Genomic DNA, 57237 nt, shown 5'->3' on the forward strand with positions numbered 1-57237 from the left:
CGGCCTCAATTCCCATCGTAGAAAAACCGTGATTTCTCACGTTAATTCCTTGCGCAAGTAACGAGCATGACGACCATCGCCAACCATACGGAAGCACCAAAACCCGAAAAGCGCCGTGGCCGGCCGTCGACGGGAAATGCATTAAGTGACTCTCAACGCCAGGCACGGCGCCGCGAAAAATTGGCGGCTGAGGGCAAGGCCATCTTGCCTCCAGTCGTCGTTAGACAAGACGTGCAGCACGCGCTTGAGAAGTTCATCGAGTTCAAGGACATGACTCTTGGCGACGCGATCGACAGGATCGTCCGCGACCGGCTACTTAGGAAGCGCTCAGGCAAACGAAAATCCGCACGCGTGACCGCTGTACAAGCCCAGACCAAGACAGACCAGTGAGTATGGAAACGAACGATAACGACCTCATCAACCGTTTGGCCGCGGCTTTAGCCGATCGCATCCGGCCGGCAATCCCCTTCGAGTACGAGATGTGGGACATCGCGACGATCGCGTCCTGTATGAAGCTCAGCGAGGCGCAGGTACGCGAGCGCCTGGCGCCGCAGCCAGACTTCCCGAAGGCGGTCAGGTTACCGACTACCACCGGCGGCAAGGGCCACGCCCGGTATCGAGCCAAGGAAGTGTTTGCGTGGATGATGAAGTACCAGGACAAGCACTAAGGTCGCGATCGGGAACCGAAACGGTTCCGCGATCGGGAACCGAAACGGTTCCGCGATCGGGAACCGAAACGCCACCCTCGAGGTGGCTTTTTTATCGGCGCGACGCGAACATGCGTCCAACCGCGCGACCAAATTTTTCAGCTCCAGAGCGCTCTACGGTTCCAGCATGTCCGTTTTCTGCAGCAAGCTTTGCCCCAACCGGTGAGTTCAAAGGAACAACGTGTCGGCTACCGCAGGCTCTACACGCATTGTATCTAGTCGATATGCGCCATAGCGAATAGATCAGTCCAGGCACCAGGAAGCAGAGCCACAGTACGATTTCGATCAAGAGCGAACCACGCGTGACCCGCTTAGTGTGACCCGTCGTTCCACAGTCCCTACATACTTCCATGTTCGTCTCCGTTTACGTACAGATGCTAATAGTACAGTAACATCCGAGAACATTGCTGTAGCGAAAATCACACATTGGGCCTGTTTCCTACGATCTGAATTTCAGTTAGTCGCAGGTTCGCGAATAGTAGTACCTCACCTAGGCTTCTACAGAAGGCCGCCTGCCGACTCCCGTTGCGACAATCCTAACTTAGAGTCAAGTTAGAGCGTGTTTGCGCAGACAAGGAAACAAATAATAAGAATTAATGATTTCACAGGCGGGAATGGAAAAAGCCGCCTAAAAGGCGGCTTTTCTTATTTGATATGATTAATGCACAGAGCTCGCTGATTCCTCATCCCACCTTTGATCCCTGAGCCTTTCCCAAGCTGAACGTAAGTGAACAGCTTTTAATATTTTACGTTTCCGAGGATTCCAACTATGGACCAACTCAACAGCTCGATCCACCGATTCCCGCGCATCTGGATAATGTGCCAGTACCCAATGCATCGAACTAAGCAGCTCTAACCCATACGGATCTTCATAGCCCTCGATTAATTTGTAAACCCGAATTATTCGGCTCATCAAATCACTATCGGCGTGCAACTCTTCTTTGGCTGCTTCAGAAGCTCCCGGCTTCAGCCCGATCTTTTTGGTCGGGCTATCAATTCCATCACCATATCCTTCAATATAGTGACCCTCCAGATGTATTAGGACTTGGCGGAGGTTGCTCGCATAAGGACCATACAATTTTGCTTCGTATTTTAAACGTAAAGGCTGCCCAGCCTCTTGCAAAAAATACATTAGCTTATGTATCTCTAACAAACTCATAAAGGGATCGAGCAGCCCGGCTTGATAACGCTCCATCATACTGATCAGTGCAGCCCGTCCTGGTGTAATTTTGGGACGAGTAGTACGAATCGGCATTACTTTTGCATCTGGCGCTCCAGATGGAGGAAAAACTAATACATCGACATTCGGAAGATGTTGAAAAGCTTTTTCGATGAGTGGCCTAACATCATCCCACGCTAGACCACCATTTCCACAACCAAGAGGAGGAATGGCTATTGATTTAATACCAAGCTTTTCTATTGTAGCTACAAGCGATTTCAACCCACTTACAATATCTTCCAACCTACTGCGCGAACGCCAATGACCTTTCGTTGGGAAATTAATAATCCAGCGATGACCGTCTACTAGACCACCCAAATCGAAAACATGCATTTCTCCAAGCTTTACTTCGCCATTTTTACAGGCCACTTCATAAGCCTTAAACATACCGGGGTAAGCTAGCTTAAACTGCAGGGCAATGCCTTTCCCCATAACACCTTCGGTATTAACTGTGTTAACAAGTGCCTCCACCTCGGCAGTTAACAAATTACCGTCTGTTATTTTAATCATATTATGGGAAGTACCAATCTTTCTTAACTATGACACGCAGGTCAATATTATTTTTAACCAATATTTTATTGACTTGAGCCGCAATCTTTTCGTTATGCACTCCAATGCCTAGCAACGAATCTACTGGAAACGATTTTTCGATTAAAAATTCCGTCGCTTTTTTATTCATTCTATCGCCACTCCAAGCATCGGAGCGCACGACTTCCCAAGCAACATGCTCCAGTGCATCTGTTGCATTAGAGAATGTTGTATAGGCTGCACCTGCATTACCATCACTAATAGCCCAAGGCTGTTGAAGGCTCCACGCTCGGTTCACGTTGCTAACGAGATGCAGGATTGTGGTCTGGCAACCAGGCGGTCGACCAGTGTTTCCCTTGTTGATGGTGAAGAGCATTGGCGAACGGGGGCAAAAATAGAACGGTACAAACTCTCCAACAAACCGCCCTTCGCAACAATCGACTCTGTAGGTGTTCAATCGACGCCACTTGATAGTTGCGTATCCAATTTCCGTTACGTCCTTGCCTGATGCCCTCATAGCTGCATCAGACAGCAATGCTCCTTCATCAATAATGCTTTGCAGATTAGCAACATCTGTGATGTGATAGATTCGTGTTTTGGCTGGGTCAGTCGTCATACGAACCTAATTTTTGGCGTACATTAACCTGCCTAGTATAGAAGAAGGTCGCCACGTTGACTACAAAATATTGCTATCTGTGAATGTTTTTGTAGACAACTTATCAAGGTCGCCTTGACATTTTTTCGCCTTACTTTGGCGGTTACTTATTGAACATGACTGCTTGTACGTCAAGCACTCGGCAACGACAGTGCGCCTTCGCAAATCTGGCCAAAAAATCTTTAAATCTCAACGGACGCACGCACAAATTACGCATAGCCTAGCCAAGTCATTGATTATGCTACGTTCTGGATTCCGGCCGGAGGCACCACCTACTCATCCGTAGTAGTTCAGCATTGTCCATGAAACCGCGTATCTCGCTCTGGGAACGTGGTTTTTTTGTGCGCCGAAGTCTGGGCTCGTCCAGCCCACACCTACATCAGCACCACCAATAAGGTCATCGCAATAACGCGGACAAGCGTGAAATGTTCGTGATGTGGCGTGAAGCTCTCCAGTTGGGCGTACCCAGCGAGCTTAGAGACTCTTAGATCGCCTAACAAACCTCCACTTACAATCAGAGCAACATGAGCCGTCCGTTTAGCCAGAGGACGAATCAGTCGCAGCGTAGAATTGTACGGTAGAGAAACCTGAATGCATAAACCGACAGCGGAAGGCCAAACACCAGCCCTAACCAAGCCGCGTCTTGAAGTCGCTGGTCGTTGTCGGACCCGGCAGAGATCGCAAGCAGCAGCATCAGTCCGGCGCACAAATGGGTAAAAATCGTGTCCTTGGTAGTGGACACGCCCCAGCGCTGCAACCCGAGATGAATCATGTCGCGCGTAACGAACAGGACCACTACGGCCGCCGACAGCAAGACCGCCATGGCCAGCATCCGCCACGCCGACTCTGCTGCACTAGCGCCGAAAAGCAGCAACCCAGTCAAGCCAGCGAACGCGGCCAACAATATTTGTTTCAGTAATGAGCGCATCGATGCTCCCTCGACCGTTCAACCGCCTCCGCAACCATGCCGATCTAATCCAGCAACATGCCTTTCAATGATGGGCCACGGCACAAGTCGGCAGCTGCCATTCTTCCTTGCCCTTCCGCAGCCGCACGCTGCTAAGCCAAGTGTAGACGCACTGCCGATCTCCCTTTGGGCGCTGGCTGTCAACGTCGAGCAAACTAACCTCGATGATGACGTCGTGCCCCGCAACGCGATGCACCGTACCAGACTTCGGTCGCCCCTTCATAGTTAAACGGGCGGGGCCGTGACATCATGACGGTCAATGCTTGCGCCTTCATCTGAGCAGCTTAGGACATGCGCTTAAAACCGTGTTGACGAGACGCTTGACAAGGGTCCAGAACCCAATACAGATTGGGTACCAATGGCAGGCCGATGGCAAGCATTAGCGGGGGCATTCCCTCTAACCGCAGATCGCCATGAGCAATGAACAGGCCAAGCAGCAGCAACAGCCCGGCACCTAGATGAGTCTGGATCGCAGAGCTCGACGAAGACTTCCGAATCAGTGCAGGCCGAGCTGATCGTGTCGGAAATACAACAAATGGGCGCGGCAATCCTAAACCGAACACCCATCTCTTTTACCGTCTACCATGGTTCGTATTGATGAGCGGGCAGGATCGGCCGCTTCGGACAAACCACGACATTCCCTCATCGACCCTCCAAACCAACCTCCTCACGCGCCCCTTCCCCCACGCGCGCCCGCTCGAACCGCCGCCGGGTCGTCTCTTCGTCACGATGCCCGAAGGCGTAGTTAGTCTCAAGGTAAATGGCGCTGATGATCGCCACGGCGACGGCGAAACCGAGGCCGAGCATCCAGGTGAAGTACCACATGACGGAATCCTTTCGTGTTGGTTCAATAAGCGGTGTGCTGGTTGTCGAGGATGTGCTGGCGGCTGACCTTGCCGCGCATGACGCGGTAGACCCAGCCGGTGTACGCGAGCACGATCGGCAGCATCACGATCACGACCCAGAACATCACGGCCAGCGTGCGGTGGCTGGACACGGCGTCCCATGCGGTCAGGCTGTGGCCGGGCAGCGCGGACGACGGCATCACGAACGGGAACATCGCCGCGCCCGCGGTCAGCACGACGCCGGTGGTCGCCAGGCCGCTGGCCAGGAATGCCGGCAGCGCGCGCCGCGCCGCGCTGAACAGGCAGGCCAGCGCCGCGCCGCCCAGGCCCAGCGCGGGCAGGATCCACAAGGCCGGCCAGCGGCCGAAATTGTCGAGCCAGGCGCCGGCCGCGCGCACCACCGTCTTGGCCGCCGGCAGGAAGGCGCTGTTCGCGTCCGGCATGGCGACGATGCGGTAGCCGTCGATCGTCGTCGCGACGAACAAGCCGCCGACGGCGAACAGCAGGATGCTCAGCGCCCCCGCGATCATCGCCATCAGGCGCGCGCGCTCGGCGATCGCACCCTCGGTCTTGTGCTGCAGCCAGGTGGCGCCGTGCATCGACATCAGCGCCAGCGCCAGCACGCCGCACAGCAGGCCGAAGGGGTTGAGCAGCTGGAAGAAGGTGCCGCCGTATTCGAGGCGCAGCATGTCGTCGTAGCGGAACGGCACGCCCTGCAGCAGGTTGCCGAAGGCGACGCCGAAGATAATCGGCGGCACGAACCCGCCGGCGAACAGGCACCAGTCCCAGGTGCTGCGCCAGCGCGGATCGGCGATCTTGTTGCGGTAGTCGAAGCCGACCGGGCGGAAGAACAGTGCGAACAGGCACAGCAGCAAGGCTACGTAAAAGCCCGAGAACGCGGCCGCGTAGACCAGCGGCCAGGCCGCGAACAGCGCGCCGCCCGCGGTGATGAGCCAGGTCTGGTTGCCTTCCCAGGTCGCGCCGACGGTGTTGATGACGACGCGGCGCTCGGTGTCGCCGCGGCCGACGAAGGGCAAGGCGACGCCGACTCCGAAGTCGAAGCCACCGGTCAGCGCGAAGCCGAGCAGCAGTACGCCGACGAAGCCCCACCAGATCAATTTATAGGTTGCGTAATCGAATAACATGGCATGCCTTTCAAGCGTGAAGGGTGGGATGCGCCGGCTGCTGGACCGCTTCGCCGTGGTAGCGGCCGGTATGCAGGCTGGCCGGGCCCAGGCGCGAGTACTTGATCATCAGGCCCATCTCGACCACCAGCAGCAGCGTGTAGAAGCCGAGGAAGCCGGCCAGGCTGAACCACAGGTTGCCGGCCGACAGGCTCGACACCGACAGGTGCGTCGGCAGCACGCCGGCGATGGTCCAGGGCTGGCGGCCGTACTCGGCCACGACCCAGCCCAGCTCGGCGGCGACCCAGGGCAAGGGGATCGCGCAGACGCACAGGCGCAGCAGCCAGCGCTGCGGCGCCAGGCGCTTCCTGACCATGAACCACACCGCGGCGCTGAAGATGAACAGGAACAGGAAACCCAGGAAGACCATGCCGCGGAAGGACCAGAACAGCGGCGCCACCTTCGGAATCGTATCGGCCGCCGCCTGCTTGATCTGGGCTTCGGTCGCATCGACCACGTTCGGCGTGTATTTCTTGAGCAGCAGGCCGTAGCCCAGGTTGGCCTTGTGCGCGTCGAAGGCGGTCCGGGCCGCGGCCGACTTGTCGCCGGACTTCAGGCGCAGCAGCAAGGCGTAGGCCGTCATGCCGTCGCGGATGCGCGCTTCGTTGGCCGTGCGCAGCTGCTTGATGCCGACCACCGGCGTGTCGGCCGAGCGCGTCGCGATCAGGCCCAGCATGAAGGGCATGCGCAGCGCGTAATCGGTGACTTCGCGCTCGTCGTCGGGAAAGCCGAACAGCGTCAGGCCGGCCGGCGCCGGTTCGGTGTCGTAGGCCGCTTCGATCGCGGCCAGCTTCACCTGCTGCACTTCGCCGGCGGTGTAGCCGGACTCGTCGCCGAGCACGATCACCGACAGCGTCGAAGCCAGGCCGAAGGCGGCCGCGATCGCGAACGAGCGCAGCGCGAACTGCACGTCGCGCGCCTTGAGCAGGTACAGCGACGAGATCCCGAGCACGAACATCGAGGCGGTCACGTAGCCGGCGGCGGCGGTGTGCACGAACTTCACCTGCGCCACCGGGTTGAAGATCACGGCGCCGATCGACACCAGTTCCATGCGCATCGTATCGAAGTTGAATTCGGCGCCGACCGGATGGTTCATCCAGCCGTTGGCGATCAGGATCCACAGCGCGGACAGGCTCGAGCCGAGCGCCACGCAAAAGGTCACGCCCAGGTGCTGGACCTTGGACAGGCGCTGCCAGCCGAGGAAGAACAGGCCGACCATGGTCGACTCGAGGAAGAAGGCCATCAAGCCTTCGATCGCCAGCGGCGCGCCGAAGATGTCGCCGACGTAGTGCGCGTAATAAGCCCAGTTGGTGCCGAACTGGAACTCGAGCGTGATCCCGGTGGTCACGCCCATGGCGAAGTTGATGCCGAACAGCTTGCCCCAGAACTGCGTCATGTCCTTGTACACCTGGCGGCCGGTCATGACATAGACCGCTTCCATGATGACCAGGATCCAGGACAGGCCCAGCGTTAGCGGCACGAACAGGAAGTGATACAGCGCGGTGGCTGCGAATTGTAGCCGCGACAGGGCTACGACGTCGTCGAGTGGAGGCATGATTGAACCTGCTTGTTGTTGAGCGTGCTGATTGAAAATAGATGGCGTTCGAGTTCGCCGTCCGGCAGCCGCATGTGGCGCGCTTGCGGATGCGAGAAAAACGCGGCCCAGAGGCCGTACAGCACGACGCACTTGACGATGACGGTGACGACCAGCGTCCATGCCAGCCGCCCGCGAGGAGCATGTTTCATGATGCGGCCCTGGGAAAACTCGGGTTGGATCGGCTTCGCGCGGCCGTGTCACACGGACGCCGAAGGATTGACCGAAGTTTAATTTTTTCCGTAGGGGAAAATCATTGATGCACATCAAGTAGCCCACATCGGGCGCCCTGCTGCCGGAAAACCGGCGCGATGCCGGCCGGCCGAGCGCCCGGCGGCGACTATAATGATGCGAGACCCGATCAGGACCGAACCGACCATGGACGCGCTCAACATCAATGTGCTCAAGAAAAGCTGCTTGGCGTGCAGCATGCACCAGCTTTGCCTGCCGATGGGCCTCGACGATGGCGACATCAACCGCCTCGACAAGCTGATCGGCAACCGGCGCCGCGTCGGCGCCAACGACAAGTTGTACGAAACCGGCGAGCCCTTGCGCAACCTGTACGCGGTGCGCTTCGGCCACTTCAAGACCAGCCAGCTGAACGCCTTCGGCGGCACCCAGATCACCGGTTTCCAGATGGCCGGCGACCTGCTCGGCATGGATGCGATCAGCACCGACCGCCATCATTGCGACGCCGTCGCCCTGGAAGACAGCGAAGTCTGCGAGATTCCGTTCGACGGCCTGCAAGAGCTGTTCGTGCAGCTGCCCACGCTGCTGCGCCATTTCCACCGGATCATGGGGCAGGAAATCACGCGCGAGCAAAACGTCATGCTCCTGCTCGGGAACATGCGCGCCGAACAACGCTTCGCGATCTTCCTGGTCAATCTGTCGGCGCGCTACGCGGCGCGCGGCTACTCGCCGCACAGTTTTCATCTGCGCATGTCGCGCGAAGACATCGGCAACTACCTCGGCCTGACCATCGAAAGCATCAGCCGCCTGCTGTCGCGCTTCAGGAAGCTCGGCCTGGTCGAGATCGACCGGCGTGAAATCACCCTGCTCGACATCGCGCGCCTGAAGGCCCTGGCCTCCGGCGCCGAAGAGTGCAAGCCGATGGCGTGACTACACGGTACGCGAGTGGCGCGCCCCGTCGCCGTGCGGCGCGAGGTAGCGGTCGAACACCATGCACACGTTGCGGATCAGCAGCCGTCCCTTGGGCGTCACGCTGATCGCTTCCGGCGTCAGCGTCACCAGGCCGTCGCGTTGGAGTGCCGCCAGCTGCGCCAGCTCGGGCGCGAAATAGGTGGCAAAGACGATCGGAAACGCTTGTTCGAACGCCGATACCGACAGCTCGAACTGGCACATCAGCGTGTGGATCAGGCTGCGCCGCAGCACATCGTCCATCGACAGGCGCACGCCGCGCACCACCGGCAGCTCGTTGCGGTCGATCGCGTCGTAATACGCGTCCAGGTCCTTGGCGTTCTGGCTGTAGGTCGCCCCCACCGCGCCGATCGCCGACACCCCGCACGCCACCATGTTCGCATCGGCGTGCGTCGAATAGCCCTGGAAGTTACGCTGCAGCCGGCCGCGGCTCTGGGTCAGCGCGAGCTCGTCGTCCGGCTTGGCGAAATGGTCCATGCCGATGTAGACGTAGCCGGCCGCCGTCAGCCGTTCGATGCACAGCCGCAGCATGCGCAGCTTGGCCTCGCTGTCCGGCATGTCGGCATCGAGAATGCGCCGCTGCGGCTTGAACACGTGCGGCAGATGGGCATAATGATAGACCGCGATCCGGTCCGGATCGGCCGCGATCACCTTGGCCAGCGTCGCTTCCATCGTCGCCTCGGTCTGCTTCGGCAAACCGTAGATCAGGTCGATGCTGACCGAGCGGAAGCCCGCGGCGCGCGCCGCGTCGATGACGGCGCGCGTCTGCGCTTCCGGCTGGACGCGGTTGACCGCGCGCTGCACGTCGGCGTCGAAGTCCTGCACGCCCAGGCTGATGCGGTTGAAGCCCTGCGCGCGCAGGCGGTGCACGCGCGCGGGCGAGACCGTGCGCGGATCGACCTCGATCGAATACTCGCCCACCGCATCGGCGGCGAAGCGAAAGCAGCGGCGCAGGTGCGCCATCAGCTCGTCCATTTGCACGTCGCTCAGGTAGGTCGGCGTGCCGCCGCCGAAATGCAGCTGCGCGACGTCGTTCATGCCCTCGAACAGGCGCGCCTGCATCTCGATGTCGCGCTTCAGGTAGCCGAGATAGGTGGCCGCCTTGTCGCGCTTGCGCGTGACGATCTTGTTGCAGGCGCAGTAGTAGCAGACCGTATCGCAGAACGGCACGTGGACATACACCGACAAGGGCTTGCGCACGCCGCGGTTACGCTGGTCCGCCACGGCATGCAGGTAGTCGCGGTAATCGAAACCCGCGTCGAACCGGTCCGCCGTCGGGTAGGACGTGTAGCGCGGACCGGACGTGCCCAGGCGCGCCAGCAGGTCGGCATCGAAGGCTACGTCGTGCAAGGGGTGGATTGACATGGCCGATACTCAGAAGCGGTAGCCCAGGCCCGCGCCAAGCAGCAGCGGATCGACCTTGACGCGGCTGGCGCGCGCGCCGCCGATCTCGACGTCGCTGCGCAGTTGCAGCTTCTTGACGTCGAAGTTGAAGGACCAGCGCCCGTCCAGCTTGACGTCGACGCCGGCTTGCAGCGCCAGCCCGACGCTGTCGTGTTCCAGCCTGGCGGCGCCATCGAGCAGCTCGACCTTGGACAGCAAGGTGTAATTGATGCCGGCGCCCAGGTAGGGATCTACCGCCGCGCCCGGCAGGAAATGGTATTGCCCGGTCAGGGTCGGCGGCAGGTGCTTGAAGGTGCCGATGCTGGCGCCATCCAGCGTGACCGTGTGCTTTTGCGGAACCGTCAGGATCAGTTCGGCAGCCCAGTGCGGCGTGAAGTAATAACTGACGTCCACTTCGGGAATCCACTTGTCGCTGACATGCAGGCGGTCGCTGGCGCCGACGCCGCCGACCGGGTCGGATTCGTTGGCCGGGGCGATGCGCACGGCACGGGCGCGCAGCAGCCAGGGGGAATCGCCGGCAGGGGACTGCGGCTCGGCTTGGGCGGTGGCGGCAAGCAGACCGGCGGCAAGGCCGAGCGCGGTGATCATCGACTTGTTCATGATATGACCTTTCTTCGTGTTGTTGTTAGCGAAGAGAAGGTTATGGAGTTGCACCATGAAAATCATTGATGCACATCAACCGGGTCATCAGGTTGATGTGGTCGACGAAAATATCAGGCGCGGTCGCCCTGGAATGGCCGCGCATCCACCGGCACGTCGATCACGAACACCGTACCCGCGGCCGCGTCGCTGAACACGACCGCGCTGCCGCCATGGCTCTGGGCCACGGTGCGCACGTAGGGCAGGCCCACGCCCCAGCTGCCGGTGGCCGATTCGGCGGCATCCTGCGTGCGCACGAATTGCTCAAAGATGGCTTCGAAATCCTCTTTCGGGATCGGCTTGCCGTGGTTGCGCACGGTGAGGATGGCGCGCCCGAGGTCGGTGCCGACCTTGATCTCGATCGGCGTGCCGGGCTCGCCCTGCCGCTGCGCGTTGGTCAACAGGATTTCCAGGGCGCGCTCGAGCGCGGCGCCGTTCCACCAGCCGGTGACCGGTTCGCCGCTGAGCGCGACGTCGGCGCCGCCGTAATCGCGCGCACGCTGCGCGACCGTGCGCGCCAGCGCCAGCAGGTCGAACTGCTCGAGCTCGAGCTGGAGACGGTCGCTGGAGCGGATCGCCAGGGTCTCGAGCAGCTCGCCCAGCATCGCCTCCATGCGCTCGCCGTTGCGCAGGATGCGCTCGGCCAGTTCGGCGATCCCGGGCGCCGCGCCCATCTGCAGGATCTGGCTGGCGCCCAGCGTGACGTTCGACACCGGCCGGCGCAGGTCGTGCGCCAGGGCGGCGGCGACGCGTTCGCGCAGGGCGTTGCCGGCGACGACGAAGGCGCGCACGCTTTCGCGCACGGCGGCGTCGATGGTCAGGTGCAGCGCGCGCCGCTCCGGCGTGGTGAGGTCGATGTCGTGCGCATCGACCACGTCGAACAGCACGCCGCGGAACAGCTGGAACTCGGCGACGATGGTGTCGGCGTCGTAGTCGGTCAGGTTGGCGCGCTCGACCCCGTGCTCGGCGCCGAGGGTCGACACCTCCAGGCCGTCGCGCTCGAAATAATCGGGCGTCAGCGCGGCGCACAGGCGCTCGTACATGACCGGCATGGTGTCGGTGAGCACCGGCCGGCTGACGCCTTGCGCGCGCGGCAGCCGGGCCACCACATGGTCCTCCCACACCCGCAGCACGGTGTCGCGCAGCGCCAGCATGCGGTGCGAGTTGAAGGAAAAGCGGTCGGTCGGAATCAGCGTGGTCACGGTGGGCTCGGCAAGAGTCGGAAAAAACGGCGACAAGCGCCGGTCAACGATGTCGCATCTTAACGAAAGCACGGCGACAAGGTCGCACAGCGCCGCAAGCCGCTGAATGGATGACAGCTCGGCAACTTGGGTGGCGCACCTGCGACAACCGTTTCTGGACAAGTATCGTTTTTGCTGATTTTTAAAGACTTTCCCCATGGAAAGTGACATACTGACTGCATCGCTTAACGATCCACGCCCATGCTCGACATCTTCACGATTCCTTCCGACCCATCGCTGCTCAGCTATGGGTTGTACACGCCCAAGCTGGTCGCGCTTTCGGTGCTGGTGGCGATTTTCTCGTCCTGGATGGGCTTGCAGATCGCCGGCCAGGCGGCGGCCAACCGCAGCCAGCGCTGGCTGGTGCTGGCCACCGGCAGCCTGGCGCTCGGCGCCGGCGTATGGGCCATGCATTTCATCGGCATGCTGGCGTTCGACCTGTGCACCGAGGTCGACTACGACCCCACCATCACCATCCTGTCGAACCTGCCGAGCATCGGCGCGGCCTTCGTCGCGCTGACGCTGATCGCGCGCGAGCGCCTGCGCGGCTGGGGCCTCGTGGCCGGCGGCGTGCTGGTGGGCGCCGGCATCGGCGTGATGCACTACGCCGGCATGGCCGGCATGCGCATGGGCATGGAGCTGCGCTACGACCCGTTCATGTTCGGGCTGTCGATCGTGGTCGCGGTGGTGCTGGCGACGCTCGCGCTGTACGTGCGCTTCGGCCTGTCCAACCTGCGCGGGCTGACCGAATCGAAGCGCCTGCTGCTGGCGGCGATCGTGATGGGCCTGGCGATCTCGGGCATGCACTACACCGGCATGGCCGCGGCGCGCTTCGTCGGCCACCCGCTGGCCAGCGCCAAGGCGAGCGGTCCCAGCACCTTCCTGGCGCTGGCGATCAGCCTGATCGTGGTCGCCTTCACGATCTTCGTCGTGGCCGCCAACGGCTTGCTGCGCTACCGCCAGCTGTTCCGTGAACTGTCCAGGAGCGAAGCCTGGATGCGCGCCCTGCTCACCACCACGGTGGACGGCGTGATCACGGTCGACCGCGACGGCACCATCCTCGAATTCAACGCCTCGGCCGAGCGCATCTACGGCTGGACCCGCGACGAAATCGTCGGCCAGAACATCCGCGTCCTGATCGGCAACGAAGACAATTCGGAACGGGTCGGCCTGCTGCGTTCGCTGGAGACCGGCGCGATCACCGCCAGCGCGGCCAGCGCCGACGTCACCGGGCGCCGCAAGGACGGCAGCATCGTGCCGATCCGGCGCGCGGTCGGCCATGCGCGCCTGGACAAGCGCGACCTGTTCGTCTGCTTCATCACCGACATCAGCGAGCGCCGCGCGATGGAGCAGGCGCTGGCCGCCAGCGAGCAGCAGTTCCGTTCGCTGATCGGCAACATCCCCGGCATTTCCTACCGCAGCCTGGCCAGCGGCGCGCAGCAGCTGGTGTTCATCAGCGACGCGGTCGAGCGCGTGACCGGCTACACCAGCGCCGACTTCATCGGCGTCAAGCCGCGCCGCAATTTCGCCGCCCTGATCCATGCGGCGGACCGGATGCGCGTATCGGACGAGATCGCGGCCGCGCTGCGCGAAGACCGTCCCTACCTGGTCGAATACCGCCTGCTGCACGCCGACGGCAGCACCCGCTGGCTGTGGGAAAACGGCACGCCGGTGCGCGCCGACGACGGCGAACTGCAATGGCTGGACGGCGTGGTGCTCGACATCACCGAGCGCCGCGTGATGGAAGAGGCGCTGCGCGACGCCAAGGACAAGGCCGAGCAGGCCGCCGCCGCGCGCGCCAGCTTCGTGGCCAACATGAGCCACGAGATCCGCACGCCGATGAATTCGATCCTCGGCTTCACCGACGTGCTGCTGGACGGCGAACTGCCGGCCGAGCAGCGGCGCCACCTGGACACCATCCGCAGCTCCGGCCGTTCGCTGCTGCGCCTGCTCAACGAGATCCTCGACACCGCCAAGCTGGAAAAAGGCGCCGTGGAGCTCGAGCAGAACGACTACAACCTGCTCTCCCTGATCGACGAGCTGTCCTCGACGCTGGCGGCCAATGCGCGCGCCAAGGGCCTGCACGTCGACGTCCAGTACGATCCGGCGCTGCCGACCTGCCTGCGCGGCGACGAGCTGCGTGTGCGCCAGGTGCTGACCAACCTGCTCGACAACGCGATCAAGTTCACCGCCAAGGGCAGCGTCACGCTGCGCGCCGAGCTGAAGGACGAGCAGCTGCACTTCGCCGTCAGCGACACCGGCATCGGCATCGCGCCGGAGCGCCTGGCCGCGATCTTCGAGCCGTTCACGCAGGCCGACGCCTCGATGACGCGGCGCTTCGGCGGCACCGGCCTGGGCACGACCATCAGCAAGCAGCTGGTCGAGCTGATGGACGGGCGCATCTGGGCCGAGAGCGAACCGGGCCAGGGCACCACCTTCCACGTGGTGCTGCCGCTGGTACTGGCGCGCTTCGCGCCGCAGCAGCCGCGCGTGCGCACCGCCGCCGCCCTGCCGCCGCTGCGCGTGCTGGTGGCCGACGACGTCCCGCAGAACCAGGAATTGCTGCAGCTGCTGCTGGCGCGCCGCGGCCACACCATGACCTCGGCCAGCGACGGCGCCGCCGTGGTCGAACTGGCCGCGCGCGAGGCGTTCGACCTGATCCTGATGGACTTCCAGATGCCGACCATCGACGGCCTGTCGGCCACGCGCCTGATCCGCGCACAGGCCGAAGCCGCCGGCCGCCAGCGCGTGCCGATCATCGCCATGACCGCCAGCGTGCTGGACGAGCACCGCCGCGCCAGCGTGGACGCCGGCATGGACGGCTTCGCCAGCAAGCCGGTCGACTGGTTCACGCTGTCGCACGAGATCGCGCGCGTGCTCGGCCTGGGCAACGGCCAGCAGGCGGACGCCGACCTGCCGGCGGTCGAGCGCCACCTGTTCAACCGCCAGGCCGGCCTGCGCCGCTGGAGCGACAAGGAAGACGCCTACCTGGAAGCGCTGGCGCACTTCGAGCGCCAGCACGCCGGCCTGGCCCAGCTGCTGGCGCAGCAAGGCGCCTCGGCCGACTATCGCGCGCTGCGCATGCTGGCCCACAAGATACGCGGCGTGGCCGCCAACCTCGGCCTGGAGCGCCTGGCCGACGCCCTGGTCGGCCTGGAAGGCCTGGTCGACGGCGACAGCGGCCGCCTGTTCACGGGCGCCGACGCGGCGCTCCAGGACGCGCTGGGCGAGCTGGCTGCGCTGCTGGAGGACTCGCTGGCCGCCGTGCGCGCCGCGCTGCCGGGCCGCGCTCCGGGCCAGGGCGCCGGCCAGCCGGCCGCCGCCGCGCCGGGCGCCGACCTGGAGCACGCCGCACGCGCCGGCAAGGTATTGCGCGAAGCGCTGCGCCGCGGCGCGCTGGACGACGCCGCGCTGGCCGGCCTGGCGGTCGCCGTCACCGGCCATCCGCTGGCCGCACGCGTGGCGCAGGTACATGCCGCGCTTTCCGATTTCGATTTCGACCTGGCCTTGCAGCAGCTTGACGCCGTGCTGGAGGCCATGGACGACCTGGCACAGGAGATGACCCAATGACCACCGTGACCCTGCCGCTGATCCTGGCGGTCGACGACGAGGCCAGCAACCTGCAGTTGCTGCGCCAGATCCTGCAAGACCACTACCGCCTGCGCTTCGCCAAGGACGGCCCGCGCGCGCTCGAGCTGGCGCGCGAGGAGCGCCCCAACCTGATCCTGCTGGACGTGATGATGCCGGGGATGAGCGGCTACGAGGTGTGCGCCGCGCTCAAGGCCCACCCGGGCACCGCGTCGATCCCGGTGATCTTCGTCACCGCGCTGAACGATACCGACGACGAGCTGGAAGGCTTCGAGGCCGGCGCGGTCGACTACATCACCAAGCCGGTCAGCCCGCCGATCGTGCGCGCGCGCGTGCGCAACCACCTGTCGCTGGTGCGCATGGAAGAGCTGCGCGCCTCGCGCCTGGAGATCGTGCAGCGCCTCGGCCTGGCGTCCGAATACAAGGACAACGAGACCGGCCTGCACGTGATCCGCATGAGCCATTTCGCGCGCATCCTGGGCCTGGCGGCCGGCATGTCCGAGATCGAGGCCGACGACTTGCTGCACGCCGCGCCGATGCACGACGTCGGCAAGATCGGCATCCCCGACCGCATCCTGCAAAAACCCGGTCCACTCGATCCGGACGAATGGAAGATCATGCAGAGCCACGCCACGATCGGCGCCGAGATCATCGGCGAGCACCATGGCGGCATGCTGGCGCTGGCGCGCAACATCGCCCTCACCCACCACGAGAAATGGGACGGCAGCGGCTATCCGAAAGGCCTGGCCGGCGCCGACATCCCGCTCGAAGGGCGGATCTGCGCGATCGCCGATGTGTTCGACGCCCTGACCTCGGTGCGGCCGTACAAGAAGGCCTGGACCGAAGAAGCGGCGATCGAGTTCCTGGTGCAGCAGAAGCGCAAGCACTTCGACCCGGCCCTGGTCGACCTGTTCGTCTGCCAGATGCCGGCGATCCGCGCGATCCGCCAGCGCTGGGCCGAAGAGGCCCCGGCCGAGCAGAAAGCGGCTTGATCAGCCCAGCGGCGCGGTCGCCGTCCGGCCGACCCGCACCCTGCGCGCCGCCAGTTCGCGGTACAGCGCAGTGTAGTCGTCGGCCATCTGTTCCGACGTGAACAGGCGCCAGTAGCGCGTTTCGGCGCGGCGCCCCATCTCGGCCGCCATCTGCGGATCGTTCCACAGCGCCGTCATCGCCGCGCGCAGGGCCTGCGGGTCGGACGGCGGCACCACCAGCCCGGTTTCGCCGTGCACGTTGATGTAGGTGGTGCCGGTGCCGATCTCGCTCGAGATCATCGGCTTGCCGAACATCGCGCCTTCCAGCAGCGAGATGCCGAAGGCTTCCGAGCGCAGGTGCGAGGGAAACGCCACCGCGTAGCACAGCTCGAGCAGCGCGACCTTGTCGGCCTCGTCGAGCTTCCCGACGAACATCACCTTCTTGAGACCGAGGCGCGCCGCGTGCGCCCTGAGCTCCTGCTCGATCGGGCCGGCGCCGACGATCACCACCGGGTAATCGGTGCCGGCGGCGGCTTCGAGCAGGATGTGCAGGCCCTTGTAGTAGCGCAGCACGCCGACGAACAGGAAGAACTTGGGGCCGACCTGGGCGCGCCAGTGGGCCAGGCGCACCGGGTCGGGGGCCGGGTAGCTGGTCTTGTCCAGGCCGAAGGCGATCACGCGCGTCTTGTCGCGGTAACGGTCCAGCACCGCCGACGAGGCCAGGTAGTTGGGCGACGTCGCGACGATCGAGTCGACGCTCTGCAGGAAGCGGTGCTTGAGCGGCTGGTAGAAGCGCAGCAGCGTCTTCTGGCGCACGATGTCCGAGTGGTAGGTCAGCACGGTCGGCTTGTCGATGCGCGCCATGAAGTGGGCCATGTCGGTGAACGGCCACGGGAAATGGTAGTGCACCACGTCGACCTCGCGCGCCAGCCGCGCCAGCTTGCCGATCGCGGACAGCGACACCCCGTTCGACGCCAGTTCGAAGTCGAGATGCGCGCGGTGCACGGTGTGGCCTTCGAACTCGATCGGCGCCAGCTCGCGCCCGGGTTTGCGCGACAGCGACAGCACGTGGTTGGTCACGCCCAGGCGGCCGGTGCTCACGCACATCTGGCGGATCACCTGTTCGATGCCGCCGACGGAGTCCGGGAAGTAGGTCTTGCAGAAATGGAGGACACGCATGAAATCGTGGTCAAGCCTGGTACATCCAACGCAGCGTTTCGACCAGCGGGATCGGCTCGAACGCGCCGATGGCGCCGGCCAGCTTGGCATTGCTGCCGACCAGGGTCAACACGTCGTTGGCGCGCACGAAGGCCGGGTTGACGTGCACGTCGATGCGGTAGCCGGCGATGTCGCTCATCATGTCGATCGTGCTCTCGAGCGAGTACGAGCGTCCGGAGCAGACGTTGAAGGCTTCGCCCACGGGCGCGGCGGCCAGCAGCCGGCGGTAGACGCCGGCGACCATGCGCACGTCCGAGAAGTCGCGCGCGATCGCCAGGTTGCCCAGTTCGATGCGGCGCGCCCCCTTGCGGAAATGCGACACGATCTTGGGCAGCAGGAAGTTCTCGCCCTGGCCGACGCCGGTGTAGTTGAAGGGCCGCGCGATCACGATCGGCAGCTTGTCCATCCACAGGCGCGCCATGGTCTCCATGGCCAGCTTGCTGACCGCGTAGTCGTTGGCCGGCATCGGCGCCACGTGCTCGTCGATGACTCCGACGTCGGCGTTGCCGTAGATGTTGGCCGACGACGCCAGCAGCACGCACGAGGGCGTGTGGCCGCCAGCGGCGAGTGCGTCCAGCAGGTTGCGGGTGCCGACCACGTTGGCGCGGTACATCTGGTCGACGTCGTCGTGCGCCACGAAGGCAATCGCCGCCAGGTGCACCACGACGTCGGGGCGCACCTGCTCGACCACGCTTGCCAGCGCAGCGCGGTCGAGCAGGTCGACGTTGAAGATGTCCGGGCCGGTGGCGTCGCCGCTGAGCACCGTGCCGAACACCCGGTAGCCGGCGGCGGCCAGTTCACGCGCCACATAGTGACCCGTGAAGCCGTGCAGGCCCGTGATCAGCGCGCGCTTGCCTTCGCCTTCGCGCGCGTCATGCGCACGCGCGCCGGCGTCCGAAACCAGGCCGCTCATCTTAGAACGAGAAGCCGATTTCGTTGCGGCGCAGGTCGGCGTCGACCATCATCTGGCACAGCTGCTCGAGCGTGGTCTGCGGCTTCCAGCCCAGCTCGCGCTCGGCCTTGGACGCGTCGCCGATCAGCAGCTCGACTTCGGCCGGACGGTAGAACTTCGGAGAGATGCGCACCAGCACTTTACCGGTCTTGCTGCAACGGCCGGTTTCGTTCTCGCCCTGGCCCTGCCACTCGACGCCCATACCGGCCGCCTTGAACGCCATGGTCACGAAATCGCGTACGGTTTCGGTGCGGTTGGTGGCCAGCACGTAGGTATCGGGCTGAGCGGCCTGCAGGATGCGCCACATGCCTTCGACATACTCGCGTGCGTAGCCCCAGTCGCGCTTGGCGTCCAGGTTACCCAGTTCGAGCACGTCGAGCTTGTTCAGCACGATCTTGGCGACCGAGTCGGTAATCTTGCGCGTGACGAACTCGCGGCCGCGCAGCGGCGACTCGTGGTTGAACAGGATGCCGGAGCTGCCGAAGATGTCATAGGATTCGCGGTAGTTCACGGTCATCCAGTGCGCATACAGCTTGGCCACGCCATACGGGCTGCGCGGGTAGAACGGCGTGCTCTCGATTTGCGGCACGGCCTGGACCTTGCCGAACATCTCGGAAGTCGATGCCTGGTAGAAGCGCGCTTTCGGGTGCACGATGCGGATCGCTTCGAGCAGGTTGACGGCGCCGATGCCGGTGATCGAGGCGGTCGTGACCGGCTGCTCGAACGACACGCCGACGAAGCTCTGCGCCGCCAGGTTGTACACCTCGTCGGGGCGCACCGATTCGATCAGGCGGATGCTGGAGGACAGGTCGGTCAGGTCGTACTCGACCAGCGACAGGTTCGGGTGCTGCTCGATGCCGAGTTCGGCGATGCGCCAGAAATTGACCGAGCTGGAGCGACGGAACGTACCGGTGACTTGATAGCCTTTTTCAAGCAGCAGTTGCGCCAGATAAGCACCATCCTGCCCCGTAATGCCCGTGATCACGGCCTTTTTCGTTGTTTGCATGTTCTAGTAAATATAGGTAGTGGTTCGAAAGCCATCGCTACCGCTGTCATGGCGTAACGGCGGACATCAAGAAACGGTGCGGAAATAGTATTCCGACAACCCGATATTGTAGCAGAGCCCTGCCTGCTCTTGCACAAAAGAAATTTTATGCAAGTATTAATTTGTAGGATTCAATTATCCCATGAAAAATTTTAGGGACGGCACAAAATTATGCATTGTTACTAATTTATGACGCTTCGTAACAACTTCATGAAATGTCATCAATTATCACCATTACACTCCAATCCTCGAAAAAAAGGACCGCAAGCGGTCCTTTCGGCAATCCGGATTGCGCGCCGATCAGCGTTCCGAGATCGCATCCACCACGCACAGCGCCGTCATGTTGACGATGCGGCGCACCGTCGCCGACGGCGTCAGGATATGCACCGGACGCGCGCAGCCGAGCAGCACCGGACCGACCGCGATGCCGTTGCCGGCCGCCGTCTTGAGCAGGTTGTAGGCGATGTTGGCCGACTCGATGTTCGGCATGACGACCAGGTTGGCGTCGCCCTTGAGCGTCGACTGCGGCATGATCTTGTTGCGCAGCTTGGTGTCGAGCGCGGCGTCGCCGTGCATCTCGCCGTCGACCTCGAGGCCGGGCGCCTTCTGCTGCACCAGCGCCAGCGCGGCGCGCATCTTCTGCGCCGATTCGCTGTTCGAGGTGCCGAAGTTCGAATGCGACAGCAGCGCCACGCGCGGCGTGATGCCCAGGCGCTCCAGTTCCTCGGCCGCCATCACGGTGATCTCGGCCAGTTCTTCGGCCGTCGGGTTGACGTTGACGTGGGTGTCGACCATCGCCAGCTGGCGCTCTTCGGTGATGACGAAGTTCATCGCCGCGTACACGTTGCGGCCCGGACGCTTGCCGAGCACCTTGTCGATGAACTCCAGGTGCGCGTCGGTGATCCCATAGGTGCCGCAGATCATGCCGTCGGCATCGCCCTTGTGGATCATCATCGCGCCGATCAGGGTATGGCGGCGGCGCATCGCCAGCTTGGCCATGTCGACGGTCACGCCCTTGCGCATCACCATCTGGTGGTAGGTCTGCCAGTAGTCGCGGTAGCGCTCGTCGAAATCGGGGTTGATGACGTCGAAGTGCACGCCCTTCTTGAGGCGCAGGCCGAACTTCTCGATGCGCTTTTCCAGCACCGCCGGGCGGCCGACCAGGATCGGGCGCGCCAGGTTCTCGTCGACCACCACCTGCACCGCGCGCAGCACGCGCTCGTCCTCGCCCTCGGCGTAGACGATGCGCTTGAGTTCGGGCGGCGTGCTCTTGGCGATCTGGAACAGCGGCTTCATGAAGCTGCCGCTGCGGTACACCAGCTGCTGCAGGCTCTCGGCATACGCCTGGAGGTCGGCGATCGGACGGGTGGCGACGCCGCCTTCCATCGCGGCCTTGGCCACGGCCGGCGCGATGTGGGTCAGCAGGCGCGGATCGAACGGCATCGGGATCAGGTATTCCGGACCGAACGACAGGTTGGCGATGCCGTAGGCCGATGCCACGATGTCGGACTGCTCGGCGTGCGCCAGTTCGGCGATCGCGTGCACCACCGCGATTTCCATCTCGCGCGTGATGGTGCTCGCGCCGCAATCGAGCGCACCGCGGAACATGTAGGGGAAGCACAGGACGTTGTTGACCTGGTTCGGGTAGTCCGAACGGCCGGTCGCGATGATCACGTCGTCGCGCACCGCTTTCGCGTCTTCCGGCAGGATCTCCGGATTCGGGTTGGCCAGCGCCAGGATCAGCGGGTTCGGCGCCATCTCGGCGACCATCTCGGGTTTGAGCACGCCGCCGGCGGACAGGCCGAGGAAGATGTCGGCGCCCGGAATGACTTCGCGCAGCGAGCGGTGCGGCGTGTCCTGGGCAAAGCGCTCCTTGTCCGGGTCCATCAGTTCGGTGCGGCCCTTGTAGACCACGCCGGCCAGGTCGGTGACGAAGATGTTCTCGATCGGGAAGCCGAGGTCGACGATCAGGTCGAGACAGGCCAGCGCCGCGGCGCCGGCGCCCGACACCACCAGCTTGCAGTTCTTCAGGTCCTTATTCACCACCTTCAGGCCGTTCAGGATCGCGGCGCCGACGATGATCGCGGTACCGTGCTGGTCGTCGTGGAAGACCGGGATCTTCATGCGCTCGCGCAGCTTGCGCTCGATGTAGAAGCATTCGGGCGCCTTGATGTCTTCCAGGTTGACGCCGCCGAAGGTCGGTTCGAGCGCGGCGATCACCTCGATCAGCTTGTCCGGATCGGTTTCGTTGATCTCGATGTCGAACACGTCGATGCCTGCGAATTTCTTGAACAGGACGCCCTTGCCTTCCATGACCGGCTTCGAGGCCAGCGGCCCGATATTGCCCAGGCCGAGCACCGCGGTGCCGTTGGAAATGACCGCGACCAGATTGCCGCGCGCCGTGTATTTATACGAGTTGGCCGGGTCCTTGACGATCTCTTCGCAGGGCGCGGCCACGCCGGGCGAGTACGCCAGCGCCAGGTCGCGCTGGTTCAGGACTGACTTGGTCGGGGTGACGGCGATCTTGCCGGGGCGGGGAGTCTGGTGATATTCGAGCGCTGCAGCACGCAGTTGCTGACGTAATTCTTCTTTTTTATCGATTGACGAATCCATGCTATGCGGCCTCACTCTACTAACGGGCCTACGATTCTAGCAGAGGCAATGGTTGGATCGGCTACGTATTTTTACCAACCGGATAGAAACCGGGCTTGGCCCGGCGCAGGCGCCTGCCGCGATAACATCCTGCTGAAAATAATAATTCCTACCGGAAGCTTTATCGCGAGGCGCTCGAAGCCCTGAATGCGACGCCTGAAGACCGGGCGCTGACTTGCCGGCGCCTCAGCGCTGCGCCGCCTTGAGCAGCAGGTCGTGGGCCGGCGCGAATTCGCGGTGCAGCGGCAGCCAGGCGGCGCCGCCCGCGCCGCCGGCCTGCCGGCCTTCACCGTGCTCTCCTGCGACAACCTGCGCAGCAACGGCGACACTGCGCGCCACGCCGTGCTGTCGTTCGCGCGCGCGCTCGACGTCGACCTGGCCGACTGGATCGGCGCCCACGCCGCTTTCCCGAACAGCATGGTCGACCGCATCGCGCCCGGCGTCTCCGAGCGCCAGCGCGACCGCATCGCCGAGCTGTTGGGCGCCGACGATGCCCAGCCAGCGGTGGCCGAGCCATTCTCCCAGTGGGTGCTGGAAGATAAATTCAGCGCTGGCCGCCCCGACCTCGCCTTCGCCGGGGTGACGTTCAGCGACGACGTGCACGCCTACGAGGCGGTCAAGGGACGCATGCTCAACGCCTCGCACATGCTGCTGGCGTATCCGGCGCTGCAGTACGGCTACCGCACCGTGCCGGAAGCGATGCGCGATCCGCTGCTGCGGCGCCTGCTGAGCCGCTTCATGGAGCACGACGTCATCCCGCACCTGACGCCGCCGCCGGGCGTGTCGCTGCAGGCCTACAAGGGCACGGTGCTGGAGCGCTTCGCCAACCCGGCGGTGGCCGACCAGCTGCTGCGCGTGGCCCACGACGGCGCCGCCAAGATCCCGGTGTTTCACGCCGCCACGCTGGCGACGCTGCTGGCGCGCTACGCCTGCGCGCGCATCCGGTGTTCGTCGACGCTTACCTGCGCCTGGCCGAGACCATCGACGCGCACGGTGTCCGCGCGGCGCTGCAAACGCTCCTGGCCTCGCCGCTGCATAGCGCGTGATGCCGGTTCAGTGATGTCGGATCAGTGATGCAGGATTAAAATCCGGGGATGCTCTCCGAATTCGACCTCATCAAGCAATACTTCCAGCGCCAGCGTCCAGCGCGCGCCAACACCGTGCTCGGCATCGGCGACGACTGCGCGCTGCTGGCGCCCTCCCCCGGCCGCCAGCTTGCCGTCTCGTCGGACATGCTGGTCGAAGGCCGCCATTTCTTTGCCGGCGCCGACCCGGTTACGCTCGGCCACAAATGCCTGGCGGTGAACCTGTCCGACCTGGCCGCGATGGGCGCGACCCCACTCGGCTTCACGCTGGCGCTGGCCCTGCCCGCCGCCGATCCGGCCTGGCTGGAAGGCTTCTCGAACGGGCTGTTCGCGCTGGCCGACGCCTTCGACTGCGAACTGGTGGGCGGCGACACCACCAAGGGTCCGCTCAACATCTGCATCACCATTTTCGGCGAGATCAACCCCGGCCAGGCGCTGCGGCGCGATGCCGCGCAAGCCGGCGACGACATCTGGATCTCGGGCACGCTGGGCGACGCGCGCCTGGCGCTGGCGGCGTACTTGAATGAGCTGACGCTGGCCGGGGACGACCGCGCGCGCGCGAGTGCGCGCCTGCACGCGCCCGCGCCGCGCGTGGCGCTCGGGCGCGCGCTGGCCGAGGGCGGCCTGGCGCATGCGGCGCTGGACATCTCGGACGGGCTGGTGGGCGATCTCGGCCACATCCTGGCGGCGTCAAAAGCCGGCGCCACGCTCGACCTGGATGCGCTGCCCGCCGGGCCGGTGCTGGCGCGCCAGCCGCAAGCCCTGCGCCGGCGCTTCACGGCGGCGGGCGGCGACGATTACGAGCTGTGCTTCACGGCACCGGCTGTGCAGCGCAATGCGATCCTGGCGGCCGGTGCGGCCTGCGCCACCGCGGTCACGCGTGTGGGCACCATCGATTCAGCCCCCGGATTGCGGCTGGTCGACGGTGCCGGCGCGCCGCTGGATCTGCAGCTGCGCGGCTGGGATCACTTCAGCTGATTCACGCCACGGCCTCGTCGCGCGGCGCCTTGCGGTCGTCGTGCGGCCCGTGCGTCAGCCAGTACTGGCGAAACGCCAGGCGCACGTTGTCGCGCAATTCCTTATCGTTCCACGGCTTGGTATAAAAGCGGTAGATCGCGCCGCGGTTGATCGAATCGAGCACGGTGTCGACGCCGGCGTAGCCGGACAGGATGATGCGCATGGTGTCCGGGTACATCTCCTTCACCCTGCTCAGGAATTCGATCCCGTTCATCATCGGCATGCGCTGGTCGCACAGGATCACCTGGACGTGGTGCAGCGCCAGCTGCTCGAAGCCCTCGGCCGGCGTGGCCGCGGTCAGCACGCGGTAATTGTCGCGCCTGAACAGGCGGTGCAGCGCGGACAGCACGTTGACGTCGTCGTCCACCACCAGCAGGGTCTGGACGTTGCGGTCGTCCGCGGTCGGGCGGCTCGGCTGGGCGCGGTTCTCCAGCACCAGCTGGCCCAGCTCGTCGGGCGGCAGCGCGCGCGAAATGTGGAAACCCTGGATCTCGTCGCAGAAGTGGCGCCGCAGCAGCACCATCTGCGCGCGCGACTCGACGCCTTCGGCGATCACCTGCATGTGCAAGCTGTGCGCCATGCTGATGATGGCCATCGCGATCGCCGCGTCGTCCGGATTGGTGGTGATGTCGCGCACGAAGGCGATGTCGATCTTCAGCTTGTCGATCGGGAAGCGCTTCAGGTAGGCCAGGCTCGAGTAGCCGGTGCCGAAGTCGTCGATCGCGATGCGGATGCCGAGTCGCTTCAGGCTGTCGAGCACCTCGATCGTGTGCTCGAAGTTCGACATCAGCGCGCTCTCGGTCAGCTCCAGTTCGATCAGGCCCGGGTCGACCCTGTACCTGTCCAGCGCGGTGCGGATGTCGCCTTCCAGGTCGCCCTCGACGAACTGGCGGCTCGACACGTTCACCGCCACGCGCACGTCGCGCACGCCGGACGCGTTCCAGGCCGCGATCTGGCGGCAGGCCTCGTCGATGATCCAGGCGCCGACGCGCACCACCATGCCGGTGTCTTCCAGCACCGGCACGAACTCGGCCGGATACACCAGGCCGTGGCCGGGTCGGCGCCAGCGCAGCAGCGCCTCGACGCCGGTGACGCGGCCGGTGTTCAGGTCCAGCTTGGGCTGGTAGTGCAGTTCGAACTGCTCGCCGTCGAGCGCGGCGCGCAACGCCACTTCCAGGTCCAGGCGCGCCAGCACCTGCACGTTCATGCCGGCGGTGAAGAAGCGGTAGCCGTCGCGCCCGGCCTCCTTGGCGCGTACCATCGCCACGTCGGCGTACTTGACCAGGGTGTCGGGGTCGAGCGCGTCGTCCGGGTACATCGCGATGCCGATGCTGGCGGTCAGTCCGGCCTGCTGGCCGTTCAGGTCGAACGGCGCGCGCAAGGCTTCGCGCACCTCGTTGGCGACGCTGACCGCTTCCTCTTCGTGCTGCTCGCGGCTCATGGTCAGGATCAGCGCGAACTCGTCGCCGCCGAGGCGGCCGACGCTGTCGCGCCGCACGCGGTGCACCAGGCGCATGCTGAACTGGCGCAGCAGTTCGTCGCCGAGCGCCGGTCCGAGCGAATCGTTGACGACCTTGAAGCGGTCGAGCGTGATGAACAGCACCGCGATGCGCCAGTTCTTGTCCTGCGCCAGCTCGATCGTGTCGCTCAGGGTCTGGAAGAACAGCGTGCGATTGGGCAGGCCGGTCAGCCGGTCGTAGTTCGCCATGTGCTCCAGGTGCTGCTGCGCCACGCGGCGCTCGCTGATGTCGCGCGCTACCGCGATCAGCATGCGCATGTCGGTCAGCTGCTGCAGCTGCCAGCTGATCTCGACCGGCACCGCGCCCTGGCCGTCGGCGCGCAGCAGCTCGGTCTCGACGATGTCGTGCTCGTGCGAGGCCGAGACCGGGTCGCCGTAGCGCTCCAGCTGGGCGCGCTCGGCCAGGCCGAGCGCCACCGGGTCGATGCGCAGCAGCGCGTCGCGCGAAAAGCCGAGCATGCGGCAGGCGCCGTCGCTGACGTCGACCATCGCCATGCTGCGCCCGTCGACCAGGAAGATGGCGTCGGCGGTGGCGTCGAGCGCGCCGCGGAAGCGCTGCAGCTCGGCGGTGCGCTCGCGCACCTTGCGCTCCATGCGCGCGCCGTGCTCGCGCGATTCGCGGTGCAGCAGGCGCACTTCCAGCAGGTTGCGGATGCGCGTGAGCACCTCGACCGTGTCGAAGGGCTTGCCGATGAAGTCACGCGCGCCGGCTTCCAGCGCGGCCAGTTTCTTGTCCGGCTCGGCCGTGACGACCAGCACCGGCAGCCAGGCTTCGCGCTCCATCGGCTTCAAGGCTTCCATCACCTGGAAGCCGTCCATGTGCGGCATCTGCAGGTCGAGGATGATCAGGTCGAAGCGGTACTGCAGGTGCAGCGCCGCCACCTGGCGCGGGTCGGTGGTGCTTTGCACCTGTTCGTAGCCGCTGGTCTTGAGCAGGAATTCCAGCAGCTGCACGTTCACCGGTTCGTCGTCGACGACCAGGATGCGCGCGCGGCGAATGTCGGTTTGCGAAATCATGGGGCTGTCCTCATGGGGCTGTTTTTTCGGCGGCGGCGCGCTGGGCCAGCGCGCCGTCGATGGCCTCATTGAATTGTTCGATGTCGATCGGCTTGGTCAGGTAGCGCGTGAAGCCGGCCGCCAGGCCGCGCTCGATATCGCGCGGCATGGCGTTGGCGGTCAGCGCGATCACCGGTATCGCGGCGGTGGCCGGGTCGTGGCGCAGTTCGGCCAGCACCTCGAGTCCGCTCATGCCCGGCAGATTCAGGTCGGTCAGGACCAGCTCGGGGCGATGGCTGCGCGCCAGCGACAAGCCGATCGGTCCGTCCGGCGCGGACAGCAGGCGCAGGTCGGGCCGGTAGGCGACGATTTCCTGCACCAGACGCAGGTTGGCAGGATTATCCTCGATGTACAGGATCAGGTGCGCGCCAGATGCCGCCGGGGCGGCGCCGTCCGCGCTGCCGGGCGCCGGGGCCGGCAGCACGGCGGGGGTCTCCGGCTCGGCGGTGGCCAGCTCGATCCAGAAGGTGCTGCCGGCGCCCGGGCTGCTGGCCACGCCGATCGTGCCGCCCATCAGTTCGATCAGGCGGCGCGTGACCACCAGGCCGATGCCGGTGCCCTCTTGCGTGCCACCTTCCTGGCCGAGCCGGTTGAACGGCTGGAACAGGCCAGCCAGCTGGTCCGAGCTCAGGCCCATGCCGGTGTCGCGCACAGACAGGCGCAGGCGCGCGCCCGCCTGGGTGCACTCGACCGTCACCACGCCACCGTCGCGGTTGTACTTGACCGCGTTCGACAGCAGGTTCAGGAGCACCTGCTTCAGGCGCGTACGGTCGGCCTGCACCACGCCGCCGAGCGACTCGGGAAAGCGCACGACGATGCCGCGCGCTGCCGCCAGCGGGCCGATCATGGTGCGGCACTCGGCCAGGATCTCGGCCACGTCGACCGGCTCCATCGACAGCGCCACCGCGCCCGCCTCGACCTTGGCCAGGTCGAGGATCTCGTTGATGAGGGTGAGCAGGTGGCGCCCGGACTTGAGGATGTGGCCGGCGAATTCGGTCTTCTGCTCGGGCGTGGTCGGCATCGCGTTGGACGACAGGATCTGGGCGAAGCCGAGAATCGCATTGAGCGGCGTGCGCAGTTCGTGGCTCATCGACGACAGGAACGCCGACTTGGCCTGGTTGGCCTCGCGCGCCTCCTCGATCGCCAGTTCGAGTTCGGCGTTGGCCAGTTCGAGCTGCATGGTGCGCTCCTGCACGCGGCCTTCGAGCTGCTGGTTCAGGCGCATCACTTCCTGCTGCGCGCGGGCGCGCTCCTGCGCCTCGCGCGCGATCTCGCGGTTCGACTCTTCCAGCGCGTGGGTGCGCTGCTCGATCTCGCTGAGCATCGCGTTGAACGAATCGACCAGCGCCGCCGCCTCGTCCTCGCTGATGCGCGGCGCCCGGCGCGAGTAGTCGCGCCGCGCCACGACTTCGCGCGCGATGGTGGTGATGGCGTCGATCGGCGTGGTGATCGTGTGGCCCAGGCGCAGCACCAGCATGAAGGCGGTGACCAGCGCCAGCAGCGTCACCCCGGCGCAGATCAGGAGGTAGTCGCGGATGCGCTCGATCAGCATGTTGTGCGAGCGCAGGTAGACGGTGCCGAGGCGGTCGCCGTTTTCCGCTATCGGCTTGAACAGCACCAGGTCGTCGCCGTCGCGCACGTGGCCTTCCTGGCCCGCACGCTGCGGGAAGCTCGCGGACGCCCCCGGCGCCTCGTAGGATGCGAACAGCGCGCCGGTGTCGTCGTAGATCGCGGCCGCGCGCACCGATGGGCGCGAGCGCAGCAAGGCGAGATTCTCGCGCGCCAGGCGCGGGTCGTCGAAGGCCAGCGCGGCCGAGGTCATGTGGCCGACCAGCTCGGCCTGGGTCGACAGGTCGTTGAGCTGCGCCTCGCGGTAGCTGCGCAGGTCGTAGGCGACCACGACGCCGACCGAGACCAGCAGCACCGCCAGCGTGGTCGACATCACGATCGCCACCAGCTTCTTGCGGATCGAATTCATCCGGATCATGGCGCCACCGCCAGCAGGCGCGCGCTGATGCGCAGCTTGGCCGTCGCCGCTTCCTCGCGCGCGACGTGGAAGCGCAGGTGTTCGCCGACCTGGACGAAATCGACCACGCAGCCATCGGCCTGGGCCAGCGGCTCGTCCGGCATGTCGCATACGGTCAGGATCGGGCGTCCGCGCGCCTGCGCCAGCAGCGGCGGCGCATCGAGGCCGGTGACGTACAGGATGTGCAGCTCACGCGCGTCGGCGCCGGGTCCCAGGCGCTGCACCGCGAGCGGATGGCCGCGCACGCTGCGCCCGGCCACCGACTGTTCGACCAGCGCCGCCAGCGCGTCGTCGCCGGCGATGCCGATCAGGAGCGGACTGTCGGGACGCGCGAAGGCCACGGCCGGCCACTCGACGAAGGCGGCGAAACGGTACAGGTAGGCGGCCTTGGTCTTGCGCTCGGGGCTGGGCCGCTCGACAGGCCCGGCGCCAGGCTGGGCATGGACGGCGCCGGCGAACAGCAGGCACAAGGCCATCCAGCGGGTGGGCCGGGCGGCCGCGAAGGAGAACGCCATCACGAACGGACCGGTCCCATGTGGTCATGCGCGAAACGGTAGCACGGCATGTCAGGTCCTACAGAAATAAAAATGAGCTGCGGGGATCGGCCCGCAGAGAATGAGGATAGCCCAGAGGTGCAGGAAATGTCGCACGGAACATAAAAAATAGTGTCAACGATAAATACATTTACGACATCTTAATGCACTATGCATGGCTTTCCATTAATTTTCCGGCGCCGTGGCCGGCCAGGGCGCGTAGAATGAAGCCGCCACATACCCCATACGAACCCGGGCGCAGACAGAGGAGCGACACGTGACGAACGATATTCTTGACCTGGCCGCCAAGGTCGGCCGGGCGCTGGAGGCCAAGGGCCTGTTGATGGCGACCGCCGAATCCTGCACCGGCGGCGGCGTGGCCCAGGCGATCACCGAGATTCCCGGCTCGACCGGCTGGTTCGAGTGCGGCTTCGTGACCTATTCGAACGCCTCCAAGAGCGAGATGCTGGACGTGCCGGCGGCCCTGATCGCCCAGTTCGGCGCGGTCAGCGTCGAAGTCGCCGGCGCGATGGCCGAGGGCGCGGTCGCCAACAGCAATGCCGGCGTCGCGGTCTCGACCACCGGCATCGCCGGCCCGAGCGGCGCGGTGCCGGGCAAACCGGTCGGCACGGTCTGCTTCGGCTGGTCCAGGGGCGGCGCCACCCACACCGAACGCCTGGTGTTCTCCGGCGACCGCCACGCGGTGCGCGAACAGACCGTGGCGCATGCCCTGAACGGCCTGCTGCGCTTCCTCGAATAAGGATGCCGGGTTTGCTGGCGCGGCGGCTGCCACATGCCGCCCTCCTCGCCGCCTGGTCCGGCATGTTCGCCTGCGGCGCGGCCCATGCTGCGCCGGCCGCTTCGGCGGCGGCTACTCCACATGAAGGCGTGACGGTCTACGCGGTCGGCGACATCGCCCGCTGCGCCTATCCCGACCCGAAGTACGCGGCCGCCGCCGGCACCGCCGACACCGTCGCCGCCGGCCTGGCGGCCGATCCGCAGGCGGTGGTGCTGACCCTGGGCGACAACACCTACCCGGTCGGCGCGATGAAGGAATTCACCGACTGCTACGCGCCGACCTGGGGCCGCTTCAAGGACCGTACCTGGCCTTCGCCCGGCAACCACGAGTACTACACGCGCGGCGCCGGTCCCTATTTCCGCTACTTCGGCGCGCGCGCCGCGCACGGCTGGTACAGCCTCGAGATCGGCGCCTGGCACGTGGTTTCGCTCGACAGCAACGTGACGGGCGACGCGCACGCGGCCCAGATCGCATGGCTGCGCGCCGACCTGGCCAGCCACCCGGCGCGCTGCACGCTGGCGTTCTGGCACCACCCGCTGTACAGCTCGGGCGGACACGGCAGCCAGCCGATCATGCGCGACGCCTGGGACCTGTTGTATCGCGCCGGCGCCGAGCTGGTGCTGTCCGGGCACGACCACGATTACGAGCGCTTCGCGCCGCAGGACGCCGACGGCCACGTCGACGCAGCGCGCGGCATGCGCCAGTTCGTGGTCGGCACCGGCGGCGCCTACCCGACGCCCTTCCTGCTGACGGTCAAGCACAGCGAGCTGCGCGACGCCAGCCGCACCGGCGTGCTGAAACTGCGCCTGCGCGACGGCGGCTACGACTGGGAATTCCTGGAGTCGAGCCGGGTCACCACGCTGGGGGTGGCGCCGCCGGACAAGGGCAGCGGGGCATGCCACTGAGTCCGCATTGGAACGCCGCGACGATCGATCTTGCAATGTGTAATTCGAAACTGGCCACTTTGACCATCGACGTAGAATGATTCTTCTGATTGATCAGCAGGATGCATGACACGCAAGGACGTACCCGGGATCGGCCAGTACGGCGGCCCGGCCGCCGGCTGGGGTGCGCTGCAGGCGGTCGCCAAGGCGCTGTAAGGCGAAATGTCGGACGGCCGCACCGCCATCATGCCGCAGGTGAACCAGCCGGAAGGCTTCGATTGCCCGGGCTGGGCCTGGCCGGATCCGCGCGCAGGGTCCTCGTCCGACTTCTGCGAGAACGGCGCCAAGGCGGTGTCGTGGGAAGCGACCAACAAGCGCGTCACGCCCGAGTTTTTTGCCAAACACAGCGTCAGCGAGTTGTGGCAGCGCGAAGACTTCGGGCCGCGCCTCCAACGAAGCCGCTTTCTTGTACCAGCTGTTCGTGCGCGCCTGCGGCACGAATAACTTCCCCGACTGCTCGAACATGTGCCATGAGGCGACCAGCGTCGGCCTGCCGCAGTCGATCGGGTCGGCAAGGGCGCACGCTCGAGGATTTCCAACGCCGCGACGCCATCTTCTCGTTTGGCCAGGTGCCGATCGTGCTGCGGCGCTCCCGCGCCGCCACCAACAAGCCCGAGCAGGTCGACCGCCGCTAAGGGCGCTGGACAGGCAGGCCGTCAGGGCCACGGCCAGCGCCGCGGCCCTGATACGTTTACCGGTATCGGTCTCCACAAAAAACTGATTGGTCGCTCGACGGTTCCTGCACTACAGTTAGGCTCCAGGCATTCACGCCTGCCATCCCAACTTCCACAGGGTCCGACATGCACAAGAATAAGGCCAACAGGATTGGCCATGCAGGAGACAAGCCGCGCCTGAAGCGAGCCACGCTGCTGCTGGCGGCGCTCATCCCGTTGATTGCTCACGCCGCCGCGTCATCCGCCGACGCGCGCGCGGACGCCCGCGTTGAAGCCGACGCCCGCGCCCGCGCGCTGGTCGCGCGCATGAGCTTCGACGAAAAGATCGGCCAGCTGCTGAACGTGGCACCTAGCGTGCCGCGCCTGGGCATCCCCGCCTACAACTGGTGGACCGAGTCGCTGCACGGCGCGCTCGGTCCGCTCCCGACCACCAACTTCCCCGAGCCGATCGGCCTGGCCGCCAGTTTCGACGCGCCGCTGGTGCACGATGTCGCCGCCGCCATCAGCGTCGAGGTGCGCGCGCTGCACACCCTGGGCCGCCAGACCGGCCACCTGGGCAAGATCGGCACCGGGCTCGATACCTGGTCGCCGAACATCAACATCTTCCGCGATCCGCGCTGGGGCCGCGGCCAGGAAACCTATGGCGAAGACCCGTATCTGACCGCGACGCTGGGCGTGTCCTTCGTCCAGGGCATGCAGGGACCGAACGCCGAACTGCCGAACGTGATCGCGACGCCCAAGCACTTCGCCGTGCACAGCGGGCCGGAATCGACGCGCCACGTGGCCGACGTGTTCGTGTCGCGCCACGACCTCGAGGACACCTACCTGCCGGCCTTCCGCGCCGCCATCGTCGATGCCAAGGCCGGCTCGATCATGTGCGCCTACAACCGCATCAACGGCCAGCCGGCCTGCGGCAGCGAGATCCTGATGAAGGAACACCTGCGCGAGGCGTGGGGCTTCAAGGGCTACGTGGTGTCGGACTGCGACGCCGTCACCGACATCTCGGAGCGCCACAAGTACGCGACCGATCCGGCCGCCGCGGTGGCCGTGGCCCTGAAGGCCGGCACCGACAACGAGTGCAACACGCAGACGCTGGGCGACGTGCCGGGCTTGAGCGCACGCTACAAGGAAGCCTGGCAGCGCGGCCTGATCGGCACGGACGACATCGACCGCGCGCTGGTGCGATTGTTCTCGGCGCGCTACCGCAACGGCGACCTGGCCGGCCTGCCCGGACGCGATGCCAAGCCAGTCCCGGTCAGCGCGATCAACACGCCCGAGCACCAGGCGCTGGCACTCAAGGCCGCGGTCGGGAGCATGGTGCTGCTCAAGAACGACGGCGTGCTGCCGCTCAAGCCGGGCGTGAAGCTGGCCGTGATCGGGCCACTGGCCGACGCCACCCGTGTGCTGCGCGGGAATTATTCGTCGACCCAGTCGGCACCGCCGGTGTCGGTGCTGGACGGCCTGCATCGCGCGCTGCCGCAGGCCAGCATCCGCCTGATCCCGGCCGGCGCCTCGATCACCGACGGCGATCCGGTGCCGGCCTCCGCCCTGCAGACGCCGGACGGCAAGCCGGGCCTGCGCGCCGAGTACTTCAACGCCGCCGCCAGCGGCTTCGAGGGCAAGCCGGCCGCCACCCGCACCGAGCCGGGCCTGGAATCGCATGCGCTCGAACTGAAGGGCGTCGCCGACCGCAACAAGGTGGTCTGGACCGGCTACCTGGTCGCACCCGAAAGCGGCACCTATCGCATCGGCGTCAGCGGCGTGCAGGGCGAGCTGACGGTCGGCGCCAAGCCCGCCGTGAAAGCCGCCGAGTATTCGAAATGGGGCGAGCCGCTCCAGCTCACCGACGTGAAGCTCGAGAAGGGCGAGCGCTACCCGCTGCACTTCCAGGCCGAGACCGGCGGCTCGGGCGTGCCCGGCCTGTTCTGGAAGCGCGTATCGACCAGCCCGGACGCCGACCTGGCCGCGGGCGCGCGCGAGGCCGACGTCATCGTCGCCGTGGTCGGCCTGACCTCGGACCTCGAAGGCGAAGAGATGGCGATCAAGACCGAGGGCTTCTCGGGCGGCGACAAGACCTCGCTCGACCTGCCGGCCGACCAGCGCCACCTGCTGGAGCAGGCCAAGGCGCTGGGCAAGCCGCTGGTGGTGGTGCTGATGAACGGCAGCGCGCTCGACCTGTCGTGGGCCAAGGAGAATGCAGGCGCGATCCTGGAAGCCTGGTATCCGGGCCAGTCGGGTGGCCTCGCGGTCGCCGACGTGCTGGCCGGCCGCGCCGAGCCGGGCGGGCGCCTGCCGCTGACCTTCTACCGCTCGCTGGCCGACCTGCCGCCCTTCGACGACTACACGATGAAGGGCCGCACCTACCGCTACTATGCCGGCACGCCGGTGTATCCGTTCGGCGCGGGCCTGAGCTACACCACCTTCAGCTACATGCCGCTGCGCGTGGAGCCGGTCGGCGGCGCGGTGGACAAGGGCGTGGTGGTCAGCACCGAAGTCGCCAACACCGGTGCGCGCGAAGGCGTCGAAGTCGCCCAGCTGTACCTGACGCCGCCCGGCTTCGAAGGCGCGCCACGGCTGGCGCTGCGCGGCTTCCAGCGCGTGCCGCTCAAGGCCGGCGAGCGCCGTCGCATCAGTTTCAAACTGTCGCCGCGCGACCTGAGTTTCGTCACGCGCGACGGCGTGCGCCAGCTGACGCCGGGCGCGTACAAGCTGAGCGTCGGCTCGGGCCAGCCGGGCTCTAGCGCAACGACGCAGGAAGCCCCGCTGGTGCTGAGCCGCACCGTGGTGCTGGATAAATGAATTCAACAATGGAGACCCGACGATGACGACGATCCGCAAACTGGCCCAAGGCCTGGCCCTGGCCTTTTCCCTGGGCTGCGCGCTCGGCGCAAGCAGCAGCGCCTTCGCGCAGAACGACAAGATGACCCCGATCGCGATACCGGCCCAGCCGGACGCGATCGTACTCGGCACCGGCCCCTTGCCCGGCGCGACCGTGCAGGAAAGCTGGCACAGCCAGTACGGCAGCGTGTTCGCCCGTAACGTCACCGTGGCCACGCTGACGCCCTTCCTGCCCGATCCCGCCAAGGCCAGCGGCGCCGCGGTGATCGTCGCGCCCGGGGGCGGCTTTCGCACGCTGTCGATGAACAACGAGGGCTGGGACGTGGCCAAGGCCCTGGCCGACAAGGGCGTCGCCGCCTTCGTGCTGAAGTACCGCCTGGTGCAGACCCCGGCCGACATGGCCGGCTTCGAGCGCTCGATGGCGCAGATGTTCTCCGGCGCGGCCAAGCCGCCGGTGCAGCGCGACCCGGCCGTGGAATACGCGCCGCAGATCGCCGACGCGCGCGCCGCGTTCGCGCTGGTGCGCACGCGCGCGAAGACCTGGCACGTCGATCCCGACCGCGTCGGCATGGTCGGCTTCTCGGCCGGCGCCATGCTGACGCTGGCGACCGCGCTGCACGCGCCGGACGTCAAGCCGGCCTTCATCGCCACCATCTACGGGCCGCTGGCGCCGGTCACGGCCCCGAACGACGCGCCGCCGCTGTTCGTCGCGCTGGCCGCCGACGATCCGCTGTTCGGCAACGGCGGCTTCGGCCTGATCGACAGCTGGCGCGGCGTCAAGCGCCCGGTCGAGTTCCACCTGTACGAACAGGGCGGCCATGGCTTCGGCATGTACCAGAAGAGCACCACCAGCACCGGCTGGTTCGACGACTATGCGCGCTGGCTGGCGATGCACGGCTACCTGCGGCCCAAGCGCTGATCGAGCACTGATCGACCCGCAAGGCGGCCTCCCCGGCCGCCGCCTTTTTGCCACACCTCAGTATTACACCTCGGTAATTTTCGCACTTTAGCCTTGCCCCCGCCCTCGTAAGCCCCTAACATGTGAACAGTTCTTCACATGTTAAACATGAGCTTCCCTACCGATATCGATCACCGCGTCGACGAACTGTCCGATCTGTTCCACCTGCTGGGCGACCCGACCCGCCTGCGCATCGTGCTGGCCTGCCTGGCGCAGCCGATCGCGGTGAGCGACATCGCGGCGCGCCTCGACCTGTCGAGCTCGCTCGTCAGCCACCACCTGCGCCTGCTGCGCGCGGCCCGCATCGTCAAGGCCGAGCGCCAGGGCAAGCAGGTGTTCTACGCGGCTGCCGACGCTCACATCAGCAGCCTGCTCGCCAACATGTTCGAACACATCGCCGAACCCATACCCAACAACGGACTGGACGCATGAGTCTCCATCACCACCACGGCCACGACCATGGCCACCACCATCACCACCCGACCTCGGGCGCCGACAACGGCCGCGCCTTCGCCATCGCGATCGCCCTGAACACGGCTTTCGTCGCCATCGAGTTCGTCTACGGCTTCATCGCCAACTCGACCGCGCTGATGGCCGACGCCGGCCACAACCTGTCCGACGTGCTCGGACTCGGCCTGGCCTGGGGCGCGGCGCTGCTCACGAAAAGCGCCCCGACCCGCCGCTTCACCTACGGCCTGCGCGGCACCAGCATCCTGGCGGCGCTGGCCAACGCCCTGCTGCTGATGGTCGCGAGCGGGGCGATCGCGCTGGAAGCGGTGCAGCGCATCCTGCATCCGGTCGCGGTCGAAGGCGGCACGGTCTCGATCGTGGCCGCGATCGGCGTGCTGGTCAACGGCTTCTCGGCCTGGCTGTTCGTGGCCGGCAGCAAGGGCGACATCAACGTGCGCGGCGCCTACCAGCACATGGCGGCCGACGCCGTGCTGTCGCTGGGGGTGGTGGTGTCGGGCCTGGTCGTCAAGTACACCGGCTGGGCCTGGCTCGACCCGGCGGTCAGCCTGCTGCTGGTGGTGACGATCGTGGTCGGGACGTGGTCGCTCTTGAGGGAATCGCTGCAGATGGTGCTGGCGGGCGTGCCGGCCAGCGTCGACGCGAGCGAAATCACCGCCTATCTTGCCGACCAGCCGGGCGTGACCGAGGTGCACGATCTGCATATCTGGGCGATGAGCACCACCGAGACCGCGCTGACGGCGCACCTGGTGATGCCGGGCGGTTACCCGGGCGACGCGGCGCTCGACGCCATCGTCGGCAAGCTGCGCGCGGATTTCTCGATCCACCACACCACGCTGCAGGTCGAGCAAGGCACGACCCGGCACGACAACTGCGCGCTGCACGACGGGCTCAGCGCGCACGCGCACGCGCACGACGATCATGATCACGATCATGACCATGCGCACGATCACGATCACGATCACGACCACGATCATGCGCATCCGCACGCGCATTGAACGCCGCTCGATATAAAGAAACGGCCTGCAGAACGCAGGCCGTTTTGTTTTGGACGCTCGATAAACCCCGGCTCAGCCGGCCAGGTCGGCGAACAGCGCCGTGCTGAGATAGCGCTCCCCAAAAGAAGGGATGATCACGACGATCAGCTTGCCCGCGTTCTCTGGCCGGCGCGCGACCTGCAGCGCCGCCCACAGCGCGGCGCCGGACGAGATGCCGACCAGCAGCCCTTCCTCGCGCGCGGCCAGGCGCGCGGTCTCGAACGCCATCTGGTCGGGCACGGCGATGACTTCGTCGTAGACGTGGGTGTTGAGCACGTCCGGCACGAAACCGGCACCGATGCCCTGGATCTGGTGGCGGCCTTTGGCGCCCTGGGACAGCATCGGCGAGGCTTCCGGTTCGACCGCGATCGCCTTGAAGCCGGGCTTCCTCTGCTTGAGCACTTCGGCCACGCCGGTGATCGTGCCGCCGGTGCCGACGCCGGCCACCATGATGTCGACCTTGCCGTCGGTGTCGCGCCAGATTTCCTCGGCGGTGGTGCGGCGGTGCACCTCGGGGTTGGCCGGGTTGTTGAACTGCTGCGGCATGAAGCAGGTCGGATCGCCGGCCACGATTTCCTCGGCCTTGCGGATCGCCCCCAGCATGCCTTCCGCACCGGGCGTGAGCACCAGTTCGGCGCCGTAGGCGCGCAGCAGCATGCGCCGCTCGTTGCTCATGGTATCCGGCATGACGAGCTTGCAGCGGTAGCCGCGCGCCGCGCACACCATCGCCAGCGCGATGCCGGTGTTGCCGCTGGTCGGCTCGACGATGGTGGTGTCGGGCCCGATCTTGCCGGCCTGTTCGGCCGCTTCGATCATGGCCCAGCCGATCCGGTCCTTGACGCTGTGCGCCGGATTGTAGAACTCCAGCTTGGCGACGACTTCCGCCGACGCGTCGCGCGCCAGCCGGCGGATGCGCACCAGCGGGGTGTTGCCGATCAGTTCCGTTACGTCATTTGCGATGCGCATATGCCCTCCGGGTTCTGAATTGCGTTTATTTGACGTCCAGAAGTTCCACGTCGAAGATCAGGTCGGCATCCGGACCGATGCTGCCGCCCGGTGCGCCGCGGTGGCCGTAGGCCAGCTCGCTCGGGATGATCAGGGTGCGCTTGCCGCCGACCTTCATGCCGGCCACGCCCTGCTCCCAGCCCTTGATCACCTGGCCGGCGCCCAGCTGGAAATCGAGCGGGGTGCGGCCGGCGTCCAGCGAGGAATCGAACTTGCGGCCGCGCTGCTTGGCGGCCATCGGCTTGTACAGCCAGCCGGTGTAGTTGACGGTCACCTTGTTGCCGACCGCGGCTTCCTTGCCCTTGCCGACCACCTGGTCGATGACTTGCACGTGCGGGCCCTGCGGCGCCTGCGCCTCGGGGGTGGCGGGGGCGGCGGGGGTGACCGGATTGGCGGGATTGGCCGGGGTGGCGGCGGTTGCGGTGGCGCCGGCCGGGTCTTTCGGCGCGGTCGAGTCCTGGGCGTTGGCGGCGGCCGCAGCCAGCAGCAGGCCGACGAGGGCGATACGACGGATCATGGAGCCTCTTTCACGAATCAGTAGAAAACTGGTCCTATGATAACAAGGCCTCTTCCGCTTGCCCAGCGGCCTGCGCCACGTCGGCGACATGCTGCGGCGCCGGCGCGGCGACCGATGCGGCGGCCACTACGGCCTTGGCCTGCTCGGCCAGCTTGCGCAGCAGGTGCCCGGCGGCGACCATGCCGAAGGTGGCGGTGACCACCATGCTGGAACCGAAGCCGGCGCAGTTCAGGCCGGTGATGCTGTTGGGATCGATCGCGCAGGCGTCGCCCGCATCCGGGTAACGCAGCGGCTCCATCGAGAACACGGCGTCGATGTGGTACTTGTTCTTCTCGCCCTTGGCAAAGCCGTAGCGTGCACGCAGGATCTTGCGCACGCGCTTGAGCAGCGGCTCCTGCTCGGTGCGCGCCAGGTCGCGGATCTCGACCAGGGTCGGATCGATCAGGCCGCCGGCGCCGCCGATCACCACCAGCGGCACCGCGTGCTCGCTGCAGTGGGCGATCAGCGCGGCCTTGGCCTTGGCGCTGTCGATGGCGTCGACCACGTAGTCGAAACGATCGGTGCCGATCATCCGGGCGATGTTGTCGGGGTCGATGAAATCCTCGACCAGCTCGACTTCGCAGTAGGGGTTGATCAGCGCGATGCGCTGCCTGAGCGCTTCGATCTTGGGCATGCCGACCGTGTTCGACAGCGCCTGGATCTGGCGGTTGATGTTCGATTCGGCCACGTTGTCGAGGTCGATCAGGGTCAGGCGGCCGACCGCGCTGCGCGCCAGCGCCTCGACGATCCAGGAGCCGACGCCGCCGACACCGACCACGCAAACGTGCGCCGTCCGGAATCGTTCGAGCGCAGGCTCACCGTAGAGACGGGCGATACCGCCGAAGCGGCGTTCAAAGTCGACTTCGTCGCTCAGCTCATTGCGCAAATCGACAGCAGCCGGGGTAAAGAGAGAAGTAGGAAGAGTCGTCATGATCCTGCCATTTTACCGGACGGAACCGCACTCATTGCTCTAAAATAACTTTCAGTCAACCAAATATTTGCCTTCAGTTTTTGTACCTCAGCAACAGTACTCGACAACAGCTCATCAACAGCACCGATACCGCACCATGAACCAGCCTCTGCATGACACCGCCCCCGATTTCGACCAGCCGGTCGCCGTCCTCAAACACTGCCACGGCCGCATCCGCAAGCAGCTGGCGACGCTGGAAAAGCTGCTGGCGCATCTTCCCGAACATGGCGCCGACGAACAGGCGCGCCAGGCCGCAGCCGCCGTGCTGAAGTACTTCGACAAGGCCGCCCACCTGCACCACGACGACGAGGAACAGGACCTGATCCCGATGCTGACCGCGGTCGCGCGGGGCGAGGACGCGGCCACGCTGCAGGCGCTGGCGCCGACCATCCTGCAAGACCACAAGGACATGGATGCGATGTGGCAGGACCTGCACGAGCAGCTCGCCTTGATTGTCGATGGCAGCGCCACGCATCTGTCCACCAGCATCGTGCAGCGCTTCGTACAGCGCTACCTGAGCCACATGGAACGCGAGGAAGGCATCATTGCGCCGATGGCGCTGCGCCTGTTTGATGCCCAGCAGATGGACCAGCTTGGCCAGGCGATGCGCCGCCGCCGCGGCATCGACCCGACGGCCGCGCCGGCATCATGCGATGCGGTGCCTGCGCCCGCAGCCGCAACCGCAACCGCGGTCACAACGGCGCCCGGCGGCGCGATCGGCGATCGCGTGGCCGACCTGCGCAAGGATTACGGCCATGCCCAGCTGGACGAGAACGACGTCGCCGACGACCCGATCCAGCAATTCACGCGCTGGTTCGAAGAAGCCCTGAAGGCCGAGGTAAACGAGCCGAACGCGATGGGCGTGTCGACCGTGGACGACGATGGCCGCCCGACCTCGCGCATCGTGCTGGTCAAGCAGTTCGACGCGCGCGGTTTTACCTGGTACACGAATTACGATAGCCAAAAAGGCAAGCAGATTGCCAGCAAACCGTTTGCATGTCTGCTATTCTTTTGGCGTGAACTTGAACGGCAAGTGCGGATCGAAGGCAGGGTCGAACGCACGAGTGCCGAGGAAAGCGACAAGTATTTCAACAGCCGGCCCCTGAAAAGCCGGCTGGCGGCGATCGCGTCCCGACAAAGTGCGCCGATCGCCAATCGCGCCAGCCTCGAGCATAACTACGAGGAGGTCGCGCGTCAATACGGCGAAGCACCGTCGCGTCCAGCCAACTGGGGCGGGTTTCGCTTGGAGCCTGAACGCATCGAGTTCTGGCAAGGGAGGCGTTCACGCTTCCATGACCGCATCGTCTACACGCGGCAGGAAGATGGAAGCTGGGCGCGGCAACGTTTGCAACCATAAGGTCGGTAGGGCCGCATGGGGCCGGTCCGACCTCTTCGGAGGAATGCGCGTGTTCGATCAAATGAAGCTAGCCGCCTGGACCTCAGGCATCCGTGACAAATACGACTTGCCGCTGCGTGTGGAATTGTGGAACGGCGAACAGGTCGACCTGTCGTCCGAGCAGCCGCGCGTCAAGATCCGGGTGCCGAACATGGGCGCACTGCGCTACCTGCTGACGCCCACCCTGGACAGCCTCGGCGAGGCCTATGTCGAGGGCCAGCTCGAGATCGAAGGACGCTCGGCCGACATGATCCACATCGGCAGCCTGCTGGCCGAATCCACGGGCAAGCCGCCGCGCAGCAGCCGCGTCGCCAGCGCCGCCATGAACCTGTTCGCGGCGCACACCAAGGAAAAGGACGCCGAGTCGATCCGCTACCACTACGACGTCTCGAACGAGTTCTACCAGCAGTTCCTCGACCCGGCCATGGTGTATTCCTGCGCCTACTTCGAGAACGGCGACGAGGATCTCGCCACGGCCCAGCAAAAGAAAATCGACCACATCCTGACTAAGATCGGCGTCCAGCCGGGCCACACCCTGCTCGACATCGGCTGCGGCTGGGGCGCGCTGGCGATCCGCGCGGCCTCGAAGTTCGGCGCGCGCGTGGTCGGCGTCACCTTGTCCGAGCGCCAGTACGAAATGGCGCGCGAGCGCGTGGCCCAGGCCGCCCTGCAGGACCGGATCGAGATCCGCCTGCAGGACTACCGCGACGTCAGCGGCACGTTCGACCGCATCACCAGCGTCGGCATGTTCGAGCACGTCGGCGTCGACAATCTGCCGGAATACTTCAACCGCATCGACAAGCTGCTGGCCGACGATGGCCTGGTCATGAACCACGGCATCACCACGACCGACATCGAACAGCGCGCCAGCCCCTACGGCGGCGGCGAATTCATCGACAAGTACGTGTTCCCGCACGGCGAGCTGGGCCACTTGTCGACCGTGATCCGCACCATGCAGCAGGGCGGCCTGGAAGTGCGCGACGTCGAAAACCTGCGCCGTCACTACGCGCGCACCTGCGAACTGTGGGCCGAGAACTTCGAGGACAACGCCGAGCGCATCCGCCCGACCGTCGATCCGAAAACCTTCCGCATCTGGCACGTCTACCTGGCCGGCTGCGCCTACGCTTTCGCGCATGACTGGATCAGCCTGTACCAGATCGTGTGCGGCAAGGCGGGGCAGGATCCGAAGCAGATTCCGTGGTCGCGCAATTACATGTACAAGTGATGCAGAGGCCATAGGGTGGGTGACTGATGCCGGGAGCATCGATCACGCCAACCTGCTTTTACTTTACTTCACCCGCTGCGCAAACATCGCACGGAACTTGCTCACCTTCGGCGCCACGACGAAGGCGCAGTAGCCCTGCAGCGGGTGCTGGGCGAAGTAATTCTGGTGGTAGTCCTCGGCCTTGTACCAGGTCTCCTGCGGGCGGATCTCGGTGACGATCGGCGCATCCCACACGTGCGCCATCTCGGCCATGACCTTGTGCGCGGTCGCGTCCTGTTCGGGCGAGGTGGTGAAGATCGCCGAGCGGTACTGGGTGCCGACGTCGTTGCCCTGGCGGTTCAGGGTGGTCGGGTCGTGGATCGTGAAAAAGATTTCCAGGATGTCGCGATAGGCGATCACGGCCGGGTCGAATTCCAGGCGCACGACTTCGGCATGTCCGGTCGCGCCGCCGCATACCTGCTCGTAGGTCGGGTTCGGGGCCGCGCCGCCCATGTAGCCCGATTCCACCCGCGTCACGCCGCGCGCCTCCAGGTACACCGCTTCCAAACACCAGAAGCAGCCTCCGCCCAGGATCGCCACTTCGGTTCGCTCGCTCATATGCACACCTCGACAAATAATAGGTTGTTCATGGATTTACTCTAACCGAAAGCGCCCCTGTGCACATTTCGGGTGACAAGCTGACCCGCGAACCTGCCCGGCATTGATGGCATAATGCGCAAATGAACACCAGCTCCCCCCGCGCCGGCGAGCGCGCCTTCGATTCCGCTCACTTCCGCCAGGCCCTGTCCCAATTCGCCACCGGCGTCACCGTGATCACCACGCGCCTGGCCGACGGCAGCTTCCGCGGCCTGACCGCGAGTTCCTTCAATTCGGTCTCGCTGGAGCCGCCGCTGGTGCTGTGGAGCCTGTCCAACGGCGCCAACAGCCTGCCCATCTTCAGCGGCAACTCGCACTACGTGATCAACGTGCTGTCCGCCGGCCAGGAAGACATCGCGCGCCGCTTTTCGCGCCGCACCGAAGACCCGTTCGCCAGCACCGAGTTCGAACTGTCGCGCACCGGCCAGCCGATCCTGAAAGGCGTCACAGCCTGGTTCGAATGCCACAACCGCAGCCGCTATCCGGAAGGCGACCACGTGATCTTCGTCGGCGAAGTCGAGGAATGCGAAGTCGACGCGCAGCCGGCGCTGATTTTCCACGGCGGGAAATTCGGCAGTACCGCGGCGCGATAGGCCGGGCCGCGCTAGGCCGGGCCGCGTCAGGCCGGGCCGCGTCAGGCCGGGCTGCGCCGGGCCATCTGTTTTACAGGCAGAAACTGCGCTACGCCCCAGGCGCACTCGGGCACGATGAACAGCCACAGCAAGGGCGCGCCGGTGAGGGCCAGCGTCCACGCCATCCACAGCGCAAACAGCAGGCGCGCCATACCGTCGAAGCGTCCGCCCGCGATGCTGGGCGCATGCAGCCGCGCCAGCGACCACACCAGCACGACGCTGCCCATCAGGCAGACGAACAGCGTCTGGAAGGCGCCGAAAACCGGCAGCGCCATGCCGCCGAGCCGGACATTGAGCATCGACAGATGGCCCTGCGCATAGGAAAAGCTCCAGGGCGTTAAAAACGGCGCGGTCACGACCAGGTCGTACCAGGCGCTGGCGCGCACGATGCGCAGGTAGGCGTTCAAAGACAGAAACATGGCATCTCCATGAGGATTTCGCGCGAGGCGCTGCAGCGCAAGCTGGCCGATATCGATGCGCGCATCGCCGCGCTTGGCGTCCCGCGCACCCAGCCGGCGCGGGAACTTGAACGTCCGAGCACGCCGTGCCCACTGGAAGCCGAAGCTGTTCAGTCCACGTTGGCAACTTCGGCGCTGTCGGCGTCCAGCTGAGCAAGCGGCTCGTGGCCGGCGCCGAAGCGCGCCATGACCAGCCCGACCGCCTCGGCCACGCCATTTTCCCGTCGCATCGCGGCGCCAAGCTCCCCTGCCCTGGCCGCCATTCCAGGCGACGCCAGCACTTGCCTGATCTGCCGCGCCAGCGTGGCCGGCGTCGTCTTGCGCCGCTTGAGCGGCCTGGCGCCAATTCCTGCCCGGCGCAGCTCCCGCCCCCAATGCTCCTGTTCGCCGATATTGGCGAGGACGATCGACGGCTTGCCGGCCAGCGTCGCCGCTTGCGTGGTGCCGGCGCCGCCGTGGTGCACGATGGCGCGGCAATGCGGAAAGATCGCGTGGTGCGGCGCCGCGGCGACGTACAGGATCCGGTCGTCGGCAATGAAGCCGCAGTCGCCTGCGGACGGGCTCTGGATGATGGCGCGGCAGCCTGCCGTGCGCGCCGCTTGCGTCAGCAGGTGCAGCGCCTCGGTTTGACGGCCGCGTCCTTGGGCATCCAGCTGCCGAAGGTCATGTACACCGGCGCCTCGCCGGCGGCCAGGAAAGCGCCGAGCATCTCCGGGAGCGCGCCTTCGATGGCGAGGTTGGGCGTGTCGAGAAAGCCGCAGATGCGCAGCGGCGCCGGCCAGTCCGGCTGCGCCCGGCCCAGTTGCGGGCTGACCGCCGCCAGCGTGAGCGTCTGCGCCAGCCAGACCTCGCGCAGCAGGTCATCCGTGGGCGGCATGCCGAGCCGCGCGCGCAAGCGGTTCGGATAAGGCAGGAAGACCCGGTTCAGCAGCGTCCGGGTCAGCTTCCACAGCAGGCGATGGCCGATCCTGCCCAGCCCGGGCAGGCCGAGCGGATGATTGAAAGCGCTTTCGATGCCGACGATCGACAGCATCACGCTGACATACGGCTTGCGCGCCGCCTCGGCCGCGATCTGCAGCGGGTGCATGAAGAAATGGCCGATCAGTACATCGTTCTCGTCCGCCAGGGCTTGCGCGGCATCCAACATGACATCCTCGACGGGCGCGAAGCACTGGCGCATGATGGTCGCCATCTGCTTGAACGGGTCGCGCGCGGCGTGAGCCTGGCGCGTGCTGTCCTCTTGCTGCGCCGGCGACAGGGTCGGCGAGGCCAGCACCGTGATCTTCAGGCCATGCTCGGGGACGACGTGCGCGTAGTCGCCGCTGTCGACGCTGGTGAGCACCAGGTGCACCTCGTTGCCGGCCGCTTGCAATCCTTGCGCCAGCGCGATGAACGGGCGGATATCGCCGTGGCTGCCCCACGTTTGCATGCCGATTTTCATCATTGAAGGATAATGCAAACAGGACATGCTTTGCGGGTATCGTTCAAAAGTGAAAATGCCTGTCGCAGTTTGAAAAGCCGCTTCAGGGCAGGTGTTTTTATAATGAGTGACAAAATTCTTCCGAGACAGGAGTCCCATGAGCCGTTCCGATTCGCCCCGCAAAGCCCAGTTCCACTGGGACGATCCGCTGTTGCTGAACGAGCAGCTGAATGACGAAGAGCGCATGGTGCGCGACGCCGCCAATGCCTATTGCCAGGACAAGCTGCAGCCGCGCATCCTCGAAGCCTTCCGCCATGAAGCGATGGACACGTCGATCTTCCGCGAGATGGGCGAACTCGGCCTGCTCGGTCCGACCATCCCCGAGCAATACGGCGGCCCCGGCTTGAACTACGTCAGCTACGGCTTGATCGCGCGCGAAGTCGAGCGCGTCGATTCCGGCTACCGCTCGATGATGAGCGTGCAGTCCTCGCTGGTGATGGTGCCGATCTTTGAATTCGGCAACGAGGAGACCAAGCAGAAATACCTGCCCAAGCTGGCTACCGGCGAATGGATCGGCTGCTTCGGCCTGACCGAACCCAACCACGGCTCCGACCCGGGCTCGATGGTCACGCGCGCGCGCAAGGTCGAGGGCGGCTATTCGCTGACCGGATCGAAGATGTGGATCACCAATTCGCCGGTCGCCGACGTGTTCGTCGTCTGGGCCAAGGACGACGAAGGCGCGATCCGCGGCTTCGTGCTGGAAAAAGGCTGGAAGGGATTGTCGGCCCCGGCGATCCACGGCAAATTCGGCCTGCGTTCTTCGATTACCGGCGAAATCGTCATGGACGAGGTGTTCTGCCCCGAAGAAAACGCCTTCCCCGAGGTGCGCGGCCTGAAGGGTCCGTTCACCTGCCTGAACTCGGCGCGCTACGGCATCGCCTGGGGCGCGCTCGGCGCCGCCGAAGCCTGCTGGCATACCGCGCGCCAGTACGTGCTCGACCGCAAGCAGTTCGGCAAGCCGCTCGCCGCCAACCAGCTGGTGCAAAAGAAACTGGCCGACATGCAGACCGAAATCACGCTCGGCCTGCAAGGCTGCCTGCGCCTGGGCCGCATGAAGGACGATGGCACGGCCGCGGTCGAAATCACCTCGATCATGAAACGCAATTCCTGCGGCAAGGCGCTGGACGTCGCCCGGACCGCACGCGACATGCTCGGCGGTAACGGCATCTCGGACGAGTTCGGCATCATCCGCCACATGGTCAACCTCGAAGTGGTCAACACCTACGAAGGCACGCACGACATCCACGCGCTGATCCTGGGCCGCGCCCAGACCGGCATCGCGGCGTTCTGAGTCCGCGCGACGACGGAAACGCAAACGATCGTCGAAAAAAAACCTGCCGCAGCGGCAGGTTTTTTTTGGCACGGCTCTTTTTTCAGCTTACAGATTGAACTTGTAGCCGACCGACAGCATGATCGAGTTCGGGTCCAGCTTGACGTGCTGGTACTGGCCGGTCGAGAAATGCAGGTCGGTGCGCAGGCGGGTCTTGATGAAGGCCGCGTTGGCGATCCACTTTTCGTTGATGTTCCAGGTCGCGCCGATCTGGCCCGAATAGGTCCACTTGTTGTCGATGCTGAAGGTGGTCGGCACGCCCGCGCCCGGATTGGTCAGCGCCGTCATCGTGCCCGAGCCGGTTTCCTTCTGGAACGCGGCGTAGGTGACGCCGATGCCGACGAACGGACGGATCACCGCATTCGGCTCGAAGAAGCGGTACTGCACGAACAGGGTCGGCGGCAGCGCTTCGATGGTGCCCAGCTGGCCGGTGCCCGAAATCGCACCCGCGCCGTACAGCTTGTGCTTGTACGGGGTGCCGACTGCGGCTTCGAGCGAGAAATGGTCGGTGGCGAAGTAGTTGAAGATGACGACCGGCTGGGTGTCCTTGCTGACGTCGCCCAGCGAGTTCGGCAGTGCCGGCGCCGAGATCGGGCCGCTTTCGACTTTCGGGGTGATCTGGTTGGCGCCGATCGACACGCCCCAGGTATTGGCTTGCTGGGCCGACGCGCCCGCGGCGGCGGCCAGCATGGCGGCGGCGGCCAGCGCCTTCACGACGTTGAAACGAACTTTCATGTTATCTCCTGATGCTTTTCTTGGAAGGGCCCGCCCACGCGGACGGGCCAGTCGTGAGGATTACAGCCAGCCCTTGACGCTCATCTGCTCGAGGACGTAGCGGGCGATCAGCGCGTACTCGAACGGGGTCGGGTGGACCGCGTCGGCGAACATGTAGTGGCTGACGTCGCCGGCGACCAGGTTCTTGCCGTTGCAGACCAGCGACGAGCCGAGCGGATTCTTGGCGGCGCTCAGGTCGCAGGCCGGCGTGGTCGTGTTGGTCAGGCCATACGGCTTCGGATTGGTGGCCTGGTCGTGGCTGATCGCCGCCAGGTCGACGTACAGCACTTTGGCATCACTGCCGACGGCCGACTTCAGCTGGTTGTTGAAGGTCGAGACCATGGTGGCGATCAGCTTTTGCGTGTCGGCCGACTGCGACAGCGCCGACGGCGAGATCGACACGTCCGGCAGGTTGTTGACGACGACGTGGGTCGCGCCGTTGGCGACGATCTGCTGCTCGACCAGGGCGCCCAGCTGCGCGCCGGCGGTGCCCATCTTGGTCACCAGGATGGCGGCATTGTCGGTCTGGTATTTCAGGCCGGCGGCTTGCGCGGCGGCGCCGGCGGTGGCGCCGATCGTGGCGGCGTTGGCCACGGCGGCCGTATTGCCGTTCATGGCGGCGGCGCCGATGGCGGCCTGGATGATCGCGGTGGCGTCGCTGCTCTTGGCGGCTTGCGCCTGGATCGCGGCGCCGATCGCGGCCGCGCCGGTGGCCGGGTTGGTGGTACCCGGCGCCAGTTGCGTGACCAGGCTCTGCGCCAGCGCCTGGCCGCCGGCGGCGGTCGCGCCGGCCGTCAGTTCGCCCAGCAGTTCCAGCGCATCGTTACCGCCGGCCATGACGATGACCAGCTCGTCGCCCTTGAATTTGCCGCCGACTTTTTTCAGGTGGTTGGCGATCTGGTTCACGACCGGCACGGTGGTCGCGCCGATCGTCATCGCGCCCGGCGCGACCAGGGCCGCGTTGCCCGGGCCGACCGCTTCGGTCACGCGCGCGCCGCCTTGGGCGTAGTTATAGCAATCTGCGTGATAGGTCACCGGCACCGAGAAGTTCAGCACCGGGTTGGTCGAGGCCGTACCCATCAGGCCAGTCTGGGCGGCGCACGGCGCCGGCAGGCTCAGCTGGGCCGCGATCAGCGCGGTGTAGTTCTTGCCGGTCAGTTCAGGATTGACCGAGGTATTGTCGCCGTTGATGGTGTAGGTGCCGCCGCCCATGAGCGCGATGCCGCCGACGGCGTAGGTGCCAACGTCGGACAAGCTGTCGCCGAAGACGACTTGCTGGCTGTATTTGGTCGCGAAGGTCTGGTTGCCAGCGCTGGGTCCGTTACCGCCGCAAGCCGCGAGGGCAGCCGCGGCCAGCAGCGCGAGCGCATATGAAGTCTTACGCATTTTGTCTCCTAAATAATTTGTTCTTTGAAACGAACGCTCGTGCTAATTCGTCGTCATTAATATGCCAGTGTTCAGCACGGTTGTATATAGAAAACGGTCCGGGCGTGCGCACGCGACAACGTCGCCGGTACGGTGCGGCCGAACCCGGTTAGCGCTGGGAATTATAGCAATGCACACCTCGTTGTCCTACGGGAACTTAAGAAAGCTGCAGGGTCTGTGTAAAAAGCGGCGTTAACGCGACAGGCCCGGCGCAATCACAGATTCGGCGTGTCGTTGATCAGCCCGTGCACGATCCCCGTCGACCCGTGCGCGGCGCGGCGCAGGCGGTCGTTGACGCCCAGCCAGGCACCGTCCTGGGGCGGGGCTTCGACCAGGATCACGTCGGCGCCGGCGTCGTCCATCGCGCGCAGCGCCGCGTACAAGGCGTACGCGAACCCGTCCGGCGTGGCCGGCAGCTCGACCTGTGCGTGTGTCGCTGGCAGCGGTGAATAATGGATCAGCGCGACCTTGCGCCCGGCCGCCTGCAGGCGCGCCAGGGTATCGGCGAGCGCGGCCGTGTCCTGCATCGCGACCGGCGTGTGCGGCGCATAGTGCGATTCGAGGGTGCCGGACGCGCGTGGGGCGGCGCCATCCGGACGGGCCGGCAATTCGCCGATGACGGCCGCGATCGCCTCCGCCGAGATGTGCCCCGGACGCAGCAGCACCGGGCCGTGCGTGGCCAGGCGCGACATGTCGACGATGGTGGACTCGATGCCGACCTGGCTCTGGCCGCCGTCCAGCACGGCAGCGATGCGACCGTGCTGCCCGATATCGTCGCCGAACTCGTCGCGCACGTGCTGCGCCGTGGTCGGGCTGACGTGGCCGAATTTGTTGGCCGAGGGCGCCGCGATGCCGCCCTTGCCGCCCTTGAAGGCTTGCAGCAGCCGGATCGCCACCGGGTGCGACGGGCAGCGGATGCCGACCGTATCCTGGCCACCGGAGACCGCGTCCGGGATGTGGGCGGCGCGCTTGAGGATCATCGTCAGCGGACCGGGCCAGAAGGCCTCGGCCAGCTGGCGCGCCTGCGGCGGGACGTCGGCGCACCAGTAATCGAGCTCCGCGCCGGGCGCGACGTGCACGATCACCGGGTGATCCTGCGGCCGGCCCTTGGCGGCGTAGATGGCGGCGACGGCCTGCGGGTTCTCGGCGTCGGCGCCCAGGCCGTACACGGTCTCGGTCGGAACGGCCACCAGGCGGCCGGCTTCCAGAGCGCGCGCCGCATCATCGATGACGTCGATGATGTCCTGGTCCTGCATATCGGTCACAGCGCGGGTCACAGCGCGGGTCACAGCTCGATTCCCAGGATCGCGCAGGCGGCTTGCAGCTGCTGCCGGGCTTGCGCCAAAGTCGGCGCGACGAAGGTCACGTGCCCCATCTTGCGGCCGCGGCGCGGGTCGCTCTTGCCGTACAGGTGCAGGTTGGCGCCCGGCAGGGCCAGCACCTGGTCCCAGGCCGGTTCGCGCACTGTGTCGCTGTCGCCCTCGAACCAGACGTCGCCGAGGATGTTCAGCATGACGGCCGGGGAATGCTGACGGCAATCGCCCAGCGGCAGGCGCGCCATCGCCCGCACCTGCTGGGCGAACTGGCTGGTGACGCAGGCGTCGATCGTGTAGTGGCCGCTGTTGTGCGGACGCGGCGCCATTTCGTTGACGACCAGCGAGCCATCGGTCAGCACGAAGAACTCGATGCACAGCACGCCGACGTAGCCGAGCTCGGCGACGATCGCGCGCGCGGCGTCCTGCGCCTTGCGCGCGCATTCGCTGGAGACGTTCGGGCCGGGCACGGTGGTGGTGAACAGGATGCCGTCGCGGTGCACGTTCTCGGCGATCGGGTAGACGACCGATGCACCATCCGCGCCGCGTGCGGTGAGCACCGACACCTCGTAGGCCAGCGGCAGCATCTGCTCGAGCAGGCAGGTCACCTGCCCCATCGATTCGAAGGCCGCGCGCACGTCCGCGCGCGTGCGCACGCGCACCTGGCCCTTGCCGTCGTAGCCCATGCGCACGGTTTTCAGGATGCCGGGCAGCAGGTCGTCGCCGATGGCGTCGATGTCGGCGTCGACGGCGATGACCTTGTGCGGCGCCGGCATCACGCCGGACTTGGCGGCGCAGGCCACGAAGAAGGATTTTTCGGCGATGCGGTCCTGCGCCACCGAGACGCCGTGGGCGTTCGGCGCCACGAAGACGCGTTCGGCCAGGCGCGACAGGCTGGCGGCCGGCACGTTCTCGAATTCGGTGGTGACGGCCGCGCACTGCGCCGCCAGCTGGTCGAGGCCGGCGGCATCTTCGTAGCCGGCCTCGACCAAACGCTCGGCGACCTGGCCGGCGGGGCAGTCGGCGCTCGGCTCGAGCACCGCGACCTTGTAGCCCATCGCTTGCGCGGCCTGGGCGAACATGCGGCCGAGCTGGCCGCCGCCCATCACGCCCAGCCAGGTGGACGGATCGGCGGACGGCAGGAATGCGGAATCACTCATATCAAGCAGGCAGAATCATGGCTTGCGCCGCGGCGGTCTGCCGGGCGCGGAAGTCTTCCAGTTGCGCGGCCAGCGCATCGTCCGTGGCGGCCAGCATGGCGACCGCGGTCAGCGCGGCGTTGGCGGCGCCGGCCTCGCCGATGGCGAAGGTCGACACCGGCACGCCCTTGGGCATCTGCACGATCGACAGCAGCGAGTCCTCGCCGCGCAGGTATTTGGACGGCACCGGCACGCCCAGCACCGGCACGATGGTCTTGGCGGCCACCATGCCCGGCAGGTGGGCCGCGCCGCCGGCGCCGGCGATGATCGCGCGCAGTCCGCGCGCGCGCGCGCTGCCCGCATACGCGAACATCTCGTCCGGCATGCGGTGCGCCGAGATCACCTGCGCCTCATGCGGCACGCCGAACTGCTTGAGGATGTCGACGGCGTTCTTCATCACGTCCCAGTCGCTGCTGGAACCCATGATCACGCCGACCAGTGGCTTGTTTTGGTCCGTCATCTCAGACCTTCAGCTTCTCGCCGGTGAGGCGCTCGATGGCTTCGAAGTACTTGGCCTGGGTCCTGTCGATCACGTCCTGCGGCAGCGCGGGCGCCGGCGGGGTCTTGTTCCAGTCCTTCAGCGTTTCCAGGTAGTCGCGCACGAACTGCTTGTCGAACGACGGCGGCGACATGTCCGGCGCGTACGAATCGGCCGGCCAGAAGCGCGAGGAATCGGCGGTCAGGACTTCGTCCATCAGGTGCAGCACGCCGTTGTCGTCCAGGCCGAACTCGAACTTGGTGTCGGCGATGATGATGCCGCGCGTGGCCGCGTACTCGGCGGCGGTGGTGTACAGCTGGATCGCGATGTCGCGGATCTTGGCGGCCAGTTCAGCGCCGATGCGCTGCTCCATGTCTTCGAAGCTGATGTTTTCGTCGTGCTCGCCCAGGTCGGCCTTGGCGGCCGGGGTGAACAGCGGCTGCGGCAGTTTGTCGGCCTGGCGCAGGCCGGCCGGCAGCTGGATGCCGCAGATCGCGCCGGTGGCCTGGTAGTCCTTCCAACCCGAACCGATGATGTAGCCGCGCACCACGGCTTCGACCAGGATCGGCTTCAGGCGCTTGGCGACCACGGCGCGGCCCTTGACCTGCTCCACTTCCTCCGGCGTCACCACCGATTCCGGCGCCACGCCGGTCAGGTGGTTCGGCACGATGTGGCCGAGTTTCTCGAACCAGAAGTCGCTCATCTGGTTGAGGACCATGCCCTTGCCCGGGATCGGCTCGTTCATGACGACGTCGAAGGCCGAGAGGCGGTCGGTGGTGACGATCAGGATCTTGTCGTCGCCGACGGCGTAGTTGTCGCGGACCTTGCCGCGGCCGAGCAGTGGCAGGGAGGAAATCGTGGATTGGTAGAGGCTTTTCATAGAGGGGATGTCTTGATAAAGCGAAACCGGCGGAGGGTCCGCCGGTGGGAAGTGCGACATTTTACGTCATTTCTAACGTGCCGCTATATTACCGCTGTCTTTCCGCGGTCTTCCCGGCGAAGGCCGGGCGTCGTTCCCGGCAGTGCCGGAAACGACAACTGACTTACTGAACCACCTGCGACAGCTCGCCCGCCTTGTAGCGCTCGGCCATCTTGTCCAGCGGGATCGGCTTGATCTTGGCGGCCATGCCTTCGCAGCCGAAGGCGATGTAGCGCGCCTTGCAGACCTGGGTGGCGGCTTCGCGCGCGGGCTTGAGGAAGTCGCGCGGATCGAACTTGGACGGGTTCTCGAACAGGTACTTGCGCACCGCGGCCGTCATCGCCAGGCGGATGTCGGTGTCGATGTTGATCTTGCGCACGCCATGCTTGATGCCTTCCTGGATCTCCTCGACCGGCACGCCATAGGTTTCCTTCATGTCGCCGCCGAATTCGCGGATGATCGCGAGCAGCTCCTGAGGCACCGACGACGAACCGTGCATCACCAGGTGGGTGTTCGGGATGCGCGCGTGGATTTCCTTGATGCGGTCGATGGCAAGGATGTCGCCGGTCGGCTTGCGCGTAAACTTGTAGGCGCCGTGCGAGGTGCCGATGGCGATCGCCAGGGCGTCGCATTGCGTGCGCGCGACGAAGTCGGCGGCCTGGGCCACGTCGGTCAGCAGCTCTTCGCGGGTCATGGTGCGGTCCGCGCCATGGCCGTCTTCCTTGTCGCCCTTCATGGTTTCCAGCGAACCGAGCACGCCCAGTTCGGCTTCCACCGTCACGCCGATCGAGTGGGCGAACTTGACGACTTCGCGCGACACGTCGACGTTGTATTCGTACGACGCCACCGACTTGCCGTCGGCTTCCAGCGAACCGTCCATCATCACCGAGCTGAAACCCGAGCGGATCGCGGCCATGCAGACCGCCGGCGACTGGCCGTGGTCCTGGTGCATGACGACCGGGATGTGCGGATAGGCTTCGACGGCGGCGTCGATCAGGTGGCGCAGGAAGGCTTCGCCGGCATATTTGCGGGCGCCGGCCGAGGCCTGCATGATCACCGGGCTGCCGGTCTGGTCGGCCGCGGCCATGATGGCCTGGACCTGCTCCAGGTTGTTGACGTTAAACGCCGGCAAGCCATAGCCGTGTTCGGCGGCATGGTCCAGCAGTTGACGCATTGATACGAGTGCCATGATTTAAGCTCCAAACAATAAAAAAACCTTTCGGAACCTCGATAAACCTGCTGCGCGTTGCATTTCGGGCTTGCGATGCTCGCCGTACCGTAAGTACGGCTGCGCTTCTCAGCCCGAACTGCTGCCGCTCGCTAGGGTTTCTCGAAGTCCATTTTTATTGTTGTGGACTTCGCTAAAAACCGATCGGGCGGCAGGCACAGCACATGGCGTTTTTCGAAGTTCGCTTTATTCGAACTCGCCCACGCGGACGATGCGCAGGGCGTTGGTGGCGCCGGCCTGGCCCATCGGCTCGCCCCAGGTGACCACGATCATGTCACCCTTTTTGACGATCCCGTTGGCCACCATCAGGTCTTCGGCCTGTTTCAGCACCGCGGCGCTGTCGCCGCGCTGGGTCAGGTGGTAGGCGTGCACGTTACGATACAGCGATACCTTGCGCTGGGTGGTGACGCTTGGCGTCAGCGCGAAGATCGGGGTCTCGACGCGGTGGCGGCTCATCCACAGCGCGGTCGAACCGGACTCGGTCAGCGCGACGATCGCCTTGACCGCCAGGTGGTGCGCGGTGAACAGCGCGCCGTAGGCGATCGACTGGTCGATGCGGGTGAACTGCACGTTCAGGAAGTCGGCTTCGAGCTTGTTGTATTCCGAACGCTCGGCTTCCACGCAGACCGCCGACATCATCTCGACGGTTTCCACCGGATATTTACCAGCGGCGGTCTCGGCCGATGCCATCACGGCGTCGGTGCCGTCCAGCACGGCGTTGGCCACGTCCGACACTTCGGCGCGGGTCGGCACGGCGTTGACGATCATCGACTCCATCATCTGGGTCGCGGTGATCGCCAGCTTGTTCGAGTCGCGCGCCATGCGGATCATGCGCTTTTGCAGCGCCGGCACGGCGGCATTGCCGACTTCGACCGCCAGGTCGCCGCGCGCGACCATGATGCCGTCGGAAGCGTCGAGGATTTCCTGCAGCACCGGAATCGCTTCGGCGCGCTCGATCTTGGCGATCATCATCGGCTTGTGGCCGAACGGCTCGCCGGCGATGTTGGCCAGCTGGCGCGCCATTTCCATGTCGGTCGCGGTCTTCGGGAACGAGATCGCCAGGTAGTCGGCCTGGAAGGTCATCGCGGTCTTGATGTCTTCCATGTCCTTGGCGGTCAGCGCCGGCGCGGTCAGGCCGCCGCCCATGCGGTTGATGCCCTTGTTGTTGGACAGTTCGCCGCCGATCTTGACCACGGTGTGGATCTCGCTGCCGACCACTTTCTCGGCAATCAGCACGATCAGGCCGTCGTTCAGCAGCAGCGTGTCGCCTGCGCGCACGTCGTTCGGCAGCGACTTGTAGTCGAGGCCGACGCGGTCCTGGTTGCCCAGTTCGCCGTTCTCGCCCCACTTGGCGTCGAGGATGAACTTGTCGCCGTTCTTCAGCTCGATCTTGCCTTCTTCAAACTTGCCGACCCGAATTTTCGGACCCTGCATGTCGGCCATGATCGCCACTTCGCGGCCGCATTCGGCGGCGGCGCGACGGACCAGGTTGGCCCGGTCGATGTGATCCTGCGCTTTACCGTGCGAGAAATTCAGACGCACGATGTCCACGCCGGCACGGATCATGCGGACGAGGGTGTCGAAATCCGAAGAAGCCGGGCCGATGGTTGCGACGATCTTGGTACCACGAGACATTGAACTATCCTTGAAAGTGAAAAGCGCAGCCTTGTGGACTGCGCCGTTGACCTTTGATTTAGTGAGCGCTGCGTTGCAGCAGGATCTCCACCGCCGGCAGCATCTTACCCTCGAGGAACTCAAGGAAGGCGCCGCCGCCGGTCGAGATATAGCCGATCTGGTCGGCAATTTTGTACTTGGCGATCGCAGCCAGGGTGTCGCCACCGCCTGCGATCGAGAATGCTTTGGACTGGGCAATCGCGTTGGCCAGGGTCTTGGTGCCCTCGGCGAACTGGTCGAACTCGAACACGCCGACCGGGCCGTTCCAGACGATGGTGCCGGCGCCGGCGATCTGCTGGGCCAGCTGCGCGGCCGTCTTCGGGCCGATGTCCAGGATCATGTCGTCGTCCGTCACGTCGGCCACGTCCTTGACGGTGGCGACGGCGCTCGGCGAAAACTCTTTCGCGCACACCACGTCGACCGGGATCGGCACCTGGGCGCCGCGCGCGGCCATCTTGTCGATGATCGATTTCGCTTCATTGACCAGGTCGGCTTCCGCCAGCGACTTGCCGATGTTCAGGCCGACGGCCTTCATGAAGGTGTTGGCGATGCCGCCGCCGACGATCAGGTTGTCGACCTTGTCGGCCAGGCTCTGCAGGATCGACAGCTTGGTCGAGACCTTCGAGCCGGCGACGATGGCCAGCAGCGGACGCTGCGGATCGCCCAGCGCCTTGCCCAGCGCGTCCAGCTCGGCCGCCATCAGCGGACCGGCGACGGCGACCGGCGCGTACCTGGCGATGCCGTGGGTGGTGGCTTCGGCGCGGTGCGCGGTGCCGAAGGCGTCGTTGACGTACACGTCGCACAGCTTGGCCATCTTCTGGGCCAGGCCGTCATCGTTTTTCTTTTCGCCTTTGTTGACACGGCAGTTTTCCAGCAGCACGACCTGGCCCGGAGCGACGTCGACGCCATCGACCCAGTTCTGCTTCAGCTCGACCGGCTGGCCGAGCAGTTCGGACAGGCGCGCGGCGACCGGCGCCAGGCTGTCTTCCGGCTTGAACTCACCTTCGGTCGGACGGCC

Annotated in this window: 52 protein-coding genes and 1 pseudogene (2 of these 53 cut by a window edge); 19 read left to right on the plus strand and 34 right to left on the minus strand. The window is 65.6% G+C overall.

The genetic code is table 11. From position 1 onward, the window contains the following. The 3 genes in view from FA90_RS26570 to FA90_RS16235 are tightly spaced (at most 5 nt apart) and all read left to right on the plus strand, a layout consistent with a single transcriptional unit that may run on beyond the window. On the plus strand, window positions 1-61 hold the end of the coding sequence (locus FA90_RS26570) for a hypothetical protein (RefSeq protein ID WP_156116748.1). 134 nt of this gene lie to the left of the window's left edge; 61 of the gene's 195 nt are visible here — the last part of the coding sequence; its start codon lies beyond the left edge, outside the window; the stop codon is at window positions 59-61. Window positions 62-66: 5 nt separating this feature from the next. Continuing rightward, on the plus strand, window positions 67-390 hold the full coding sequence (locus tag FA90_RS26575; protein ID WP_156116749.1) for a hypothetical protein: 324 nt from the start codon (window positions 67-69) through the stop codon (window positions 388-390). A 2-nt stretch (window positions 391-392) separates the two neighbouring features. Beyond that, the gene (locus FA90_RS16235) at window positions 393-668 is read left to right on the plus strand and encodes a hypothetical protein (protein ID WP_036170393.1); all 276 of its coding nucleotides are present in this window, start codon (window positions 393-395) and stop codon (window positions 666-668) included. Between the two features lie 91 nt (window positions 669-759). Here the strand turns inward: FA90_RS16235 and FA90_RS27720 are convergent, their stop codons facing one another. From FA90_RS27720 to cydP, 8 genes are all read right to left on the minus strand, one after another. Next, complete coding sequence (locus FA90_RS27720) at window positions 760-1059, minus strand: YqaE/Pmp3 family membrane protein (RefSeq protein WP_156116750.1); 300 nt, start codon at window positions 1057-1059, stop codon at window positions 760-762. Window positions 1060-1365: 306 nt separating this feature from the next. After that, entirely contained in the window at window positions 1366-2436 is a 1071-nt protein-coding gene (locus FA90_RS25800; RefSeq protein WP_036170395.1) for a macro domain-containing protein, read from the minus strand. A gap of 1 nt (window position 2437) precedes the next feature. Further along, window positions 2438-3070 carry a DUF4433 domain-containing protein gene (locus FA90_RS25805; RefSeq protein WP_081933887.1) on the minus strand — a complete coding sequence of 211 codons (633 nt, stop codon included), beginning with the start codon at window positions 3068-3070 and terminating at the stop codon, window positions 2438-2440. A gap of 592 nt (window positions 3071-3662) precedes the next feature. Then, window positions 3663-4037: a hypothetical protein gene (locus tag FA90_RS16245; protein WP_156116751.1), complete on the minus strand. Its 375-nt coding sequence runs from the start codon at window positions 4035-4037 to the stop codon at window positions 3663-3665. 681 nt (window positions 4038-4718) lie between these two features. After that, on the minus strand, window positions 4719-4901 hold the full coding sequence (cydX, locus tag FA90_RS16255) for a cytochrome bd-I oxidase subunit CydX (RefSeq protein WP_036170401.1): 183 nt from the start codon (window positions 4899-4901) through the stop codon (window positions 4719-4721). A 22-nt stretch (window positions 4902-4923) separates the two neighbouring features. Next, window positions 4924-6066, minus strand: a complete 1143-nt coding sequence (cydB, locus tag FA90_RS16260; protein WP_036170403.1) for a cytochrome d ubiquinol oxidase subunit II — start codon at window positions 6064-6066, stop codon at window positions 4924-4926. Window positions 6067-6076: 10 nt separating this feature from the next. Next, window positions 6077-7660 carry a cytochrome ubiquinol oxidase subunit I gene (locus FA90_RS16265; protein ID WP_036170410.1) on the minus strand — a complete coding sequence of 528 codons (1584 nt, stop codon included), beginning with the start codon at window positions 7658-7660 and terminating at the stop codon, window positions 6077-6079. Continuing rightward, complete coding sequence (gene cydP / locus FA90_RS16270) at window positions 7636-7851, minus strand: cytochrome oxidase putative small subunit CydP (RefSeq protein ID WP_036170411.1); 216 nt, start codon at window positions 7849-7851, stop codon at window positions 7636-7638. The genes FA90_RS16265 and cydP overlap by 25 nt, the downstream gene beginning before the upstream one ends. Window positions 7852-8047: 196 nt before the next feature. Here cydP and fnr point away from each other — a divergent pair, with 196 nt between their 5' ends. Beyond that, a complete protein-coding gene (gene fnr, locus FA90_RS16275) occupies window positions 8048-8818 on the plus strand; it encodes a fumarate/nitrate reduction transcriptional regulator Fnr (RefSeq protein ID WP_036176034.1) in 771 nt (256 codons plus the stop codon). On the opposite strand, the gene hemN is transcribed toward fnr, so the two are convergent. From hemN to FA90_RS16290, 3 genes are all read right to left on the minus strand, one after another. Continuing rightward, window positions 8819-10222, minus strand: coding sequence for an oxygen-independent coproporphyrinogen III oxidase (gene hemN, locus FA90_RS16280; protein WP_036170412.1), 1404 nt, complete (start codon window positions 10220-10222; stop codon window positions 8819-8821). A 9-nt stretch (window positions 10223-10231) separates the two neighbouring features. Further along, window positions 10232-10861, minus strand: coding sequence for an OmpW family protein (locus FA90_RS16285; protein ID WP_036176037.1), 630 nt, complete (start codon window positions 10859-10861; stop codon window positions 10232-10234). 113 nt (window positions 10862-10974) lie between these two features. Beyond that, complete coding sequence (locus FA90_RS16290) at window positions 10975-12102, minus strand: sensor histidine kinase KdpD (RefSeq protein ID WP_051971865.1); 1128 nt, start codon at window positions 12100-12102, stop codon at window positions 10975-10977. Window positions 12103-12342: 240 nt separating this feature from the next. On the opposite strand from FA90_RS16290, the gene FA90_RS16295 reads away from it, so the two are divergent. Then, window positions 12343-15711, plus strand: a complete 3369-nt coding sequence (locus FA90_RS16295) for an MHYT domain-containing protein (RefSeq protein WP_036170413.1) — start codon at window positions 12343-12345, stop codon at window positions 15709-15711. After that, the gene (locus tag FA90_RS16300) at window positions 15708-16721 is read left to right on the plus strand and encodes a two-component system response regulator (RefSeq protein WP_036170415.1); all 1014 of its coding nucleotides are present in this window, start codon (window positions 15708-15710) and stop codon (window positions 16719-16721) included. The genes FA90_RS16295 and FA90_RS16300 overlap by 4 nt, the downstream gene beginning before the upstream one ends. Here the strand turns inward: FA90_RS16300 and FA90_RS16305 are convergent, their stop codons facing one another. The 4 genes from FA90_RS16305 to FA90_RS16320 all read right to left on the minus strand — a co-directional run bounded on the left by FA90_RS16305 (window position 16722) and on the right by FA90_RS16320 (window position 22528). After that, entirely contained in the window at window positions 16722-17879 is a 1158-nt protein-coding gene (locus FA90_RS16305) for a glycosyltransferase family 4 protein (RefSeq protein ID WP_036170417.1), read from the minus strand. A 10-nt stretch (window positions 17880-17889) separates the two neighbouring features. Next, complete coding sequence (locus FA90_RS16310; RefSeq protein WP_036170419.1) at window positions 17890-18831, minus strand: GDP-mannose 4,6-dehydratase; 942 nt, start codon at window positions 18829-18831, stop codon at window positions 17890-17892. A gap of 1 nt (window position 18832) precedes the next feature. After that, window positions 18833-19876: a GDP-mannose 4,6-dehydratase gene (gmd, locus tag FA90_RS16315; protein ID WP_036170421.1), complete on the minus strand. Its 1044-nt coding sequence runs from the start codon at window positions 19874-19876 to the stop codon at window positions 18833-18835. 339 nt (window positions 19877-20215) lie between these two features. Continuing rightward, a complete protein-coding gene (locus FA90_RS16320; protein ID WP_036170423.1) occupies window positions 20216-22528 on the minus strand; it encodes an NADP-dependent malic enzyme in 2313 nt (770 codons plus the stop codon). Between the two features lie 255 nt (window positions 22529-22783). Between FA90_RS16320 and FA90_RS16325 the strand changes: the two genes are divergently transcribed. Then, window positions 22784-23641: a mannitol dehydrogenase family protein gene (locus FA90_RS16325; RefSeq protein ID WP_051971866.1), complete on the plus strand. Its 858-nt coding sequence runs from the start codon at window positions 22784-22786 to the stop codon at window positions 23639-23641. Between the two features lie 20 nt (window positions 23642-23661). Next, window positions 23662-24630: a thiamine-phosphate kinase gene (thiL, locus tag FA90_RS16330; protein ID WP_036170425.1), complete on the plus strand. Its 969-nt coding sequence runs from the start codon at window positions 23662-23664 to the stop codon at window positions 24628-24630. Window position 24631: 1 nt separating this feature from the next. On the opposite strand, the gene FA90_RS16335 is transcribed toward thiL, so the two are convergent. The 3 genes from FA90_RS16335 to FA90_RS16345 are packed head-to-tail and all read right to left on the minus strand — an operon-like array spanning window position 24632 to window position 29785. Next, a complete protein-coding gene (locus tag FA90_RS16335) occupies window positions 24632-27205 on the minus strand; it encodes an EAL domain-containing protein (protein WP_036176045.1) in 2574 nt (857 codons plus the stop codon). Window positions 27206-27215: 10 nt separating this feature from the next. After that, a complete protein-coding gene (locus FA90_RS16340) occupies window positions 27216-29231 on the minus strand; it encodes an ATP-binding protein (RefSeq protein ID WP_036170427.1) in 2016 nt (671 codons plus the stop codon). Then, window positions 29228-29785: a YfiR family protein gene (locus FA90_RS16345; protein ID WP_036170429.1), complete on the minus strand. Its 558-nt coding sequence runs from the start codon at window positions 29783-29785 to the stop codon at window positions 29228-29230. The genes FA90_RS16340 and FA90_RS16345 overlap by 4 nt, the downstream gene beginning before the upstream one ends. Window positions 29786-30080: 295 nt before the next feature. On the opposite strand from FA90_RS16345, the gene FA90_RS16350 reads away from it, so the two are divergent. The 7 genes and pseudogenes from FA90_RS16350 (at window position 30081) to FA90_RS16380 (ending at window position 37482) form a co-directional block, all read left to right on the plus strand. Continuing rightward, window positions 30081-30563 (plus strand): CinA family protein, encoded by a 483-nt coding sequence (locus tag FA90_RS16350; protein WP_036170431.1) that lies wholly within the window; start codon window positions 30081-30083, stop codon window positions 30561-30563. 2 nt (window positions 30564-30565) lie between these two features. Then, window positions 30566-31507, plus strand: coding sequence for a metallophosphoesterase (locus tag FA90_RS16355; RefSeq protein ID WP_081933890.1), 942 nt, complete (start codon window positions 30566-30568; stop codon window positions 31505-31507). Window positions 31508-31612: 105 nt separating this feature from the next. Further along, window positions 31613-32121 (plus strand): annotated as a pseudogene (locus FA90_RS25810) (CbbBc protein); the annotation flags it as partial. Window positions 32122-32346: 225 nt separating this feature from the next. Next, window positions 32347-35019, plus strand: a complete 2673-nt coding sequence (locus FA90_RS16365; protein WP_081933891.1) for a glycoside hydrolase family 3 C-terminal domain-containing protein — start codon at window positions 32347-32349, stop codon at window positions 35017-35019. A gap of 22 nt (window positions 35020-35041) precedes the next feature. Then, a complete protein-coding gene (locus FA90_RS16370; RefSeq protein WP_036170433.1) occupies window positions 35042-35977 on the plus strand; it encodes an alpha/beta hydrolase in 936 nt (311 codons plus the stop codon). 147 nt (window positions 35978-36124) lie between these two features. Continuing rightward, window positions 36125-36448: a helix-turn-helix transcriptional regulator gene (locus FA90_RS16375; protein ID WP_036170434.1), complete on the plus strand. Its 324-nt coding sequence runs from the start codon at window positions 36125-36127 to the stop codon at window positions 36446-36448. Next, window positions 36445-37482, plus strand: coding sequence for a cation diffusion facilitator family transporter (locus tag FA90_RS16380; RefSeq protein WP_081933892.1), 1038 nt, complete (start codon window positions 36445-36447; stop codon window positions 37480-37482). The genes FA90_RS16375 and FA90_RS16380 overlap by 4 nt, the downstream gene beginning before the upstream one ends. Window positions 37483-37554: 72 nt before the next feature. Here FA90_RS16380 and cysK read toward each other — a convergent pair whose 3' ends face one another. Genes cysK through FA90_RS16395 form a run of 3 tightly spaced genes read right to left on the minus strand, consistent with a single transcriptional unit; the run spans window position 37555 to window position 40013 of the window. Further along, window positions 37555-38487, minus strand: coding sequence for a cysteine synthase A (gene cysK / locus FA90_RS16385; protein WP_036170436.1), 933 nt, complete (start codon window positions 38485-38487; stop codon window positions 37555-37557). A 25-nt stretch (window positions 38488-38512) separates the two neighbouring features. Beyond that, on the minus strand, window positions 38513-39043 hold the full coding sequence (locus tag FA90_RS16390; protein ID WP_036170438.1) for an FKBP-type peptidyl-prolyl cis-trans isomerase: 531 nt from the start codon (window positions 39041-39043) through the stop codon (window positions 38513-38515). A gap of 34 nt (window positions 39044-39077) precedes the next feature. Further along, window positions 39078-40013 carry a ThiF family adenylyltransferase gene (locus FA90_RS16395; RefSeq protein ID WP_036170440.1) on the minus strand — a complete coding sequence of 312 codons (936 nt, stop codon included), beginning with the start codon at window positions 40011-40013 and terminating at the stop codon, window positions 39078-39080. 136 nt (window positions 40014-40149) lie between these two features. On the opposite strand from FA90_RS16395, the gene pdxH reads away from it, so the two are divergent. Both pdxH and FA90_RS16405 read left to right on the plus strand, forming a co-directional pair. Next, window positions 40150-41409 carry a pyridoxamine 5'-phosphate oxidase gene (gene pdxH / locus FA90_RS25815; protein WP_081933893.1) on the plus strand — a complete coding sequence of 420 codons (1260 nt, stop codon included), beginning with the start codon at window positions 40150-40152 and terminating at the stop codon, window positions 41407-41409. A 49-nt stretch (window positions 41410-41458) separates the two neighbouring features. Next, complete coding sequence (locus tag FA90_RS16405) at window positions 41459-42673, plus strand: cyclopropane-fatty-acyl-phospholipid synthase family protein (RefSeq protein WP_036176059.1); 1215 nt, start codon at window positions 41459-41461, stop codon at window positions 42671-42673. A gap of 63 nt (window positions 42674-42736) precedes the next feature. Here FA90_RS16405 and msrA read toward each other — a convergent pair whose 3' ends face one another. Further along, window positions 42737-43270 carry a peptide-methionine (S)-S-oxide reductase MsrA gene (msrA, locus tag FA90_RS16410; RefSeq protein WP_036170442.1) on the minus strand — a complete coding sequence of 178 codons (534 nt, stop codon included), beginning with the start codon at window positions 43268-43270 and terminating at the stop codon, window positions 42737-42739. 122 nt (window positions 43271-43392) lie between these two features. On the opposite strand from msrA, the gene FA90_RS16415 reads away from it, so the two are divergent. Beyond that, window positions 43393-43902, plus strand: a complete 510-nt coding sequence (locus FA90_RS16415; protein ID WP_036170444.1) for a flavin reductase family protein — start codon at window positions 43393-43395, stop codon at window positions 43900-43902. 41 nt (window positions 43903-43943) lie between these two features. On the opposite strand, the gene FA90_RS16420 is transcribed toward FA90_RS16415, so the two are convergent. The 3 genes from FA90_RS16420 to FA90_RS16430 all read right to left on the minus strand — a co-directional run bounded on the left by FA90_RS16420 (window position 43944) and on the right by FA90_RS16430 (window position 45828). Continuing rightward, window positions 43944-44360, minus strand: a complete 417-nt coding sequence (locus FA90_RS16420; RefSeq protein ID WP_036170446.1) for a hypothetical protein — start codon at window positions 44358-44360, stop codon at window positions 43944-43946. 149 nt (window positions 44361-44509) lie between these two features. Continuing rightward, window positions 44510-45052: a glycosyltransferase gene (locus FA90_RS16425; protein ID WP_373994640.1), complete on the minus strand. Its 543-nt coding sequence runs from the start codon at window positions 45050-45052 to the stop codon at window positions 44510-44512. After that, window positions 45004-45828 carry a glycosyltransferase gene (locus tag FA90_RS16430; RefSeq protein WP_197065317.1) on the minus strand — a complete coding sequence of 275 codons (825 nt, stop codon included), beginning with the start codon at window positions 45826-45828 and terminating at the stop codon, window positions 45004-45006. Before FA90_RS16430 ends, FA90_RS16425 begins: the two co-directional genes overlap by 49 nt. 148 nt (window positions 45829-45976) lie before the next feature. Between FA90_RS16430 and FA90_RS16435 the strand changes: the two genes are divergently transcribed. After that, on the plus strand, window positions 45977-47170 hold the full coding sequence (locus FA90_RS16435; protein ID WP_036170452.1) for an acyl-CoA dehydrogenase: 1194 nt from the start codon (window positions 45977-45979) through the stop codon (window positions 47168-47170). An 87-nt stretch (window positions 47171-47257) separates the two neighbouring features. Here the strand turns inward: FA90_RS16435 and FA90_RS16440 are convergent, their stop codons facing one another. The 9 genes from FA90_RS16440 to FA90_RS16480 all read right to left on the minus strand — a co-directional run. Next, entirely contained in the window at window positions 47258-47944 is a 687-nt protein-coding gene (locus FA90_RS16440) for an OmpW family protein (protein WP_036170454.1), read from the minus strand. A gap of 60 nt (window positions 47945-48004) precedes the next feature. Continuing rightward, window positions 48005-49369: an SGNH/GDSL hydrolase family protein gene (locus FA90_RS16445; RefSeq protein ID WP_036170456.1), complete on the minus strand. Its 1365-nt coding sequence runs from the start codon at window positions 49367-49369 to the stop codon at window positions 48005-48007. A 254-nt stretch (window positions 49370-49623) separates the two neighbouring features. Beyond that, on the minus strand, window positions 49624-50664 hold the full coding sequence (locus tag FA90_RS16450; RefSeq protein ID WP_036176062.1) for an L-threonylcarbamoyladenylate synthase: 1041 nt from the start codon (window positions 50662-50664) through the stop codon (window positions 49624-49626). A 29-nt stretch (window positions 50665-50693) separates the two neighbouring features. Continuing rightward, window positions 50694-51881, minus strand: a complete 1188-nt coding sequence (locus tag FA90_RS16455) for a 5-(carboxyamino)imidazole ribonucleotide synthase (protein WP_036170459.1) — start codon at window positions 51879-51881, stop codon at window positions 50694-50696. Window position 51882: 1 nt separating this feature from the next. Further along, window positions 51883-52380, minus strand: a complete 498-nt coding sequence (gene purE / locus FA90_RS16460; protein WP_036170461.1) for a 5-(carboxyamino)imidazole ribonucleotide mutase — start codon at window positions 52378-52380, stop codon at window positions 51883-51885. A gap of 1 nt (window position 52381) precedes the next feature. Next, window positions 52382-53278, minus strand: coding sequence for a phosphoribosylaminoimidazolesuccinocarboxamide synthase (locus FA90_RS16465; protein WP_036170463.1), 897 nt, complete (start codon window positions 53276-53278; stop codon window positions 52382-52384). 163 nt (window positions 53279-53441) lie between these two features. Next, window positions 53442-54506, minus strand: a complete 1065-nt coding sequence (gene fba / locus FA90_RS16470; protein ID WP_036170470.1) for a class II fructose-bisphosphate aldolase — start codon at window positions 54504-54506, stop codon at window positions 53442-53444. A 225-nt stretch (window positions 54507-54731) separates the two neighbouring features. Further along, window positions 54732-56180: a pyruvate kinase gene (gene pyk, locus FA90_RS16475; RefSeq protein ID WP_036170471.1), complete on the minus strand. Its 1449-nt coding sequence runs from the start codon at window positions 56178-56180 to the stop codon at window positions 54732-54734. Window positions 56181-56238: 58 nt separating this feature from the next. Beyond that, window positions 56239-57237, minus strand: partial view of a phosphoglycerate kinase gene (locus FA90_RS16480; protein WP_051971867.1) — the 3' portion only. Its footprint extends 204 nt past the window's final position; only the last 999 of its 1203 coding nucleotides appear in the window; its start codon lies beyond the right edge, outside the window — the gene reads right to left on this strand; its stop codon occupies window positions 56239-56241.

Source organism: Massilia sp. 9096, from assembly GCF_000745265.1.
In the GTDB taxonomy this organism is placed as follows: Bacteria; Pseudomonadota; Gammaproteobacteria; order Burkholderiales; family Burkholderiaceae_D; genus Telluria.

Coding starts and splice junctions, on each gene's coding strand:
- FA90_RS26575 (WP_156116749.1), top strand. CDS start 67: ATGACGACCATCGCCAACCATACGGAAGCACCAAAACCCGAAAAGCGC.
- FA90_RS16235 (WP_036170393.1), top strand. CDS start 393: ATGGAAACGAACGATAACGACCTCATCAACCGTTTGGCCGCGGCTTTA.
- FA90_RS27720 (WP_156116750.1), bottom strand. CDS start 1,059: ATGGAAGTATGTAGGGACTGTGGAACGACGGGTCACACTAAGCGGGTC.
- FA90_RS25800 (WP_036170395.1), bottom strand. CDS start 2,436: ATGATTAAAATAACAGACGGTAATTTGTTAACTGCCGAGGTGGAGGCA.
- FA90_RS25805 (WP_081933887.1), bottom strand. CDS start 3,070: ATGACGACTGACCCAGCCAAAACACGAATCTATCACATCACAGATGTT.
- FA90_RS16245 (WP_156116751.1), bottom strand. CDS start 4,037: ATGCGCTCATTACTGAAACAAATATTGTTGGCCGCGTTCGCTGGCTTG.
- cydX (WP_036170401.1), bottom strand. CDS start 4,901: ATGTGGTACTTCACCTGGATGCTCGGCCTCGGTTTCGCCGTCGCCGTG.
- cydB (WP_036170403.1), bottom strand. CDS start 6,066: ATGTTATTCGATTACGCAACCTATAAATTGATCTGGTGGGGCTTCGTC.
- FA90_RS16265 (WP_036170410.1), bottom strand. CDS start 7,660: ATGCCTCCACTCGACGACGTCGTAGCCCTGTCGCGGCTACAATTCGCA.
- cydP (WP_036170411.1), bottom strand. CDS start 7,851: ATGAAACATGCTCCTCGCGGGCGGCTGGCATGGACGCTGGTCGTCACC.
- fnr (WP_036176034.1), top strand. CDS start 8,048: ATGCGAGACCCGATCAGGACCGAACCGACCATGGACGCGCTCAACATC.
- hemN (WP_036170412.1), bottom strand. CDS start 10,222: ATGTCAATCCACCCCTTGCACGACGTAGCCTTCGATGCCGACCTGCTG.
- FA90_RS16285 (WP_036176037.1), bottom strand. CDS start 10,861: ATGAACAAGTCGATGATCACCGCGCTCGGCCTTGCCGCCGGTCTGCTT.
- FA90_RS16295 (WP_036170413.1), top strand. CDS start 12,343: ATGCTCGACATCTTCACGATTCCTTCCGACCCATCGCTGCTCAGCTAT.
- FA90_RS16300 (WP_036170415.1), top strand. CDS start 15,708: ATGACCACCGTGACCCTGCCGCTGATCCTGGCGGTCGACGACGAGGCC.
- FA90_RS16305 (WP_036170417.1), bottom strand. CDS start 17,879: ATGCGTGTCCTCCATTTCTGCAAGACCTACTTCCCGGACTCCGTCGGC.
- FA90_RS16310 (WP_036170419.1), bottom strand. CDS start 18,831: ATGAGCGGCCTGGTTTCGGACGCCGGCGCGCGTGCGCATGACGCGCGC.
- gmd (WP_036170421.1), bottom strand. CDS start 19,876: ATGCAAACAACGAAAAAGGCCGTGATCACGGGCATTACGGGGCAGGAT.
- FA90_RS16320 (WP_036170423.1), bottom strand. CDS start 22,528: ATGGATTCGTCAATCGATAAAAAAGAAGAATTACGTCAGCAACTGCGT.
- thiL (WP_036170425.1), top strand. CDS start 23,662: ATGCTCTCCGAATTCGACCTCATCAAGCAATACTTCCAGCGCCAGCGT.
- FA90_RS16335 (WP_036176045.1), bottom strand. CDS start 27,205: ATGATTTCGCAAACCGACATTCGCCGCGCGCGCATCCTGGTCGTCGAC.
- FA90_RS16340 (WP_036170427.1), bottom strand. CDS start 29,231: ATGATCCGGATGAATTCGATCCGCAAGAAGCTGGTGGCGATCGTGATG.
- FA90_RS16345 (WP_036170429.1), bottom strand. CDS start 29,785: ATGGCGTTCTCCTTCGCGGCCGCCCGGCCCACCCGCTGGATGGCCTTG.
- FA90_RS16355 (WP_081933890.1), top strand. CDS start 30,566: ATGCCGGGTTTGCTGGCGCGGCGGCTGCCACATGCCGCCCTCCTCGCC.
- FA90_RS16365 (WP_081933891.1), top strand. CDS start 32,347: ATGCACAAGAATAAGGCCAACAGGATTGGCCATGCAGGAGACAAGCCG.
- FA90_RS16370 (WP_036170433.1), top strand. CDS start 35,042: ATGACGACGATCCGCAAACTGGCCCAAGGCCTGGCCCTGGCCTTTTCC.
- FA90_RS16375 (WP_036170434.1), top strand. CDS start 36,125: ATGAGCTTCCCTACCGATATCGATCACCGCGTCGACGAACTGTCCGAT.
- FA90_RS16380 (WP_081933892.1), top strand. CDS start 36,445: ATGAGTCTCCATCACCACCACGGCCACGACCATGGCCACCACCATCAC.
- cysK (WP_036170436.1), bottom strand. CDS start 38,487: ATGCGCATCGCAAATGACGTAACGGAACTGATCGGCAACACCCCGCTG.
- FA90_RS16390 (WP_036170438.1), bottom strand. CDS start 39,043: ATGATCCGTCGTATCGCCCTCGTCGGCCTGCTGCTGGCTGCGGCCGCC.
- FA90_RS16395 (WP_036170440.1), bottom strand. CDS start 40,013: ATGACGACTCTTCCTACTTCTCTCTTTACCCCGGCTGCTGTCGATTTG.
- pdxH (WP_081933893.1), top strand. CDS start 40,150: ATGAACCAGCCTCTGCATGACACCGCCCCCGATTTCGACCAGCCGGTC.
- msrA (WP_036170442.1), bottom strand. CDS start 43,270: ATGAGCGAGCGAACCGAAGTGGCGATCCTGGGCGGAGGCTGCTTCTGG.
- FA90_RS16415 (WP_036170444.1), top strand. CDS start 43,393: ATGAACACCAGCTCCCCCCGCGCCGGCGAGCGCGCCTTCGATTCCGCT.
- FA90_RS16420 (WP_036170446.1), bottom strand. CDS start 44,360: ATGTTTCTGTCTTTGAACGCCTACCTGCGCATCGTGCGCGCCAGCGCC.
- FA90_RS16430 (WP_197065317.1), bottom strand. CDS start 45,828: ATGCAAACGTGGGGCAGCCACGGCGATATCCGCCCGTTCATCGCGCTG.
- FA90_RS16435 (WP_036170452.1), top strand. CDS start 45,977: ATGAGCCGTTCCGATTCGCCCCGCAAAGCCCAGTTCCACTGGGACGAT.
- FA90_RS16440 (WP_036170454.1), bottom strand. CDS start 47,944: ATGAAAGTTCGTTTCAACGTCGTGAAGGCGCTGGCCGCCGCCGCCATG.
- FA90_RS16445 (WP_036170456.1), bottom strand. CDS start 49,369: ATGCGTAAGACTTCATATGCGCTCGCGCTGCTGGCCGCGGCTGCCCTC.
- FA90_RS16450 (WP_036176062.1), bottom strand. CDS start 50,664: ATGCAGGACCAGGACATCATCGACGTCATCGATGATGCGGCGCGCGCT.
- FA90_RS16455 (WP_036170459.1), bottom strand. CDS start 51,881: ATGAGTGATTCCGCATTCCTGCCGTCCGCCGATCCGTCCACCTGGCTG.
- purE (WP_036170461.1), bottom strand. CDS start 52,380: ATGACGGACCAAAACAAGCCACTGGTCGGCGTGATCATGGGTTCCAGC.
- FA90_RS16465 (WP_036170463.1), bottom strand. CDS start 53,278: ATGAAAAGCCTCTACCAATCCACGATTTCCTCCCTGCCACTGCTCGGC.
- fba (WP_036170470.1), bottom strand. CDS start 54,506: ATGGCACTCGTATCAATGCGTCAACTGCTGGACCATGCCGCCGAACAC.
- pyk (WP_036170471.1), bottom strand. CDS start 56,180: ATGTCTCGTGGTACCAAGATCGTCGCAACCATCGGCCCGGCTTCTTCG.